We start from the raw sequence: 55343 nt of genomic DNA, 5'->3' as shown, positions 1-55343 counted from the left end.
TCGATTCCTTGCCCGATCCGGTTCGGACCGCCACCGAGTATGACGATTTTTTTGCGGTCGGTGGGATTTGATTCGCAGGATGGGGCCCCGAACCCGCCCTCATACGTGCCATACATGTAGGAGGTGGCGGAGGCGAACTCGCCCGCGCAGGTGTCGATTCGCTTGTAGACCGGCATGACACCGAGCTTCTCGCGATGGGCCAGAATATCCGCTTCGGTCTTGCCGGTCAGGACGGCGAGGCGGGCATCGGAAAAACCGAGCGCTTTCAGCGCGCGCAGGGAGCGTGTGTTCTCCGGCAGGCCGTGGGCGCGGATATGGGCTTCGGTGGTGACGATCTTCTGGATTTCACGCAGGAACCACGGATCGAATTTGCAGGCCGCGTTGACATCCTCGACCGACAGGCCGTGGCGCAGCGCCTGTGCGGCGACCAGAATACGGTCGGGGCGCGGGGTGGACAGGGCGGCGCGGAACGCATCCGGGCCTTCGCCGTCAAGCGTAATGTCATCCAGCCCGTTCAGGCCGGTTTCCATGCTGCGGAAGGCTTTCTGCAATGCTTCAGAGAAATTGCGACCAATGGCCATCGCCTCGCCCACCGATTTCATGCTGGTGGAGAGCAGAGCGGGCGTGCCGGGGAATTTCTCGAAGGTGAAGCGCGGCATCTTCACCACCACATAGTCGATGGTCGGCTCGAAACTGGCCGGGGTAGTGCGAAGCTGGCCGTCGATTTCCATTTTGGTGATGTCGTTCGCCAGCTCGTCCAGCGTATAGCCGACGGCCAGTTTCGCGGCGATCTTGGCGATGGGGAAGCCGGTCGCCTTGGATGCAAGGGCGGAGGAACGGGACACGCGGGGGTTCATTTCGATGACCACCATGCGTCCGTCAGCCGGGTTTACACCGAACTGGACGTTGGAGCCGCCGGTATCGACGCCGATCTTGCGCAGGCAGGCGATGGAGGCGTCGCGCATGCGCTGATATTCGCGGTCGGTCAGGGTCAGGGCCGGGGCCACCGTCACGCTGTCGCCGGTGTGCACGCCCATCGGGTCGATATTCTCGATGGAGCAGATGATGATGCAGTTATCCGCGCTGTCGCGGACCACTTCCATCTCATATTCCTTCCAGCCGAGCACGCTTTCCTCGATCAGTACCTCGGTGGTGGGGGAGGCATCAAGGCCGGAGGTGACGATCTGCTCGAACTCCTCCTTGTTATAGGCGATGCCGCCGCCAGTGCCGCCGAGTGTGAAGCTGGGGCGGATTACCGCCGGCAGGCCGACATGGGCCAGCCCCTCACGGGCTTCTTCCAGCGTGTGGGCGATGACGCTGCGTGGGCTTTCGATGCCGATTTCGTCCATGGCATCGCGGAATTTCAGCCGGTCCTCCGCGCGGTCGATCACATCGGCCTTTGCGCCGATCAACTCCACCCCGTGGCGCTCCAGCGCGCCGCTGGCATGCAGCTGCATCGCCGTGTTCAGCGCGGTCTGCCCGCCCATAGTGGGCAGGATCGCATCCGGCTTTTCCTTGGCGATAATGCGCTCGACCACATCCGGGGTGATCGGCTCGATATAGGTTGCATCGGCCAGATCGGGGTCGGTCATGATCGTGGCGGGATTCGAATTCACCAGAATGACCCGGTAGCCTTCTTCGCGCAGTGCCTTGCAGGCCTGGGCGCCGGAATAGTCGAACTCGCAGGCCTGACCGATCACGATCGGCCCGGCGCCGACGATCAGGATGGAGCGGATGTCTGTACGTTTCGGCATGGCCGGAATTCTCCTTTCCGCCCGCATCGGACCGGGCGGCGAACCCGGCGGGAACAGGCCGGGCTATCCTGAAAAAAGCGCGCGGGCCGGGATCTTACGATCCCAGCATATCCACGAAACGATGGAACAGATGATGGCTGTCGCTGGGGCCGGGACTGGCTTCCGGATGATATTGCACGCTGAAGCAACGCTTCGACGGCGCGGCAATACCCTCGTTCGAGCCGTCGAACAGGCTGACATGTGTGACTTCCACCCCGGCAGGCAGGGAGGATGCATCCACGGCAAAACCATGATTCTGGCTGGTGATCTCCACGCGACCGGTGGCCAGTTCCTTGACCGGCTGGTTGGCCCCGCGATGCCCAAGATCGAGCTTGTAGGTTTTTGCCCCCAGCGCCAGAGACAGCAGCTGGTGGCCGAGGCAGATGCCGAAAACCGGCTTGCCGGCCTCCAGCACGCCGCGAATGGCAGGCACGGCATAGGCGGCGGTCGCGGCCGGATCGCCGGGGCCGTTGGACAGGAACACGCCATCCGGATTGTGCCGCAGGATATCCTCGGCGGAGGCGGTGGCCGGTACGACCGTCACCCGGCATCCGGCATTGGCGAGGCTGCGCAGGATGTTGCGCTTCGCCCCGTAATCCACCGCCACGACATGATGCTTCGGCGTGGGTGCGGAGAAGGCTCCGGGCCAGGACCAGGTGCCTTCGGACCACTCATAGCTCTGGGTGCAGGAGACATCCTTCGCCAGATCCAGCCCTTCCAGTCCGGGCCATGCGGCGGCGGCTTCTACCAGAGCCGCAATGTCGAAATGTCCGTCCGCAGGGAAGGAGATGATACCATGCGGTGCGCCAAGATCGCGGATGCGCAATGTCAGCGCGCGCGTATCCACGCCTGAAATGCCGGTGATGCCACGATGCTGCAGCCACGCGTCCAGGCTGGTTTCCGCCCGCCAGTTGGAGGCGGCGGTGATGTCTTCCTTCACCACCAGTCCGCGTGCCGCGATGGTGGCGGCCTCCATATCATACTTGTTGGCGCCGACATTGCCGATATGCGGGAAGGTGAAGGTGATGATCTGCCCGGCGAAAGAGGGGTCGGTCAGGGTTTCCTGATATCCGGTCAGCCCGGTGCTGAAGCAGATTTCAGCAGGCTGTGTCCCCTGTGTCGACGCACCGAAGCCGCGTCCCCAGAACAGGGTGCCATCGCTGAGCGCCAAAACGGCGGTGGCCCCTTCCGGGGGGGCTTCTGTCAGCGCGGTGCGGGCTGGTGCCCCGGGAATATCCTCCAGCGTAATGCCCAGCGACTCGATCAATGCGGGCCAGTGGCGCGCGGGGATCGAGCGGGACTGACGCCATTTGCGAAGGGCTTCCGTGCCCACGCCCAGCCTGCGTGCAGCGCCGTCCGCGCCGCCCAGGCGTTCGATGATATCGTCTACACTGGTTGTCATGCGTGCTAATATAAGGCACCCAGAAGCGATTGGGAAATAATTTCCCACTTTCGGCATAATTTTTCTTGCCTCCCGATTTCGGGAAGTCAAATACCAGATGGAGACCCGCCATGGCCCTGCGCGATGATTTCATGGACCAGATGAAAACCGCGATGAAGAGCGGTGACACGGCGCGTGTTGCGGCAATCCGGCTGATCATCGCCAGGATGAAGGAACAGGATATCGAGGCGCGGGCCAAAGGGGAAACAGTGGATGATACCGCGCTTCAGGTGATGATGCGTGGCATGATCAAATCCCGGCGGGAGAGCGTCACTCTCTATCTTCAAGGCAATCGTCCGGAGCTGGCGGAAAAGGAAGAGGCGGAAATCGCAGTAATTGAAAGCTTCCTGCCGCAGGCCATGGATGAGGCCGCAACCGCTTCCGCGGTTGATGCGGCGATTGCGGAAAGCGGTGCTGTCGGCGTGAAGGATATGGGGAAGGTCATGGCGGTGCTGCGAGCGAAATATGCTGCCACTATTGATATGGCAGCCGCCGGGGCGCTGGTGAAAGCGCGCCTGAACGGCTAAAGCCGGAACCTCCTGCATGGGGGCGTGCCGGAATGGCTTTGTCGCCTGATTTTCTGGATGAGCTGCGGGCGCGGACGCCGATTGCTTCGGTGATCGGTCGCCGCGTCCGGCTGAGCAAAGCCGGACGCAACTGGAAAGGCTGCTGTCCCTTCCATGGCGAGAAAACGCCTTCTTTTTACGTGTATGACGACCATTTCCACTGCTTTGGCTGCGGTGTGCATGGGGATGTCGTCAGTTTCGTCATGCAGTCGCAGGGGGCCGGTTTTCTGGAGGCGGTGGAGCAGCTTGCCGCCGAGGCCGGGCTGGATATGCCGAAGCCGAGCCGGGAAGAAACCCGGCAGGCCGAGGCCCGTGCCGGGGTGCATGAGGTTCTGGCGCAGGCGGGTGACTATTATGCGACCCTGTTATCAAAGCCGGAGGGTCAGCGTGGCCTGACCTATCTGCTGGACCGGGGCTTGAGCGAGGCGACGATACGCCGTTTCGGTCTGGGCTGGGCGCCCGTGCGAGGCAGTCTGGCCATGGCTATGGCCGGAAAGGGCATTACACCGGAGCAACTTGCCGAGGCCGGGTTGCTCCGACTGGATGAGGACGGTCCGACTCGCCGTCCGTGGGACCAGTTTCATGAGCGGGTCATGTTCCCGATCCGCGACCGGCGCGGCCGGATCATCAGCTTCGGGGGCCGTATTCTCGGCGACGGACAGCCCAAATACGTGAATGGCCCTGAAACGGCCGTTTTTTCCAAGCGGCGGTCACTTTATGCGCTGGATCTGGCGCGGGAGGCGGTGCGCGGCGGTGCGGCCTTGTTGGCCGTCGAAGGTTATATGGATGTCATTGCCCTGCATCAGGCCGGGTTCAGCGGTGCGGTGGCTCCGCTCGGCACAGCGCTGACGGAGGAGCAGCTTGATGCGCTGTGGCAACTTTCCCCGGCTCCGATCCTGTGTTTCGACGGGGACGCCGCCGGTGCGCGGGCTGCGTTGAGGGTGGCGGAACTGGCGCTGCCTTTGCTGACGACCGAGCGCACCCTGCATGTGGCGCGGCTGCCTCCCGGAGAAGATCCCGACAGCCTGATCAGCACCCGTGGGGCCGATACTTTCTCCGCCGTGCTGGAGGATGCAAGAAGACGCAGCTTTGCCGATGCGCTGTTCGCCATGCTGCGGGAAGGGCAGGCGCTGGAGACGCCGGAGCAACGGGCGGTGTTTCAGCGCCGCCTGAACGATGCCGCTGCCCGCATTGCAGACAAGACATTGGCGGCTGAATATCGCTCTGCCCTGCGCGAAAAATTTTATGCGCTGCGCCGTCCTGCCGCAGCCCCCCGCCGAGGAGGAAATTATGGCGGAGGCAGCCGGGGAAGCGGCTGGCAGCTTACTCAGCCTGCGCCGAATCGTCTGGATCCGGCTCTGGCGGCGGAAATGGCCGGGATCGAACGCTTGCGTATCTTGACCGCCATTCTGCTCAGCCATCCGGCGTTGCTGCATGATGTGGAAGAAGCTTTCGCCACGCTCGATCTGCCGGACTGGCTGGACAGGGTGCGCCGGGCGATCCTTACGATACCGGATCATACGGACCCGCTTGACTCGGAGGGTCTGATAGACCACCTGCAACGCGCGGGGCTTGGTCGGGAGGTGGAGCGCGTTTTCGCGCCTCATCCTTTTCCGCTTCCAATCTGTGCGGTTTCCGGCGGCGCGGTGATGCCGGCGGAGGCCGAGGCGGCATGGTGGCATATTTTTGGCTTTCTGCATCGGGATCGTCTGGATCAGGAAGTCATGGCGGCGCAGCATGCGTGGGATGAACATGGGGACGAGCAGAGCCAGCGGCGCCTGACGGCACTGGTTCAGGCGCGTGATAAGATAAGGCGAGGCGAATCGGATGATGCCGAGGCATAAGCCCCGGGTTTCCGTATCGGGCTCGCCTGTGATGTGTTGAGGAGTGGTTTGATCGATGGCAACGAAGCAGGCTGCTACCGCGGAGAGCGCGTCGTCGGAACAGGATGTGGAAACCACCCTGCTCGACACCCAGTCCGCATCGGTGAAACGCCTGATCGCGCGTGGCAAGGAGCGGGGGTACATCACCTTTGACGAGCTGAACGCGGTTCTGCCGTCGGAGCAGAACAGCTCCGAACAGATCGAGGACGTGATGGCCAATCTCAGCGAGATGGGCATTCAGGTCGTCGAGAGTGAAGAGACCGAGGAAAGCGGCGAACCCGCTGCCCGCGCAGAACGGGCGGAAGAAACCGAGGATGAGGAACGCTCCGGCAATGTGGACGAGGAAAGCCTCGGCCGCACGGATGACCCCGTCCGCATGTATCTGCGCGAGATGGGCAGCGTGGAGCTGCTGTCGCGCGAGGGCGAAATCGCCATCGCCAAGCGTATCGAGGCTGGTCGCGACATGATGATCGGCGGGCTGTGCGAAAGCCCGCTGACATTCCGCGCCATCATCACCTGGCATGAACGTCTCAAGGCCGGTGAGATGCTGCTGCGTGACATCATCGATCTGGAAGCCACGCAGGGCGGTCCGCCGCCCGGTGTGGTGGAGGGTGGTGAAGAAGGTGCCGAGGAAGGCGAGGCAGATGCCGAAGCCTTCACTCCGCCGCCCCCGCCTGAAGAATCCGAGGATGGAGACGATGCCGACGGTATCGGTATGTCTCTCTCCGCGCTTGAGGAAAAGCTGAAGCCGGAGACCCTGCAACGGTTCGAGGAAATCGAGGCGATCTACAAAAAACTGTCCAAGATGCAGTCAAAGCGTCTCGACAGCTTTACCTCCGGCGAGGAAGTCACCGCGCGCTCGGAAAAAACCTATGAAAAGATGCGTGATGAACTGGTCGCGAAGGTCAGCGAGGTGCGGCTGCATAATGGACGCGTGGAGGAACTGGTTCTTCAGCTCAAGCAGCTCAACCAGCGTCTGACCGGACTGGAAGGGCAACTGCTGCGTCTGGCGGAAAGCTGTAAGGTGCCGCGTGATTCCTTCCTGGAACAGCACCGTAATCATGAGCTGGAGCCGAACTGGCTGGAGCGTGTCTCTACCCTGCCCGGCAAGGCATGGAAGAATTTTTCGGCCCGCTACCCGCAGGAAGTCGGCCAGATCCGGGGCCGGATCGGAGAGGTTGCGGCGGATGCCGGACTGCCGATCCCCGAATTCCTGCGTGTTTACAAGACCGTCAATCGCGGCGAACGCGATAGCGCCCGCGCCAAGAAGGAGATGATCGAGGCCAATCTGCGTCTGGTGATCTCTATTGCCAAGAAATACACCAATCGCGGTTTGCAGTTCCTTGACCTGATTCAGGAAGGCAATATCGGCCTGATGAAGGCGGTGGACAAATTCGAATATCGCCGCGGCTACAAGTTCAGCACCTATGCAACCTGGTGGATTCGTCAGGCGATCACGCGTTCCATCGCCGATCAGGCCCGCACCATCCGCATTCCGGTGCATATGATCGAGACGATCAACAAGCTGGTGCGTACCAGCCGCCAGATGCTGCATGAAATCGGGCGTGAACCGCAGCCGGAGGAACTGGCCGAAAAGCTCGGCATGCCGCTGGAAAAAGTGCGGAAAGTTCTGAAGATCGCCAAGGAACCGATCAGCCTTGAAACCCCGATCGGTGACGAGGAAGACAGCCATCTGGGCGATTTCATCGAGGACAAGGCGGCGATCATTCCACTGGATGCCGCCATTCAGGCCAATCTGCGTGAAGCAACCACCCGCGTTCTGTCCAGCCTGACCCCGCGTGAGGAACGTGTGCTGCGCATGCGCTTCGGGATTGGCATGAATACGGATCACACGTTGGAAGAAGTGGGCCAGCAGTTCAACGTGACGCGTGAACGCATCCGTCAGATCGAGGCCAAGGCGCTCCGCAAGCTGAAACACCCCAGCCGCAGCCGTAAGCTGCGCTCATTCCTGGACGATTGATCGGCAGGGGTGTGTCCTGGGGCGCGGGCATGGCCGGATGAGCGGTTCCGAACCGGTCATCCGCGCGCATGTGACGGTGACGTTTCTGCGGATGGATCGCCCGCCTGCCGTCCCGGCCCCTGCATTGCCTGAGGGGATGCGCGTCGTGCGGGTCATTGCGCCTGACCTTGCATTCTACCGGTTTCTCTACGCGACGGTGGGGGCGCCCTATCTGTGGTGGCTCCGTCGTGTCATGCCGGACCGGGATCTGGCGGCTCTGTTATCTGATCCGCAAATTGGGGTGTTCGTCCTGGAAGCAGACGGGCAGACAGCCGGATTTTATGAGCTGGATGCGCGCTATGCGCCTTCCGTCAATCTGAGTTATTTCGGCCTGATGCCGGGCTGGGTGGGGCGCGGGCTGGGCCATGCTTTTCTGCGGCATGCGGTGGATATGGCATGGGCAACCGGTTCAACGCGGTATGTCACGGTGAATACTTGTAACGCTGATCATCCACGGGCACTGCCGTTGTATCGCCAGGTCGGTTTTCATCCCTACCGCCAGATGGCCGAGCGCTGGAACATTCCCGTCCGATTGGGCATGGTGATCCCGGAGCATCTGCAACAGGGCTGACCGAGAGGGCGTTAGACTTTATCGTCAGGACTGAAAAATAACATTAGGGAGACGCCGACCATGACTCTGACCCGTCATGTCTTACCCGCTTTTGTCGCGGGCCTGTTCAGCATCGGCGTGGCACAGGCCGCTGATGCACCTTCGGCCATTCCTGCTCCCACCGCTGATATGAAAGCCGTGCGTCTGGCGGCGGCCAATCAGCTTGGTGTGTTGGAATATTGCCAGTCACGCGGGGATATCAGTGCGGAGACGCTGGATATTCAGCGCAAAATCATCGCCATGCTGCCTCCCCCGGCCGATGCAGGCGAAGCGGCCGCTGAGCAGACAGGCAAAGGTGGCACTGTCTCCATGGGTGGCCAGACAATCTCGATAGAGGATGCGGCAAAGCGGCAACAGACCACGCCCACAGCACTGTGTAAGCAGATGGAGACGATGCTGAAACAGAATATGGCCCAGATGAACAGTCAGATGAACGGGCTGAAAAAATAAAACCCCAGGCTGGCAGGCGGGGTACACTGCCGCCAGCCTTATGAATCGTGGCAGAGGGTGGTTTATGCGACCGGTGTCGCTTCCCCCTGACAACAGGCAAGTTTAAGATACTCTTTAACGGGCTTGCCCGTGCAATGCCACGGTTTCTACATTTCAATGCAAGAGGCTTACTTGGATCAGGATATTTCAATTCCTCTTGTACTTGATCTTGACGGAACACTGATTGCTACTGATTCACTGCATGAATCTCTGCTGCAACATCTGAAAAATACGCCTTCTGATCTTGTCAGGCTCCCGCTCTGGGTGATGGCCGGTCGTGCGCAGTTCAAGCAGCGCTTTGCCGAGGTACTGACCCAGGAGGATATCGATGCCCTTCCTGCGACCCCCGGTATCATTGCGCTGGCGGAGCGGGAGGCAGCAAAAGGGCGTAAAATCGTCCTGGCGACGGCTGCCAATCGGGCTATTGCGGAGAAAATAAGCGCCCGGTTTCCTTTTATTTCAGAGGTTCTGGCCTCTGATGATCGGGGTAATCTCAAAGGAGCGGCCAAGGCTGCCGCCCTGACAAGCCGCTACCCGGATGGCTTCATCTATGCGGGTGATTCCGAAGCGGATCTTCATGTGTGGCGATCTGCCCGGGCTGCTGTCATCGTTGAGCGCGGCAAGCGCCTGAGAAGCAAGGTTCAGCCTGATACGCCGGTGGTGGCCCATATCCGCCCATCCGGCCAACGCGCCAATGTTCTCCGCCGGGCGGCGCGGCTTCATCAATGGGCCAAAAACGCTCTGGTTTTTGTGCCGCTGGTGCTGGGGGGACAAATTTTTTCGGCCCATGCCTGGGGGGCGGCCATATTGGCCTTCATGGCGATGGGGCTGCTCGCTTCGGGCACCTATATCGCCAATGACATGTGGGATCTGGCTGAGGACCGTCGCCACTGGTCGAAGAAAAAGCGTCCGCTTGCCAGTGGGCAATTACCACTGGATGACGGCCTGTTCCTGTTGATGGTCTGCGGATTGGCGGCTCTGCTGTTTGCCGTTGCCGATGGTGTCGGTGCCATCGTGACTCTTGCCATCTATCTGGTCATGAGCCTCGCCTATTCCTATAAGTTCAAGCGCGAGCCGATTGTTGATGTGCTGTTGCTGGCAGGCATGTTTACAATGAGGCTTGTGCTCGGGCAGGTGGTGACCGGTGTTGCGTTGGCACCATGGCTGCTGGTGTTTTCCATGTTTATTTTCCTCTCCCTGTCGCTGGTGAAGCGACATACCGAGGTGATGCGCATGGTGCAGCATGGTCATCAGAAAGTGCTCGGACGTGGCTACCTGGCCGTGGATGCGCCGCTGATTCTGGCGCTCGGGGTGGCTTCCAGCATGGGGGCGGTCGCCATCATGGTACTGTATCTGATCGACGAAGCGTTTCAGGCGAGTTTTTACCGTCACCCCGCCCTGTTATGGGGCTTTCCCATGATCATTTTTCTGTTCCTGGGCCGCATCTGGCTGTTATGCCAGCGTCAGGAACTGCAGGATGATCCTGTCGCTTTTGCTCTGAAGGATCGTGTGTCGCTATTCTATGGGGCGACAGCAATAGCCTTGTTTCTGGCTGCCATTGTGCCGGTTTGATGATGGCTGCTTCTCCATTCATTCTGCGGACGGATATCTGCTCCTGGGGACGCGTGGTCCGTGAGCCGCATTACGTCGCCCGCCCGACTTTTCCTGCCGCGTTGTCCAGCCTGACAGGGCCGGAGAGTGATAGCTCCAGTCTGTTGGCGGTTGGTTTGCGCCGTTCCTACGGTGATACGCCGTTGAATGCGGGCGGTCGCCTGATCGAGATGACCGGGCTGAACCGCTTTATCCATTTCGATGCACAAAACGGGATCGTGCGGGCGGATGCCGGCATGAGCCTGTCCGATCTGCTGCGCTTCACCGTACCGAAGGGCTGGTTTACCGCGACCAGCCCCGGTACGCGGTTCGTGACGCTTGGTGGCGCGGTTGCCAATGATGTGCATGGCAAAAATCACCATTCTGCCGGCTCTTTCGGTTGCTCCGTGCGGGCGCTCGGCCTGCTGCGAGGTAATGGAGAGCGCCGGGTGCTTGAGGCAAGAAGTGATAACGGCCTGTTTGCTGCGACGCTCGGGGGGCTTGGGCTGACAGGGGTGATCGAATGGGTGGAGTTGCAGCTCTCCCCGATTGCCAGCGCATGGCTGGATGTAGAAACCATCCCTTATGGGAATATCGATGCTTTCTGGGATCTGGCGGCCGAGAGCGCAGGGGGGTTCGAACACACTGTTGCCTGGATTGACTGCCTGTCACGCGGCCCGCATGCAGGCCGTGGCATCTTCACCCGTGCCAACTGGAGGCGGGATGGACGCCTTGACCCGCATGATGATCGCAGCTGGAAATCCGTTCCGCTGGATGCACCAGGCTTCGCCCTGAATCGCTTCAGCGTGCGTGCCTTCAACGAACTGTACTACCGCGCCCATCAGCGTAAAGCCGGAAAACAGGTCCAGCATTACAGCCAGCATTTTTATCCGCTTGATGCCATCCGCAGTTGGAACCGCCTGTATGGCGCGCGCGGCATGCTGCAATATCAATGCGTCCTTCCGTTCGAGACCGCCCGTGCGGCCATGCCCGTGTTGCTGGATGCCATCGCCAGCAGCGGGGAAGCCTCTTTTCTGGCCGTGCTCAAGACGTTCGGTGAGAAAGTATCACCGGGGCTGTTATCATTTCCCCGTCCCGGTGCCACTCTGGCGTTGGATTTTCCTTTCCGGGGAGCCGGGACTTTGGCCACTCTGCTGCGGCTGGATGAGATCGTCCGGGAAGCGGGCGGGGCGTTGTACCCTGCGAAAGACGGGCGGATGAGTGCCGGCATGTTCAGACAGTCTTTTCCCCGGCTCGATCAATTTCTTCCTCATAAGGATCCGGTCATGACGTCCAGTTTCTGGCAGCGTGTGTCGCAATGAGAGCACCTAAACGGGTCCTGATTCTGGGCGCAACTTCTGCCATGGCACAGGAGGCGGCGCGTCTCTGGGCAGCGCAGGGCGCACGGATCGGGCTGCTTGCTCGTGATGAGGGGCGGCTCGCCGTGATTGCCGATGATCTGGCCACACGGGGAGCCTCCGAAATCGTGACGGTTGCCTGTGACTGCGCGAAGGCGGATTCTGTTGCTGTGCTTGATGATATTGCAGCCCGGTTTGGGGGGCTGGATATCGTGCTGCTCGCTTATGGAGTGCTCGGCGATCAGACAATGCTGGAGCAGAACCCGAATGCTTTGGCCGATCTGCTGCAGGTGAATTTCGTCAGTGCTGCTTTATGGTGTCAGGCAGCGTCCAATCTGCTTGAGAAACAGACATTCGGCAGTCTGGTTGTAATCGGCTCGGTGGCGGGGGATCGGGGGCGGCAGTCGAACTATGTGTATGGTGCAGCGAAAGCAGGACTTGGTGTGTTGGTACAGGGTATTGCCCATCGGCTTGCCCGCAGTGGTGCCCGCGCTGTTCTCATCAAGCCGGGTTTTGTCGACACGCCCATGACGGCAGGCTTTTCCAAAGGACCGCTTTGGGCCAGTGCAGAGCAGCTTGGAAAGATCATTGTGGGCGCTGCAGAAAACGGTAAGGCCATTGTTTATGCACCGGGATTCTGGCGTTTGATCATGTTGGTGATCCGTTCAGTGCCTGCCCGTATTTTCCACAAGACCCGCCTGTAAAGGGACGACACTTGAATACGACACGGACGATTATCGTCACCGGCGCTGCTGGTCTGGTGGGACAAAATCTGATTCAGCGTCTGGTGGACCGCCAGGCTGGCCGGATCATTGCTATCGACAAGCATCCGTCCAACACCGCGTTGCTGCGTAAGCTCCATCCCGGGATCGAGGTCATTGAGGCTGATCTTTCAGAAGATGGCCCTTGGCAGGATGCTTTTTCCGGGGCTGATGCGCTGGTGCTGAATCACGCGCAGATCGGTGCGCTGACGGAGGAGCCTTTTATCGCCAATAATATTACGGCGACAGAGAAGGTTATTGCTGCCGCCAGAAAAGCGGGTATCGGCAATGTCGTGCATATTTCCTCGTCGGTCGTGAATTCGGCGGCACGGGATTTTTACACGGAATCGAAAAAAGCGCAGGAAAAGCTGGTCGTCGAAAGTGGCCTGCCCGTCACCATTTTGCGCCCGACATTGATGTTCGGCTGGTTCGACCGGAAGCATCTGGGCTGGCTGGCCCGGTTCATGAAAAAGGTGCCGGTTTTCCCGATTCCGGGGAATGGACGCTATCTGCGCCAGCCGCTGTTTGTCGGTGATTTTTGTGACATTATCAGTGCCTGTCTTGAGAAACCGCATCACGGCTCTGCCTTCAACATCACCGGGCGGGAGCGTATCGACTATATCGACCTGATGCGGGCCGTTAAAACCGCCACGGGTGCAAAAGCGCGGATTGTGACCATTCCTTATGGTCTGTTCTGGCTGTTGCTCAAGATCTATGCGCTGGTGAACAGCAATCCGCCTTTTACCGCCAGTCAGTTGAAAGCTCTGGTGACGCCGGATATTTTTGAAGTCATCGACTGGCCCGGTATTTTTGGTGTTCAGCCCACGAAGCTGAGCAAGGCGCTGGAAGTGACTTTCCGTGACCCGACCTATGCGCAGATTGCTCTGGAGTTCTGAGAGATGGCACGTGTTGCGGTTGTCGGTGCAGGTGCCATGGGATTGGCGGCGGCCTATCATGCGGTGAAAGCCGGTCATGATGTCACCGTTTATGAAGCGGATGCGGTGCCGGGCGGTATGGCGGCGCATTTCGATTTCGGCGGCCTGTCTCTGGAACGCTATTATCATTTTGTCTGCAAATCCGATCAGCCGACTTTCGATCTGATGCAGGAGCTGGGTATCGGCCATAAAATGCGGTGGATGCCAACCAGCATGGGTTATTTTTTTGAGGGAAAACTGAGCGAATGGGGTAACCCGGTTGCGCTGCTCAAATTTCCCGGCCTCACGCTGATTGAAAAATTCCGTTATGGCCTGATGATGTTTCTGGCCACCAAACGGAAATCCGCAGGCTCGTTGGAAAACATGTCTGCAAAGAAATGGATCGAGGCATGGTGCGGGCAGAGCGTTTATCAAAAATTGTGGCGCTCCCTGTTTGATCTGAAATTCTATCAATACGCCGATCCTGTTTCAGCGGCATGGATCTGGACACGCATCAAGCGTGTCGGCACCTCAAGACGTTCCATCATGCAGGAGGAGCTTGGCTATATTGAGGGCGGCTCCGAAACGCTGATTGCAAGGCTTGTGCAAGCCATAGAGGCAGGCGGAGGTAAAATCCGTTTGCATGCCCCGGTGGAGAAGGTTCTGACCAATCAGGGTCGTGTAAGCGGTGTGGTCGTTGCAGGCGAGGAAATAGCATGTGATGCCGCCATTCTCACTGTGCCCACGCCGTTAATCCCGGAGATGGTGCCCGATCTGCCGGACCGGCAACGCTACGCGGATATTCTGAATATCGGTGTGGCCTGCCTGATTTTTAAACTGCGCAAACAGGTTACCCCTCATTTCTGGGTCAATGTGGTTGATCCGGCGATGGGTATTCCCGGCTTTGTGGAGTTCTCCAATCTGCGCTCGACCGGTGATACGATTGTGTATGTGCCATACTACATGCCGGTCGATCAGCCCAATTGGGCGCGTTCGGACGATGATCTGCTGGATGAGGCATTTTCCTATCTAAAGCGGGTTAACCCCGCGCTGACAGACAGTGATCGCATCGATGCGCGTGTTGGCCGCCTGCGCCATGCCCAGCCTGTTTGCCCGCCAGGATTTGCCAGCCAGATTCCGCCTGTCCAGACCCAGGTGAAGGGGCTTCAGATCGCGGATACCTGTTTTTATTACCCGGAAGATCGCGGCATTTCAGAAAGCGTCCGCTATGGCAGGCTGATGGCGCAATCTATCGAGGCCTCCATCAAGGGACAAAAAGGCGCGCTATGAGCCGACAATTCCTGCGCTTTCTGTTGACGGGTGGCATCGCGGCCCTGGTTAATCTCGGCTGCCGCTATCTTCTGAATCTCGTCATGCCGTTCTGGGTGGCAGTGCCGATTGCCTATCTGTTCGGTATGATCACGGCCTATGTGCTGGCAAGAGTGTACGTGTTCGATGAATCGGGACGCTCCCGCGCTTCAGAGTTCAGGCGGTTTGCCGTCGTGAATGGATTTGCGTTGTTTATTGTCTGGGGTGTGAGCCTTGCTCTGGCAAAGGGTTTATTTCCCTGGGTGGGGCTGACATGGCATGCGGATGATATTGCCCATTTCATCGGCGTGCTGTCACCCGTTGCGATTTCGTACGTTGGCCACAGGCACTACACATTTTCGAAGAGGGCTGTTGCTGCTTCTGACTGAGAGTAACAGAGCAGGATTGGTGCAGTGATGCTGCGTCAGATGGGGAGTGTGCACTCAGGTGATTTCTTGTCGATGCATTCTTTAAATCCCTGAGCGCAACGTCTCCAGTAAAGCTTCCGCTTCCTCCCGTTCCATACCTAAAGCCTGTTGAGACGTCCTTCCATCGAACCCGGCTCTGGCCATGGCGGCCAGCGCACGTTGCCGGGCCTGTGGTGTCGGTGTTGTTCGTTCTACCGCAAATGGTCCCAGTTTTTTGCGTTTCGTCAGCTTTACCGCAGCGGCGAGTTCAAGCTCGGGATTATCCGGCAGGCTCTGTGCCACCAGCTCAGGCGGTACCCCCTTGGCCACCAGATGGGCGGCGACGGCGCGGCGGGAGCGGCCGGCGCGGGTCAGGCTGCTGGTGCGGGCGGCGGCAAAGGCGGCGTCATCCAGCACGCCGCTGCGTTCCAGGCGCTCAATGACCTTCCGGGCCGCCTGTTGCGCCTGATGGATGGCATCGGGCAGCGCGGCCTGATCCATATCGGTCCCCTCCATCATGCGCGACCATCGCTTGATACGGCGTTCCAGCATGCGGGCGACCCCGGTCCGGGTAGCCGCGAACCGGCTGAGATAGCGTAGAGCCGCTTCGTACAACGCAGCTTCATCAGGAAGCGGAGGAGAATGTAAGGACATTGGCTTTATTGGCTTGCGAAGGGTTCGGCATCCGATATGCGGTCAGAATAATTGACTTACCTACTCAAGGCGCGGAAAATCGGAATTTAAAAATCGAAATATCAAGGACGCTGTTCGTGACCTCCGCCCTGATGCCGAATTACAACCGTGCCGACCTCGCTTTCGAGCGGGGAGAAGGCGCATGGCTGACGGCAGTGAATGGCCGACGATATCTCGATTTCGGAGCGGGAATTGCGACTTCTTCCCTCGGCCATGCGCATCCCGGCCTGACCGGTGCCATCGCGGCGCAGGCGGCGAAGGTCATGCATGTCTCCAACCTCTATCGCGTGCCGGAAGCCGAACGCCTGGCCGAGCGCTTGACGGCGCACTCCTTCGCGGAGGCCGCATTTTTCTGCAATTCCGGGGCCGAGGCCAATGAAGGGCTGGTCAAGCTGATCCGCCGTACCCAGAGCGAGACCGGGCATCCGGAACGCTGGCGGATGATCTGTTTTCAGGGGGCATTCCATGGCCGGACTCTGGCCATGCTCTCCGCCACCGGCAATCCGAAATATCAGGCGGGTTTCGGCCCGGCGGTCGATGGGTTTGATCAGGTTCCCCCCGGCGATATCGCCGCAGTGAGGGCAGCTATCACTCCGGAAACGGCGGGGATCCTGATTGAGCCTGTTCAGGGTGAGGGCGGTATCCGTGTGATTGCGCTCGATTTCCTGCGTCAGCTGCGGGCGTTGTGCGATGAGCATGGGCTGTTGCTTGGCTATGACGAAATCCAGTGCGGCATGGGACGCACCGGTCGGCTCTGGGCGCATGAATGGGCGGGTGATGCCGCGCCGGATGTCATGTCCTCCGCCAAGGGGATTGCGGGCGGTTTTCCGATGGGGGCCGTGCTGGCGCGCCACGCACTGGCGCGTCATCTGACGCCCGGTACACATGGCACCACCTATGGTGGCAACCCGCTGGCCTGTGCCGCGGCCAATGCCGTGCTGGATGTGGTGCTGGCGCCCGGATTTCTGGATGCCGTCCAGCAACGCGGGCAGCAGCTGCGCACCGGGCTGGAAGCCATTGCGCGGGATTACCCGCATATCTTCAAGGAGGTGCGCGGCAAAGGCCTGTTGCTTGGCCTGCTCTGCGGTCCCGCCAATACGGCCGTACAGGAAGCGTTACGTGAAAACGGTTTGCTGAGCGTGGCAGCCGGAGAAAACGTGCTCCGTCTGGCGCCTCCGCTGGTTGTGACGGAAGCGGATTGCGATGCGGCTCTTTCGATCATCCGTGAGACGGCCGTGACATTTGCGCGTGAAATGGGGGGGAGTGCATCATGAGCATGTCCGCCAGAGTGGCTGCCGGAGCCGGTCCGGATGCTTCCTGTGTACGGCATTTTCTGGATCTGAAAGACATTGAGCCGGATGCGCTGCGCCGCATGCTGGATGCCGCGGCCGGGTTCAAGCGCGCCGATACGTCCTCTCGCCCGTTGGCAGGGCGTACACTGGCCTTGATTTTCGAAAAACCCAGCACCCGGACCCGCATCAGCTTTGAACTGGCCATGCGTCAGCTTGGCGGGGATGTCATTATGCTCTCGGGCAAGGAAATGCAGCTCGGGCGTGGTGAGACGCTGGCCGATACGGCGCGGGTGCTGTCCCGCTATGTCGATGCGGTGATGCTGCGTACCGGATCAAGCACGAAATTGCATGAGCTGGCGCGCCATGCCACTGTTCCGGTCATTAATGGCCTGACGGAGCTGTCTCATCCCTGTCAGATCATGGCGGATATCCTGACATTCGAAGAGCATCGCGGCCCGATTGCAGGTCAGACCGTTGCCTGGATCGGGGACGGCAATAATGTGGCGCACAGCTGGATCGAGGCTGCGGCGCGGTTCGGGTTCAGCCTGCGTCTGGCCTGCCCCGACACACTTCAGCCGCACGCCGATATCGTCGCCTGGGCGCGCGATAATGGCGGTGACGTGACGCTGGTGGCTGATCCGAAAGAGGCGGTCGCCGGTGTGCAATGTGTGGTGACGGATTGCTGGGTCAGCATGTCCGATGATCCGTCCGGTCGTCACGAGAAACTGCGTCCCTACCAGGTCGATGAGGCGCTGATGGCGCTGGCGGCACCGGATGCGCTGTTCATGCATTGCCTGCCCGCTCATCGTGGGGAGGAAGTCACGGATGGTGTGATCGACGGTCCTCATTCCGTGGTGTTCGACGAGGCCGAAAACCGTCTGCACGCCCAGAAAGGCGTGCTGGTCTGGGCCATGGGAATGCTACGATAGCGTGAAGCCACGCCGTCAGGCACTGGCAGGGAGAGGGTGGGCTTCCTACCTTTCCCTGCAACGATAGTATCCGGTGAGACACGATGTCCCCAGCCACTGCTGCCTTATGCCGCCGGATTTCCGCCGGTTCGATCCATGTCGAGGATGTGTGGTTCAACCTGTGCCGTGAAGCGCGGGAGATCGCCCTGACCGATCCGGCCATGGCGGCCGGGCTGGAACGTGCCTTACTGGTGCATGGATGTTTCCCGGCGGCCCTCGGCGCATTGATCGCCCATAAGCTGGGCAATGCGTGGATACCGGCGGACCAGTTGCTGGGGCCGATTGGCGATGCGTATGAGACCGATCCGTCTCTGGTAGAAAGCGCGATCATCGACCTGACAGCGATCCGGGACCGCGATCCCGCCTGCCCGGACCTTCTGACCCCGTTCATGTTTTTCAAGGGGTTCCAGGCCCTGCAGGCGTATCGCATCAGCCATCATCTCTGGACCCATGGCCGTGAGCATATGGCGCGGGTGTTTCAAAGCCGTATGTCGGAATGCTTCGCGGTGGATATCCATCCCGCGGCCCGGCTGGGTCATGGTATCCTGATCGACCATGCGACCGGTCTGGTGATCGGTGAGACTGCCGTGGTGGAGGATGATGTTTCCATCCTGCAGGAGGTCACGCTGGGCGGCACGGGGAAAGAAACCGGTGACCGTCACCCTAAAGTGCGGCGTGGCGTGCTGATCGGGGCTGGCGCCAAGATACTGGGGAATGTGACGATCGGTGAAGGTGCCAAGATCGGCGCCGGCAGTATCGTGCTCGATTCGGTGCTTCCCTATACCACTGTCGTGGGTGTGCCCGCGCATCCGGTTGGGCCCCGTAACCAGGGCATGCCGGCACTGACTATGGATCAAACTCTGCCGCCGCCCGAATACGCCATCTGACAGTTGGCTCCGGGCCTGATGGAATCTTTCAGGCCCGGAGTTCAGCCGGACGTTCGTCTTAGCGGGCTGCATGCGATCTGGGTGGCGTGACGGCTGCCCACCTGCAGGCCGGACGGCCATCCTCCCCTACATGCCATTGAGCGCGCAGGATGGGACGGGACATCGCTGGCCCATGGGCAGGCCCGTGGGCTTGGCCGGTTTGGAAAAGCGTTTCCGGCAGCAGCGTCAGGTGACGGTGCAGATCGTCGATATGAAGAAGGGTGCTCATCACAGACACCTCCTTTTTGCTCAAGCGGTTGCTGAAGCTCGGGAGTGTCTGGCCGCCGAAAGATCGGCGGCGCATGGTCTCAGCCCTGCGGACGCCTTGCTATCGGTGTTCCATGCACACCCGGGCATGATGTCCAGCCCGTCGGAATCGTCAGTGCAGGCGTGAAATGCCTACTGTCGCCTTCCGGGGGCTGGCTGCTGGATCGCGGGTTCATGGTGATCCCTGACTGGTTGCACATGACCGGTGAAAGCCGGTCGCGAAGTCGTGGCTGATTGCGCGACAGGAAAGCCTCGCATCCATCACGGGCTTTGGCGTATACCCATGGGGGTATGAGATCAAGCCCCGACACTATCCCGATCCCTTCCAGAGCCGATGAAAAAATCAGACTCCTGAAACGGCTCAAGCGTATTCGCGGGCAGGTCGATGCGTTGCATCGCGCGGTTCTGGAACAGGGTGCCGCCAGCACCAGACTGATCCAGCAGGCGACAGCCTGTCGCGGAGCGATGGATGGATTTATCGCGGAAATCATTGAGGATCATATCCGGGAGCAGATCATCGACGCCCGGAACGCACGGGACTCCTCTCAGGCGGCTGAGGAACTGATCAGGCTGGTGCATTCCTATCTGACCTGAAAATGGCTGATGTGCCTGCATGTCCCGTCCATGATCATGCATATCAGCCTCCCTGTACTGACCCTATGCGTCGGGCTGGTGCAGAAATGCCATCACAAGACAGTAGCGGTGAAGGCAGGCAGCGCCTATTTAGCGTCTCATGTCCGACACACCCGCATTTCTGGATGGTGGACGTCCAGATGTCCCCGATATCGTCGTGCCGCGTGGTATGACGCCTTTTTTCATCCCGGACCGGCCTGTCCGTGGCCGTCTGGTACGGCTCGGCCCGTTGGCGGATGCCTTGTTGAACCGCCATGATCATCCGCCCGTTGTGGCGGAGCTGGTCGGTCAGGTGCTGGCTCTCGCTGCCGCCATGGCCGGAGCGTTGAAATTCCGTGGCTCCTTCAGCGTGCAGATCAAGGGCGACGGACCGTTGCGTCTGCTGCTGGCGGACTGCACCGATACCGGCGCGCTGCGTGGTTATGCCCGCACCGACGATGAAGCGCTTGAAGCCCTTCTGGCAGAAACACCCCACCCGACCGCCGCCCAATTGCTGGGGCAGGGATATTTCGCCTTTCTGGTCGATCAGGGACCGGACAGGGAGCCTCATCAGGGGATCGTCGGCATTGAGGGGGAGACGCTCGCCGCCATGGCGCTGCATTATTTCCAGACCAGTGAGCAGATGCAGTGTCATGTGCAACTGGCCTGCCGTCAGACTGAGAATGGCTGGCGGGCGGGTGCCCTTGTGCTGGAGCAGGTGGCACGGGAAGGCGGCACTGGCGCGCTGCCGGAGATAACGGAGGATCATCAGGAAAGCTGGCGTTCCGCTCTGGCGCTGGCCGGGACGCTGCGTGATTCGGAACTGCTGGATGATGAACTGCCACCGGAGCGTCTGCTGTATCAGCTGTTCCATTCCGAAGGTGTCGCAGCGGATCGCCCACGGGCGCTCGCCTTTGGTTGCCGATGCAGCCGGGCACGGCTGGCAGGTGTTCTGGAGACTTTCAGCACCGACGATCTGGATCATATGACGGTTGAGCAGGATATCGTCATGACCTGTGAATTCTGTAACCTCGATTTCCGGTTCGCGCGGGAAGAGGTCCGGGGTAAAGCCTGAATAAAGATCCGGCTGTGCAGAGTGGCTGAAGCAAGTGGAAGAGATCGAATGAACGTGCAGTGTGAAGCTCCCGCAAGGACATCCTTTCTTTCATCCACCCGGCGAGCGAGGCGGTATCCGATGGCGGCGCGTATTCTGCGCCTCACCGCCATGGCCGTCATGGCCGCACTGGCAGCCTGTTCCAGCGATGATGAGCCGCGCAATTTCGCACCGCTCAATTATTCCTATCTCACCAAGCTGCGTCTGAATGTCGGGGATGTGCAGGTGACGCCGGATTTCCTGCCGAAGGCGGGTGATCTCGGTCCGCAATCGCCGGTTCCTCCCGCGCAGGCGCTGGCGGAGGATTTGAAAGAGCGCATTGTGCCGGGCGGCAGCAGTGGTCGGGCTGAGGTGAAGATTCTGGATGCCTCGATTGTTTCGTCACACGGCACGCTGAACGGGGCGATGGCGGTGCATGTCGATGTCTATACCGGCAGCGGCACACGCAGCGGCTTTGCCGAGGCCCGCGTCACCAGGGCGCTGACGGATCCCGATCGTGGTCCTCATGCGTTGCAGGCAGCGCTCTACGATGTCACCAAAGGTATGATGAACGATATGAATGTCGAACTGGAATATCAGGTTCGGCATTCACTGAAAGACTGGTTGCAGGATACGTCGATGACCTCAGTGCCGGGGGCTGTGCAGCAACAGACATTGCAGGCTCCTCCGGGCGTCAAGACGGCACCCTTGCCTGAGCCTGTGGCGCCGGCGACACCAGGTTCAACCGCAGCTGGCTCTTCTCCGACAACCTTGTCTCCGCCTTCCGGAGTCCTGACCCTGCCCAAACGCTGAAAGAGAAAGGGCCGTCATCCCGCATCAGGGATGAGGCAGGCCGAACAGGTGTGCGACGGCGATAAAATCCGGGGCATGGGGGTGGCGCAGAGTGGGTGGCCCCCCGTTATCTCCGGCACGGACGAGCTGGCAGGTGCGCAAACCCGCATCCAGTGCCGCGTCCAGCTCTTCCTCGATATCGGAGAGGAACAGCATGCTTTGCGGTTGCATGCCGGTATTGGCGATAATATGGCGATAGCTGTCTGCCTCGCGCTTGCCGCCGATTCTGGTGTCGAAAAAGCCGCCGAACAACAGCGACAGATCACCCTGATCGGAATAAGAGAACAGCAATTGCTGGGCTTCGACCGAACCGGATGAGTAGACGAACAGGTTGAGGCCGGCCTCATGCCATGCGCGCAGGCTCTGCGCGGCATCCGGGTGCACCTGCGCCTGCAGGGCGCCATTGCGATATCCTTCCCGCCAGATCAGGCCTTGCAATGCTTTCAGCGGGGTGATTTTCGCATCCTCATCCATCCAGCCCAGCAATGTTTCCAGCGCCGGTCGGCCCGGATACTGCGCCTCTACTTCGGCAAGGATTGCGGCAACTGCTTCATCATCCGAATAAGCCGCCAGAAACCCGGCCATATTGGCTTTGGCATAGGGAAACAGAACCCGATGCACGAAGGCGATTGGGGTCGTGGTGCCTTCGATATCGGTCAGAATGGCCTTGGGAGGATTCATGGCGGGCCTTATGCGGGGAAAAAGGCGGATCTATCATGCAGCCGGGAAATGGTCAGCAATCGGATCACCCGTGTAATGGGCCACCCAACCTGTGGTATCGGTGAACACGCGCAGGGCGGTGACAAAGGGTGTTTCGCCCGCATCGAACCAGTGTTTGATGCCGGTGGGAACGGAAATCAGATCCCCCTGTGTGCAGTGTGCATCATAAACCCTGTCATCGACATGGAGAATGAAATTGCCACTGCCATGAACGAAGAAACGGACTTCATCCTCGGTATGGGTATGCTCGGACAGGAATTTCTGCCGCAACGCGGGCAGGTTCGGTGTATCGGGCCGCAGGCGGATCACATCCGCAGTGCCGGCACCCGTTTCGCCCATCAACGCATTCAGGTAAGGGCGATATGCGGCCAGAATGGTGGCTTCGTCATCATCCGGAGACGGGGTAACAGCGCTGCTCCAGCGTTCGAAGCGAACACCGATGCTACTCAATTCCTGTGCGATCCGTTCCGGATCTTCGGTCCGGAGCAGCGGCGCATCCGGTGTGGAGTCTGCGTAAATGGTCAGACGGCTCATCTCGTATGCCCCCGGTCAATCCAGATGTGTCTCAGCGCAGGCGACGACGTTCCAGCTCACAGGCCAGCAGGAATTCGAGACCTTCCAGCCGCGCCAGAGCGGCAGCCATATCGCCCCCCCATACATAAACGCCATGGCCACGAATTAAATATCCAAGCGGTGCCCCACGAAGAAGGATCGGTTCGGCAATGCTGGCCAGTCTTTCCATATCCTGATCATTGTCCAGAATGGGTAAATCCAGCGTGATCTGGTGGGTTTTTACGCCGAATGCTTTCAGCACCTCATACCCTTCCAGCCGAATGAAGTCGGGCGGGGCGTCGTTTTTCCCCGGTGCCATCGACAGCACGGTGGCGGCAACGGAATGGCCATGCACGACCGCGCCGGCCTGGTTGTCCAGACGATAGATCTGGCAATGCAGCAGTGTCTCCGCGCTGGGTTTAAGCCCGGGGGTCAAAGGCTTGCCGGCTTGATCGACCACCATGATGTCGGAGGTCTTCAGGAAGCCCTTGTGGTTGCCGCTGCTGGTAATGGCGATGGTATCATCGGGCAGCCGGACGCTGATATTCCCGGCGGTTGCCGGCACCCACCCACGTGCATCCATCCGTTGTCCGGCTGCAACAATGGTGACGGCAGCCCATTCCGGCGGCTGCCTGACTGACGTGACTGTCCCGGTCATATCTATCCTCAACCCTGCCGATATAAAGCGATGTCGTCAGACATGAGATTGTGGACGAGGGGTCGTGTCATGCTGTGCGGGCTGCTGGTTCCCCAAAGATGCATTCGGGGAAGGGGGCGGCACTGCGGGATTTTTCGGATCATGCTCCATGGAAGCATCGTCCTCTTCCGCCATGCTCCGCTTGAAGGATTTGATCCCTTTGCCGAGATCGCCCATGAGACCGCTGATTTTGCCCCCACCCCCGAACAGGATGGCGACAACCGCCAGCAGAATCAGCCAATGCCAGATGCTCAGACTACCCATGATCTCTCCGAGGCGCGAACCGGTTACCAAACAGGAGATGGCGCGGACATGGCGATAACGCAAGCCATTAACCGGAGCCATATCTTTTGGGGCACTTCCCAGTGGGGAAGGATCACATCATACGATAAACCTGTGTCATGCGCTATTGGACGTATGGAATGATGTGCGTATTGCTGGTTCAATAGGCACTGGAGTGCGCCGTCAGTTCCGCCATCGACAGGATCTGCGCTGGATCGGCTCCCCTGCCGTCACGGGAAAGAAAGCCGCGTACAGGATAGGGGGTGGTACCCATTATCCCGGCCGGTGGCCACCAGACGCGCACAAGGGACCAGTCATTGCGAGGGGAGACGTCCACCACGGTCTGGCTGGTATTGACGACGCCATGAACCCAGTTGGCATGCGCCACGGTAATGGTGCGGCTGCCGAGAACATCCTCGACCACCGATGCGTGGCCATGCGGCAGGCGGCGGGAGCGTGCGAAAATCATGACGGCACCGCGCGATGGCTGATGGCTGGAGAGGTAACGGCCATCATTCTGATCCCACCAATCCGCGGCATCCCCGGATAATGCGATGCCGGAGACGGCGCGGGCAAAAGGGGCGCACTGCCATTGACTGGCCGAAATCCCGCCCCCTTGCGGCGAGCCGCCGCACGCAGTGAGCAGCAGGAGTATCGGAAACAGATAAAAAGCCGACAGCCGACCATTTATGTCGTGCTGTCGGCTTTCCGGACACTGATCCCCTGTATCCCGGCAAGGTACTCTGCGTTGTGAGTACAATGGCCTGGTCCCCACCTGCGCCATGACATGAGGAAAGGCCGCCAAGTCACGTCATGTAAAGAGAAAAATTTCCAGAAAGCCTGATTGACGCAGGAGAGAAAGCGTGTGTCGCCAATCTGCCACAATTCGGTGTCGGGTTTCGTTTTATGGCCAGCATCACCATTCTGTGTGTAGACAGAGTCGTTTAATGGAGTTTTCCACAACTTATGGCGTCTGTGCCCGTTGAGAAAAACGGCAGATATACTGTATTTAGTGGCAGCGAAGATCAGGAGCGCACGATATGGAGTGGAGCGACGAGGCAATCACCCTGCTCCGCGCATTTTGGGATGAAGGGCTTTCAACCGCCGAGATTGGGCGGCGTATGGGCATTTCCAAAAATGCCGTGGTGGGTAAGGCGCATCGCCTCAACCTGGCGGCCCGCCCCTCGCCGATCCGGCGGGATGGGGTGGCATCCCGCCCGTCACCCGGCAGCCGTCGTTCCAGTGCCGTGACGTTACCCTCCATGGCTGATCCCTCTATCGGTGATGAACCTGCGGCCATCGCTGCCTTGTCCGTGCCGGAAAAAACCGTTGCCGTCGTGGCGGATGAAGCCGTCATCGCCGTTGAGGCTGCCTCCGTGCCGGTGGAACTTGCTTCTGCCCCACGGTCTGTCCCGGTGTCTGCTGCTTTGGTGGAGCAGGCGCGTGAACCGGCCGAGGGATCTGCGCCGGTTGTTGCCGCCGGGAATATTGCCAAGGAAGACAAGGCGCTTCCGTCAGTGCAACCTGCCGCCGTTGCGACCCCTTCTTCCCCGCCTGCTGCCCGTCCCACCCCGCGTGCGATCTCCAAAGTCGCGTCCCCGGCTTTCCCTTCAGGCGGGCGGCTTGTGTCCTGTTGCTGGCCGATCGGAGAGCCGGGTACAAAGGAGTTCCGTTTCTGCGATGCTCCCGCTATGGCCGGGAAGCCGTATTGTGCGGAACATGCCGCTTTAGCCTATGTGAAAGTGCGTGATCGGCGGGATGATGCTGCCTGATAGGCAGAAAAAATCACCTCATATCATTGTTGCAGATACCGAGAGACCGACGTATCGTTTCCACTGGCCGGTGAAGGCGTTCGATAGAAACGCATCTGGCCGAAGAGGAAAATATGGCGTCGGTTCGGAGAATTTCGGCCTGGCGTCGACGTCAATTTCGGCGCCATGCCCATGTGCGGGCGCCGGCTAAAGAAAGGCAGCGCGCCATGCTACACGGCACGGTCAAATGGTTTAATCCGACCAAGGGATACGGCTTTATTGCCCCTTCCACGGGTGAAAAAGATGTTTTCGTTCATATCAGTGCGGTTCAGAGAGCCGGGCTGAGGAGCCTGAATGAAGGCCAGCAACTGGATTTCGAAATCGAGCAGCAACAGAATGGCCGAGCGGCTGCGGTCAATCTGACACGCGCCGACTGATTGCGGTGGATAGATCGCGTCTGTCTTGTTCTGTCAGCGATCGGGGCATTGGCCAACGGGTATTGGCCAGGGGGCATTGACAGACGGATCTTTCATCATACGCCTTCGGAGTAACAGGGGGTCAGGAGGGAGGCATCCGGCAGATGGGCTGAGGGCAGTGTTTCTGTTCGGGCTTGCGCAGTTGGAGCGCGTCGCCTACCCACATCAGCACTTTTGTGGCTTACATCCGGAGCGGTGCCGCTTGTCGACCTCTCATATGAAGATTCCGCAGACATCTGCCCAGAATGCATCCTCCAGCTCCGGGGCTGCGGAGAACACCCGTGGCCCCCAGGCTGTGCCCCATACCAGCCTGAATGCGGATGCGGTGAGAGATGCCTATCGGCGCTGGGCGAAGGTATACGACTCGGTGTTTGGCGGCGTGTCCGCCTATGGCCGCCGCCGCGCTGTGGAGGCCGTGAACCGGCTGACTGGTCAGCAGGTGCTGGAGGTGGGGGTTGGAACCGGCCTTGCTTTGCCCCGCTATCACCGGGACAAGCGGATTACCGGCATTGATCTTTCCACCGACATGCTGGCGCTGGGCCGGGAACGTGTGCGTGAGCAGCAGCTTGCCAATGTCGAGACGCTGCTGGAAATGGATGCGGAGGCAATGTCCTTCGCGGATAATTCCTTTGATATCGCGGTGGCGATGTTTGTCGCTTCAGTTGTGCCGCATCCGGTACAGTTGATGGCAGAGATGCGCCGTGTGGTCCGTCCGGGTGGGTGGCTGCTGTTCGTCAACCATTTCGCTGCGGAAAAAGGTCCACGTTGGTGGATCGAGCGCGCCATGGCGCCTGCCTCCCATGCGCTGGGCTGGCATCCTGATTTTGCGTTCGAGGCCCTTCTGTCGCCACAGGATCGCGCCCGTGCGGAAATTACGCCGGTGCAACCATTCGGTATCTTTACGCTTGTACAGCTCCAAAACGACTGATTTCCGGTAATAAATTGTCGTTCAGCAACGGAACTGCGGCATTTTTCTGACAAACGCTTGATCTTGGGCGGGGAGTCCTGTAGCCGATTGGCGCAAAGATGCGGCCCTCTCCGGCCGTATCCTCCAGAACCGGGATGAAACGGCCGATGGTGTCCTTCTTGCGGCGCGTTGCCGCCAATTCATTTTTAAGACAGTCTCTCGCTGCCAGCGTGCTGGTGGCGCTTGCCCAGATCATGGCCAGCTCGGCGTATGCCCAATCCGGTGAGACCGGTCTGGGTGTGCCGAAGCCGTGGGAAATCGGCATGCAGACCGCCTATGGTCCGCTGAAAGAGCGAATCGATTCCCTGCATGATCTGATCATGGTGATCATCACCGCCATCGTCGTATTCGTGGCGGCTCTGCTTGGCTGGTGCGCGTATCGTTTTTCCGCGAAACGCAATCCGGTTCCCAGCCGTACCAGCCACCATACGTGGCTGGAAATCGCCTGGACGCTGATCCCCGCCCTTATTCTGGCGGTGATTGCCATTCCTTCCTTCCGCCTGGTCTATTATGAAGACCGGACCCATAACCCTGACGTCACTCTGAAGGTGACAGCACATCAGTGGTACTGGGAATACGGTTATCCTGATAATGGCATCGACAGTATCGAAAGCCGGGTTATTCAGGATGGCGACCTTAAGCCGGATCAGATTCGCCTGTTGTCCGTGGATAATCAGGTGGTTGTACCCTATGGCAAGAATGTCCGCGTCCTGGTTACCAGCGCCGACGTGATCCATAGCTTCTTTATTCCCAGCCTTGGTGTGCAGCGTTATGCTATTCCGGGCCGTACCATTGAAACATGGTTCCGCGTGGACAAGCCGGGCGTCTATTATGGCGAATGCAACCAGATCTGCGGGGCTTTCCACAGCCAGATGCCCATCGCGGTAAAGGCGGTGTCTCCGGAAGAGTTCCAGAAATGGGCGGAAAGCCAGAAGACGAAAAAAACGTCGCTCAATAATACGCCGGCCGGGCAGACCATCCCGCGGCAGTTCGCAGAAGGGGGGCGCTGATCCGTCAAGGATCGGTGTCTGAGGGAGCTAACGAAATGGCGACTGCAACATCTCATGCCCATGCCGGTGATCATCACGATCACAAGCCGGGCTTTATTTCCCGCTGGCTGTTCAGCACGAATCACAAGGATATCGGGACGCTGTACCTGATTTTTTCTGTGCTGGCATCGTTTCTGGGGGCTGGGCTGTCTATGCTGATGCGTGCGCAGCTGATGCATCCGCACAGCACCCTGATCGGTGATGGGCAGCAGTGGAATGCCATCGTTACGGCGCATGGTCTGATCATGATCTTCTTCGTGGTCATGCCCGCGCTGATCGGTGGCTTCGGCAACTGGTTCGTACCGCTGATGATCGGTGCGCCGGATATGGCTTTTCCGCGTCTGAACAATATCAGTTTCTGGCTGCTGGTGCCTTCTTTCGCCCTGCTGAGCTATGCGCTCTATCTAGGCGAGGCCGGTCCGGGCTGGACGCTGTATCCGCCGCTGTCCAACAGCACGTTCCAGAGCGGTATCGGTATGGATTGCGCCCTGTTCGCGCTCCATCTGTCCGGTGTTTCGTCGCTGCTGGCGGCGATCAACTTCATCACCACCATCTTCAACATGCGTGCCCCCGGCATGACGCTGCACAAGATGCCGTTGTTCGTCTGGGCGCAGCTTGTGACCGCGTTCCTGCTGCTGCTGTCCCTGCCGGTGCTGGCGGGTGCGATCACCATGCTGATTACCGACCGTGATTTCGGCACGGCTTTCTTCGCTCCCGAAGGCGGTGGTGATCCGGTGCTGTTCCAGCATCTGTTCTGGTTCTTCGGTCACCCTGAAGTGTATATCATGATCCTGCCCGCGTTCGGGATCATCAGCCACATCGTCTCCACTTTCTCCCGCAAGCCGGTCTTCGGTTATCTGGGTATGGCTTATGCCATGGTCGCGATCGGCGTGGTTGGCTTTGTCGTGTGGGCGCACCACATGTTTATCTCTGGTATCAGCGTCGATACCCGCGCCTACTTCATGGCGGCGACGATGATCATTGCCGTGCCGACGGGCATCAAGATTTTCTCCTGGATCGCCACCATGTGGGGCGGCTCCATCGAGATGAAGACCCCCATGCTCTGGGCCGTTGGCTTTATCTTCCTCTTCACCGTCGGCGGCGTCACGGGCGTGATGCTTTCCAATGCCGGTGTCGATCAGATGCTGCACAACACTTATTATGTGATCGCGCACTTCCACTATGTGCTGTCGCTGGGGGCCGTGTTCTCCATGTTTGCCGGCTTCTATTACTGGATCGGCAAGATGACGGGCCGCCCCTATCCGGAATTCTGGGGCAAGGTGCATTTCTGGGTGACGTTCATCGGTGTGAACCTGACCTTCTTCCCGATGCACTTCCTGGGCCTGGCCGGTATGCCGCGCCGTTATCCGGATTATCCGGATGCCTTTGCAGGTTGGAACTATGTGGCCTCGATCGGTGCCTATATTTCCGGTTTTTCCGTGCTGATCTTCCTGTTCGTGGTGTACAAGACCTTCACCTCGAAGGAACATCTGCCTGCGAATTACTGGGGTGAGGGTGCGACGACCCTGGAATGGACCGTCAGCTCTCCGCCGCCCTTCCACACCTTTGAGGAGCTGCCGCGCGTCAATTGACGCGCGGTTCCCTCGGGACGGATGAAAGACGTATGAGCGACAGTGCGTTCGTCAATGGCGGCAGGGAGGTATCCTCTCTGCCGCTTTCCGCTCAAATGCCTGGCATGGCCTCGGCAGCGGACTGGGTGACCCTGCTCAAACCGCGCGTGATGAGCCTGGTCGTATTTACCGGGCTGATCGGTATGCTGGTGGCCCCGGGCTCCCTGCATCCGGTTCTGGGTGCCATTGCGATCCTGTGCATCGCGGTTGCGACCGGAGCCTCCGGTGCGATCAACATGTGGTACGACCGCGATATCGACGCGGTGATGCGCCGGACCAAAAATCGCCCGATTCCGGCAGGCCGGATCGAGCCGGGCGAGGCTTTGGGATACGGTATCGTGCTGGCGGTCGGATCGGTGCTGGTGATGTGGCTGGCAACGAATGTTGTTGCCGCTGCGGTGCTGGCCTTCGCGATCTTTTTCTATTCGGTTATCTATACGATGTGGCTGAAGCGAAGCACGCCGCAGAATATCGTTATTGGTGGTGCTGCAGGTGCCTTCCCACCCGTGATCGGCTGGGCGGCAGTGACTGGCACGATTGATCTGATGCCGGTGATGATGTTCGCCATTGTCTTTTTCTGGACGCCCCCGCATTTCTGGTCGCTCTCGCTCTGGGCGCAGATGGATTATGAGCGGGCCGGGGTGCCGATGCTGCCGGTGGTGGCGGGGGCACGTAAAACCCGTCAGCATATCATGGCCTATACTGTGCTGCTGTCAGTGATCGCGGTGCTGCCCTGGGCGCTGGGTGATACCGGACGCGTTTACGGACTATCGGCTGTCGTATTGAGCCTCGGCTTTCTGGTACAAAGCTGGCGGGTGCTGCGGGACAAGCAGGACGAAGTCGGGCTGAGCCTGACCAAGGATGCACCTGCCCGTGCCGCGTTCAAATACTCTCTGATCTATCTGGCCGTGCTGTTTCTGGCGCTGGCCGTTGATCGTTTTGTGTGATCGGTATGGTCAATTTTCCCCCGCGCCTGACGCAGGAGCAGTCTGATGAACTTCGCCGGAAACGTCGGGGCCGTAATCTGGCGATGCTGATCGTGCTGTTCGGAATGGCCTTCCTGTTTTACGCGATGGCGATGGTGAAGATTGCTCATCAGACGCCGCATGAATCAGGCAAGGTTCCAGCCGGTATGGCTTCTCCGGCAGGCTGACAGAAAACGGAACACACCGGCTAATAAAAAAAGCGCCCTTGCCGGGGCGCTTTTTTCTTTGCTTCCACCCTGTTATCGCGCCTGTTGAATGGCAGAGAGAATCCACGGCCCGCCCGGACTGCGCACGAAGGTCCAGAACTCGGTCGCTGTCTGCAGCTGGGAAGCATCCCCCTCAACCACCCGACCGCTTGAGTCGTAGGTCGCGTCGATCATGGAGAAAAGCATCGCGACGGTCGCATATTCCAGCGTACCTTCCCGCCACGCTTCCGACAGGTCGCCCTTCTGCAAGGTGACGTTGGTAACGGTATTATGCAGGCCGCGACTGGCAAGAGCGGTCAGTTGCTCGTTAAAATAACCAACCATTTCCGGCGTACTGATGCTGCCGAGCTGCTGAAGATTGCGATCGGTCCAGGCTGCCTGGACCTCTTTCAGCAGGGATTCGAAGCGCTGGTAATCTCCCTGAGAAAGCTGGATCGGTTGGACACTGCTCTGTCTTCCTCCCATCGGGCCTCCCCCCATCTGTCCTCCCCCTATCGGGCCGCGATCAGTCTGATTGGTGGTGAACGGGTTGGTCATGCCGGCACCGGCCGGTGCCATGGCTGGAGCATTCCCACCCGCGAAGCGGCGCCACAGAAAACGCACCACCATCACGATCAGGAAAATCTGCAGCAGCAGGCCGAAGAAACCGAAAATCCCGCTGACTCCGCCAAACAGCCCATGGCCCATCAGTAATCCACCGATCCCCGCACCGATCAGCCCGCCTAACAGCCCGGACGTAAAGGCGGAACGCCGGGACATAGCAGGCTGCATGGGCGGCATGCCGGGAGGACTGTTATAGGAGGGGCGGCTGGGTGCGGTGTAGCTGCGCTCCATCGGCGCTGCATAAGGTGCCACCGGGGTAGAGCGGGGCGCAGAATAGGTCCGGCTCCCCCTGCTGCCCATTGACGATCCTCCCCCGGCCCTCGCCTGGGCAAGAACAGGGGAGAGGATCAGCGTGGCGGCCAGAAAAACCGGCAAAGCTTTGCGCATCGTAGGTCCGTTCCGAATTATCATGTCCCTAATATAGGGGTATTTCCTCGAAACTGTAGCGGCGACATGATGATGAAAGCCCGATTATATGGGCTTTTTCTCAGGCTCCGGCGACCATCATGCCGTCGATACGGACCGTTGGCGCATCGACAGAGCCACGAAAGCGCAGATCATCCGCGGGCGTCAGCTCCGCAAACATAGAGAGTAGATGTCCGGCAATGGTAATTTCCGCCACCGGTTCGGCCAGTGCGCCGTTACGGATCATGAAACCGGCACAGCCACGGCTGTAATCGCCGGTGGTCAGGTTGACGCCAGGTCCCATGGTTTCGGTGATGTACAGCCCTTCCCTGATATCGGCCATCAGCGCCATCGGGCTGAGCATTCCGGCTTCCAGATAGAAATTGCTGACCGCAGGGGAGGGGCCGCCGCCAGTGCCACGCGCGGCATGGCCGGTGGTATGCAACCCAAGCTGGCGGGCGCTGCGCAGATCGAGAATCCAGCTTGTCAGCACACCATCCTCAATCACGGACAGAGGCTGCACGGGCTGGCCTTCTCCATCGAAAGGCCGGGACCGCAACCCGCGCCGGCGGGATGGATCGTCACGCATGACAATGCCGGGGCGGAACAGGCGCTGCCCCAGGCGATCCTGCAAAAAACTGCCGCCACGGGCCACCGAGGCGCCATTGATGGCACCGGCGAGATGACCGATCAGCCCGTTCGAAACCCGAGGGTCGAAAATCACCGGCATCCGCGCCGTTTTCACACGGCCCGGATTGAGGCGGGCGACGGCTTTTTCTCCGGCGGTCCGGCCGATCAGTTCCGGCTGCTCCAGATCGCTCAAATGTACGGCGGTGCTGTAATCATAATCCCGCTCCATTCCGGTCCCGGTGCCAGCCAGAGCGGTGGCGGAGAAGGAAAAGCTGGTGCGGGCATAAGCGCCGCGAAAACCGGCGGAGGTACCCAGGGCAATGTCCGTCTTGCCATACCCAGCCTCGCAGCCTTCGGAATTCGTAACACCGCTGACGGCCAGCGCGGCTTCCTCGGCCCGACCCGCCAGTGCACCGAGTGCATCGGCATCCGGCTCCGACGGATCGTTCAGATCGAGCAGGGTGGCATCCGCCGGAGCAAACACCTCGCCCAGCCCCAAATAGGGGTCTTCCGGCACGACCCGGGCCATGGCAACAGCCTGTTCCGCCAGCCGTGCAAATCCGGATGGATCGAGTGCGCTGGAGGACACGACCGCCGAACGCTGCCCCACTAGCACGCGCAGCCCCAGATCCCGGCCCTCCGAGCGTTCCACATGCTCGGTCTGGCCGAGACGCCGTTGAACGGAAAGGGAGGTTCCCGCCGCGATCAGCGCATCAGCGGCATCGGCGCCCGCCCGTTTTGCGTGGGTCAGAAGCTGGTCGATCAAATCCAGATAGGTGCTCATGCTGCCAGCGATCCACTGATACGGGCCAGATCAGGAACATGGCCTGCTGGTCCAAGGGTGGCCAGGGTTGGGCTGGCGCGGAACAGGGCGGCTGCTACGCGCCGGACATCGTCCAGCGTCACGGCGTCGATTTTCGCCACGGTTTCGGAGGTTGGCACCAGACGGCCGAAAATCTGGTACTGGCGGGCAATCTGCTCACAGCGGCTGCCGGTGCTTTCAAGTGACATCAGCACCGAGGCCTTCACCTGCGCACGGGCGCGCTGAAGCTCCTGCTCGGTCACGTCGTTCTGCACGCGCAGCAGCTCGGCGAGCGTGACCGGGATCAGCTCTTTCGCTTCCTGCTCCCCCGTGCCCGCATAGATGCCGAACAGGCCGCCATCGAGGAAAGGCAGGCTGAACGTATAGACGGAGTACACCAGCCCCCGCTTTTCACGGATTTCCTGAAACAGGCGCGATGACATGCCGCCACCCAGCAGGGTGGAGAGCAGCATGGTCGGGAAATAATCAGGATCGGCATAGCTCACGCTGGGGAAGCCAAGCACGATATGCACCTGATCCAGATCGCGGTTTTCCCGGAATTCTCCCCCTTTGTAATCGGCGGGGGAGGCGTCCAGCGCCGTTGAGGCAGGCAGATCGGCGAAATGCTGCTGCACCAGATCGACGATACGATCATGCTCCAGCGCGCCGGCCGCTGCGACCACCATGTTGGAGGCCGCATAGTGACGCCGCATATAACCGGCCACCGCATCCCGTTCCAGGCCACGGATAATCGTTTCGGTTCCCAGTGTCGGGCGGCCCATCGGCTGACCGGGGAAAGCCGTTTCCTGAAAATGGTCGAAGATGATGTCGTCCGGCGTATCGTTGGCCTGACCGATTTCCTGAAGAATCACGCCCCGCTCCCGCTCGAACTCCGCCGCGTCGAAGGTGGAGTGGGTCAGGATATCGCCGATGATATCGGCGGCGAGATCGGTGTTCTCCTTCAGCACCTTGACGTAATAGGCGGTCTGTTCCCGGGCGGTGTAGGCGTTGATATGGCCACCGACCGCCTCGATTTCCTCGGCGATCTGCGCGGCGCTGCGGCGCTCCGTGCCCTTGAACGCCATATGTTCGAGGAAGTGGGAAACGCCGTTTTCCGCGGCGGTTTCATGGCGTGTGCCGACGCCGACATAGGCCCCGAACGAGACCGTTTCCACCCGCTCCATGCGCTCGGTCACAACGGTCAGACCGGATGGCAGGCGGGTGAGGCGCACCGCGCCCCCATCGAGCGTTTCGGACATCAGGCAGGCACTCCGGTTACGGGGGAGGATGCCGGGCTTGTATTGCGGTGGGCGATATTGCGCACCAGAGCCTCGATATCCGCCAGATTATTATCGGCGACGGTGAACCGCTCCTCGCGATCGTACAGATCGCTCAGATGAGGCGGCAGGGCGGGGCGCTCACCGGTGGCGCGTTCCATCGCATCGGGGAATTTGGCCGGATGGGCCGTCGCCATGGCGATGACGGGACCGGCTGCCGACAGACTGCCAGCGTTGCGCAGGCTCCGTGCCGCTGCAATGCCGATGACGCTGTGCGGATCGGCCAGATAGCCGGTTTCCTGTCGCAAGGCGCGAATGGCGGCCTCCGTGTCCGTGTCGTCCATGCGGAAGCCCTGAAACAGAGTTCTTGCCTTCTGCCATGTGGCATCGGCCACCGGCATGCGGCCTGTTTCCCGGAAAGCGCGAATCGTGGCGGCGGTGGCGGCGGGATCACGATCCAGCAATTCGAACAGCACCCGTTCGAAATTGGAACTGACCTGAATATCCATGCTCGGCGACAGGCTCGGCTCGACCGGGCGTGCCGACATGTCATTCGCGCTCAGGAAGCGGTAGAGAATGTCATTGCGGTTGGAGGCAACAACCAGCTTGCCTACGGGCAGCCCCATGCGATGGGCGGCATAAGCGGCCAGCACATTGCCGAAATTCCCGGTCGGCACGCTGAACGCCACCGCCCGGTCCGGTGCGCCGAGTTGAAGGGCGGCGTAGACGTAATAGGGAATCTGCGCCGCGATCCGCGCCCAGTTGATGGAGTTGACGGCGGACAGGCTCATTTCCTGCCGGAATGGGGTATCGGCGAACATTGCCTTGACCAGATCCTGGCAGTCATCGAACGTGCCGCGCACGGCGACATTGCCGATATTCGGGGCGATAGCGGTGGTCATCTGCCGCCGCTGCACGGTGCTGGTGCGGCCTTCGGGGTGGAGGATGACGATATCCACCCGGTCCCGTCCCCGCACGGCCTCAATAGCGGCGGAGCCGGTATCGCCGGAGGTCGCGCCGACAATGGTGATGCGGCGGTCGCTCTGGCTCAGCACGTAATCGAACAGCCGCCCCAGCAACTGCATGGCCATATCCTTGAATGCAAGGGTCGGGCCGTGAAACAGTTCCTGCGTATAGACATCGTGATCGAGCTGTACCAGCGGCACGATGGCCGGATGGGTAAAGCCCGCATAGGCATCGCGGCACAGCGTCAGCAGAGTTTCGGCTGGGATGCAGTCGCCGACGAAAGGCTGAATGATGCGTGCGGCCAGATCCGGATAGGGCAGGCCACGCATGGCGCGCCACTCATCGTGGGAAAACTGCGGCCAGGATTCCGGCATATACAACCCGCCATCCTCGGCAAGCCCGGCGAGCAGAACGCCTGAGAAGTCACGGATCGGGGCCTCGCCCCGTGTGGAGATATAACGCATGGACTCAATCTATGGCGGTGCGAGGGCTGGTAAAAGGGAGGTTTCGGGCTTTGCCGCCCTGCCTGAAGCGCGGGGCAGGCTCTGGCAGACGGTTAATCGAGGTAGCGTTGACGCAGATGGGTAAGAAAGGCCGCCGGATCAAGCGGCTTTCCGGTTGCGGCGCGCAGCAGATCGTTGAAACCCAGCAGATTGCCGCGTTCATGCACCTCGGTCCGCAGCCACGCGACCAGCGGTGACAGATCGCCGCGCCCCAACGCCTCATCCAGTCCCGGCGTCGCATCGCGGGCTGCTTCCATCAATTGTGCCGCGGCCATGGCCCCGAGCGTATAGCTGGGGAAATAGCCGAACGCGCCATCATACCAGTGAATGTCCTGCAAACAGCCATGTCTGTCATCCGGTGGCACGATGCCGAGGAGTGTTTTCAGCCCTTCATTCCAGGCGGCGGGGAGATCGGCAACAGTCAGACTGCCATCGATCAGCGCCTGTTCCAGCCGGAATCGCAGGATGACATGGGCCGGATAGGTCATTTCGTCGGCATCGACCCGGATGAAGCCCCGCTCCACGCGCCGCCAGAGCGCTGCCAGATTGCCGGGGCTGTAAGCGTCCGCATCGCCGCCGAATCGCTCTTTCAACACCGGGCCGAGCCAGGAGAGGTAAGGGTCGGAACGGCAGGCCTGCATCTCGACGATCAGGGACTGGCTTTCATGGGCGGCCATGCCGGCTGCCTCCCCGACCGGTTGCCTGTTCCACGCATCCGGCAGCCCCGCTTCGTACAGCGCATGCCCCGTTTCGTGCAGTACCCCCATCATGGCTGATGCGACATTGGCGGTATCATAACGGGTGGTGATGCGCAGATCGGTATGCGTACCGCCGGAGAAAGGATGGGTGGAGCGATCCAGCCTGGCTCTGGTGAAATCCAGTCCCGCCCGTTCCGCCAGAAAACGACAGAGGCTTTCCTGATCCGCTTCCGGAAAGGGTCCGCCGAGCGGGACAGGGGCCGGGTGGTTGTGCTGAAGTTCTTCCGCACGGGGCAGTGCCTCGGCGATGAAGGTTTCGTAGGCAGCAAAAACCGGGGCCACGTCAGCGGCACCGATTCCCTGCTGAAACCCGTCCATCAGCGCATCATATGGGGACAGGCCCAGCACGGGCGCCAGCGCGTTCGCTGATTGACGGGTGAGGTTGATCACCTCCCCCAACGCTGGACGCACGCGGGCGAAATCGTTCTGCGCCCGTGCCTCCCGCCAGATTTTCTCGCAGGAGGAGCAGGCTCGACTGATGGCCATGACCAGATCGCCCGGCAAGGCCGTGGCGCGGATATGGGCATGCTGCATCAGTTGCAGGTTGCGCCGGTCCCACAGATCGGCAGGTGGTGTCCGGGCGGCGGATGCCAGCGCATCCCCTGTGGCGGGATCGACCAGTAATTCGTGCGCCATCCCGGCGAGCAGGGCCAATTGATCACCCCGTGCCGCAGCACCCCCCGGAGGCATCATGACGGAGGCATCCCAGCCCAGCATGCTGGAAGCTTCCTGAAGCGTGGCGATGCGGTTGAAACGGTCCTTCAACCACGGATAAGGGGCAGAGGCTGCGGCAGAATCGATCATGAGCGGAGCGCCTTTTTCAGCCAGTTCGCATAGAGCAGGGCCAGCGTGATCGCCAGACCGAACCAGGTCAGAGCATACCCCAGATGATTGTTCTGCGGGCGAGGCAGCCCCTCCGCCGGGATCGGGTGTCCGTTCTCCTGCGAAACGGGTGACAGCGCGACCAGCGTATAGGGTTCGATATCACCGGCATGGCTCAGGGCGGCGATGGTGGTGGAATCATGCAGATAGACATGGTGATGGGCCGGATCGGCCGGGGGTGTGAACCAACCCTTTTTCTGATCGGGCAGGATGTAACCCGTGATGGTGACAGGCCCGGCAGGTACGGGCGTATTCCGTCCGGATGGATCGGCCACCCAGCCGAGTTGCACCATCACCGCTTTATGGCCGGCACGTGACAGCGGCATCAGAAGTTGTGCCCCCATAGGTTCCCCTTGTTGGGTCACATGGGTTTCGGCGCCGAACAATATGCTTTCCGAGGGGACGAGTGTGCCCGTTACGACGACTTTCTGAAACGGCAAGGGTGCGTCCGGCAACGGCGTTGGTGGTGCGGCCTCGGCCGCGTCGAGCTGGGCCAGAATACCGGTTTTCCAGTGCAGACGCTGCACTTGCCAGTAGCCGAGAAAGATCAGCACCGCCATCAGCAGGACGGTGATTCCGGTGGGAATCAGAAAACGGCGATAGGTGGACATAGGTCTGATATTCACGAAAAAAGGCGCCCCCGCCAGAGGGGCGCCTTCATATCGGCGTTTCGATATCTGGAAGGGATCAGCCCCGATAACCCAGCCAGTAGATCGCGACGAACAGGAACAGCCACACCACGTCCACGAAATGCCAGTACCAGGCGGCGGCCTCGAACCCGAAATGACGCTCCGCGGTGAAGCCGCCACGCAGGGCGCGGATCAGGCACACGGTCAGGAAGATGGTGCCGACAATGACATGGAAGCCGTGGAACCCGGTCGCCATGTAGAACACGGACTGATAGACGCCATCGGTGAACTTGAACGGCGCTTCCGAATATTCCCGTGCCTGACAGATCGTGAAGGACATACCCAGCACGATGGTCAGAATCAGCCCGATAATCAGTGTCCGGCGATTGCCATGGGCAATCCCGTGATGCGCCCAGGTCAGGGTCAGGGCGGAGGTCAGCAGGATCAGGGTATTGACCAGCGGCAGATGCAGGGGATTGAAGGTATGCACCCCGGCTGGCGGCCAGACAGCGGCGGCTGCGCTGGTCAGGTTGCCCATATTGCTCGGGAAAATCGAGAAGTTGAAATACGCCCAGAAAAATGCGGCGAAGAACATCACTTCCGATGCGATGAACATCAGCATCGCATAACGCAGGCCGAGGCGCGTCAGCGGGCTGTGCAGACCGGGGGTGTTGCTCTCTTTCAGAACCTGACGCCACCAGCCGAACATGCACAGCAGCACGGCGGCGATACCGGCGGGCAGAACCAGCTTGCTGTGGTGGTTGGCATATTCGGCGATCCCGAACAGCAGCAAGCCGCCTGAGAAAGCGGAAATAATGGGCCAGGGGCTTGGATCAACAAGGTGATAAGGCTGCCTGATGCCAGAACTCACCGGGATCGCGGCGCTGTGCGTGTCGGTGCTCATGTCGTTTCCATCAACATATCACAGGGAAGAACGCCAACCACCGCGTGCGGTCAGCCTGATTTCAATCCCGCATTATTGCCGCGCATCATCATTAAAAAATCCGTCATATCAAGGGCTGATATGATACTTTTATCGCATTGATGCTGGAATTTTCTGCCAGGTGCCGTTCCGGGGTCATCAAAAACCCGGTTTTCCGGCTTTACGGCACCACCACCCGCAGGGGGCAGGGGGCATCGCCGATATGAAGCGGCGTATGGCCAGCCGGGTCGCCGTCAGCTTGTGCGGGCAGGATCGTGCTGCCCGGAAATATGATCTCTCTGCCGCGCAGGAATTTCAGACCGGTGCAGGCGGGCAACTGTCCAAACAGCAGTTGCAGCCCGTATTTGAGAATGTCGCGCGTTGAATCCTGCTGAAACATGGCGATGGAGAAACCGGGACTGTCGGAGGCCGCATCAGGGGCCAGCAGGAAGGGGCCACCGTAATAGCGGCCTTTTGCGACGATCACGGTGGCAGCCTCATGCGGTTGGCCATCTATGATCACCGGAAAGCGGGTGCTGCGGTAGCGGCTGATCTCCCGAATGCTTTGCGCGGCATAGGCGATGCGGCCGGTAAAGCGTTTCAAGGGAAGGGGCAGGTGATGCACAACCTGCGCATCGAATCCAACTCCCAGCATCTGGACGAACAGGCGCTGCCTCTGCCCGGCCTGCACCAGACCAGGCCAGAGCGGGCGCGTGCGGCGGAAGGCGAGGGTGGAGGCAATGGCCTTGGCCCTGACCGGTAATGTCAGCTCATGCGCCAGTACATTGGCGGAGCCGAGCGGCAGAATGCCGAGTCGGGTAGGGCTTCCGATCATGCCCTGTGCTATTTCGGCGATGGTTCCGTCGCCTCCGGCAGCGACGATCATGTCGGTACCGCTGGCGGCAGCCTGCCGTGCCAGCTCTGTGGCGTGGCCGGGATGGCGCGTTTCCGCAAGCTCGACCTTGATCCCGTGCTCAATCAGCAGATCCAGCACGGCCCAAAGCCGGCCGGGTCGACGTTGCCCTGCCGCTGGATTGAAAATGACGATCAAGATCAGCTTGCCTGCGCTGTCGTATACAAAAGGGTGAATGTCACATTATGATGCTCAAGTGTGACATCGGTATTTCGACACTATGGCAGATATATTATATTTAAAGTAATTCCATTATCACTTCCAAGTCACATAATATTCATGATTTTTGACTGGTAAATCGGCCTATCCGGCATGCGGAAAGCAAGGAGGCCATCGGATGGACCTGCCGGTCAGCGTCGAACATTACCGAACCGTTTTCATATCCGACCTCCATCTTGGCACGCGTGGGTGCAGAGGGGAGTTTCTGGCGGATTTTCTGCGGCGGGTGAGGTGTGACCGGCTTTATCTGGTCGGCGACATCATTGATGGCTGGCGGCTGCGTAAAGCCTGGTACTGGGATCAGCAGCATGATGAGGTCGTGAGGCTGATCCTGCGTCACGCCCGTTCCGGCACCGAAGTCATCTATATCCCCGGCAATCATGACGAGATGTTCCGCGCCTGGCTTCAGCCCGACGGGTTGGAAGTGGCCGGGATCAGATTGATGCGGGAAGCCGTGCATGAAACGGCGGATGGGCGCCAGTTTCTGGTTATGCATGGCGATGAGTTCGACAGCGTTGTGCGCTATGCGAAGTTTCTCGCCGTACTGGGGGACTGGGCCTACACGCTGGCGCTGGAGATCAATCGCTGGTTCAACGCGGTGCGACGCCGGATGGGTTATCCGTACTGGTCCCTGTCCGCCTGGCTGAAACGTCAGGTCAAGGAGGCAGTGAAGGCGATCGACCGGTTCGAGAACGCTCTGGCCGGTGAAGCGCGCCGCCGTGGTCTGGACGGGGTGGTCTGCGGTCACATTCACCATGCTGAAATGCGTGAGGTGAACGGTGTTTTGTACATCAATGACGGTGACTGGGTGGAAAGCTGCACGGCGCTGGTCGAGCATGCAGACGGTCAACTGGAACTGATCGACTGGGCGGCCAGAAACCAGTTATCATTCTTCGCGGGGCGCCGGTCGGAGGTACTGCAAACTGCCTGATGACAGTGCTTTCAGGGCCGGCAGTTTCGGGCGGATCGCCCGCGATTCCGATCGCGTATGGCCTCCAACGGGGATAGGTTTGCGCATCCTGATTATCTCTGATGCCTGGCAGCCGCAGGTGAACGGTGTCGTGCGCACCTTGACCATGCTGGAGCGCGAACTGCGACAGCAAGGCCATGTGGCCGAGGTGATCGGCCCGGACCGGTTCCGCACGATTGCCTGCCCGACCTATCCGGAGATCAGGCTGTCCCTGTTTCCGGCGACCAGACTCAGGCGGATGATCGTGGCGTTCAGGCCGGATGCGCTGCATATCGCGACCGAGGGGCCGCTGGGGCTGGCCGCTGCACGGTGGGCGCGGCGAAATGGCTTCCCTTTCACCACTGCTTTCCACACCCGCTTTCCCGATTATATCAAGGCTCGCACCGGCCTGCCGGCTGCGCCCTTCTACCGATGGCTGAGGCGTTTTCATGCTGCCGGAGAAGGGATGATGGTTGCGACGGAAAGCCTGCGCCGGGAGCTTTCCGAACGCGGGTTCAATCGGCTGCTGCCATGGTCACGCGGGGTTGATCTCGATATTTTCCATCCCGGCGCTGATACGGAAGATGTCTTCGCTGATTTGCCGCGCCCGGTTTTTCTGTATGTCGGGCGTGTGGCGGTCGAGAAAAATATTGAAGCTTTCCTCAGCACCGATCTGCCGGGCAGCAAGGTCGTGGTCGGGGAAGGCCCGCACGCCGCCCTGCTGAAGCGTCAATGGCCCTCTGCGCACTATCTTGGCGCGCGTTATGGCGCGGCGCTGGCGGCGTGCTTCGCCGGGGCGGATGTCATGGTTTTCCCCTCTCTCACCGATACGTTCGGGCTGGTCACGCTGGAGGCGCTGGCCTCCGGTACGCCTGTCGCGGCTTTTTCCGTCACCGGGCCGGGCGATCTGCTGCGCGATGCCGGAGAGGTCGGTGTGCTGGCGGAGGATCTGACCCAGCAGGCACTCAGCCGAGCGGCCATGCAGGCTCTGAATGCCGATCGGGCGCAATGCCGCCGGTTCGCGGAGCAGTTCAGCTGGGCGCAATGTGCCCGCGTTTTCGTCAGCAATCTTCGCCCGGTCTGGGGGTTGCAGCAGAAAACAGGTCGCTACCATGCTGGGGAGGAAAGGTAGGTTGCGCCTTTCGCTTTGACGGTGTGCGTGCTACCGGCGCGATCCATGCTCAAACGCCTTTCCCGTCATCCCGGAATACAGAGTGCCGGTGCCTGGCTGCTCCGGGCGTGGCTGCATTTCGCCCTGACGACGACGCGCTGGCAGTGGGAGGGAGAGGAGCATGTGGCCACTTTTCTGGGTGGAGACTCCCTGATCTGCGCTTTCTGGCATGAGCAGCTGGCCCTGATGCCGAAGGTCTGGCTGCGGTTCCGCAAGGCCAATCCGGAGCCGTGCCATGTGATCATCAGCCGGCATCGGGATGGGCGTCTGGTCGCGACCTTGATGCGCCTGCTGGGGGCGAAAACGCTCAACGGGTCGTCCAGCCGGGGCGGTGCCACGGTGTTGCGGGACACGCTGCGTATTCTGGAGCAGGGCGGCCGGATCATCATCACACCGGATGGCCCGCGTGGCCCGCGACGGCAGGCGGCGCCCGGTGCCACGGCGATTGCGGCGATGAGTGGCCGCCCCTTGCTGCCGGTTGCTGCACAGATCAGCCGTCGTCTGGTGCTGAAAAGTTGGGACCGGATGGTGGTGCCGATGCCATTCGGGCGTGGTGCCGTGGTGGTTGCTGCGCCGATCCTGGTGGAACGGGATGATATGCGCCATGCCACCACCCTGTTGGAGGAAGCGTTGAATCGCGCTTCGGACCAAGCGAACCGGCTGTGTGGTCTGGCTCCGGACGTGATGACGGGGACGCCGGCACGCGTGGCGAAACCGTGATGCGTTCTTTGGCCGGATGGCTGTACGCAGGTGCGGCCAGTGTGGCGATCCCGCTGCTGAACCGGCATCTGGCCAGACGGGCGCGGCAGGGCAAGGAACAGGTTGCCCGCCTGCCGGAACGTCGCGGGTTGGGGGCTGATCGTCCGATGGGGCGTCTGCTCTGGCTGCATGCGGCAAGCATTGGGGAAAGTGTTTCAGTGCTGCCATTGCTGGCTGCCCTGCATCGTCTTGATCCCGCTCTGCATGTGCTGTTGACGACCGGAACAGTGACCTCTGCCGTGCTGATGGAAACGAGGCTTGCTGAAATGGGACTGGCGGCAGCGGTCACGCACCGTTTCGTGCCGCTGGATGTGCCGCTCTGGGCAGCACGTTTTCTGAATGGATGGAAGCCGGATGCCGCCGTGTTCGTGGAAAGCGAACTCTGGCCCAATCTGCTGGCGGCGTGCCGGAGCCGGGGGGTGCCTCATGCCCTGTTGAATGGCCGTTTATCGGCGCGGAGTGCCCGAAGCTGGCGCATCTTCCCTGCTCTGGTGCGGGAGATGCTGGCCGGAATGCAATTTATCATGGCCCGCTCGGGGGAAGATGCTGCCCGGTTCCGGTCGCTGGGGGGCATGAAGGTGCAGGCGGCCGGCGATCTGAAATTTGCGGCTCCTCCCTTGCCTGCCGATCCGGCTGCATTGCGACTTTTACAGGCGCAGATTGGTGGCCGTGCGATTTTTCTCGCCGCCAGCACGCATCCGGGAGAGGACCAAACCGTTCTGGCTGTACATGCCCGTCTTGCCGGAGAGTCTGCTGCCCCTCTGCTGACCGTGATCGTGCCGCGCCACCCGGAGCGGGGCGCCATGATTGCCCCAGGTTCTCCACGCAGATCGTTGCAGCAGGCGCTTCCGCCTGCAGGAGAGTCCGGGATTTATGTCGCGGATACGATCGGGGAGCTGGGGTTGTTTTACCGGGTGGCTGACTGCGCCTTTATTGGCGGCAGTCTTATCCCGCATGGCGGGCAAAATCCGTTGGAAGCCGCGCGCCTTGCCTGTCCCTGCGCGGCTGGGCCGCATATGGAGAATTTCGCCGATGCAGTGGAGGCTTTGGAGGCAGTGGGGGGATTGATACGGGTTGATCATGAAGCCGGATTGACCGATTTCGTCCGGCATATGGTGAATGATCCCGATGAAGCTGCCGCGCGTGGGCAGCGGGCTTGCGCGGCGGTGCAGGGATGGGATGATCTGCCGCAGCGTTTGGCTGTGATGGTGTCGGAGATGACGAAATGATACGCACCCCCGGATTCTGGCTCCGCAACGGCCCAACCGCCAGGTTGCTGGCCCCGGCTTCAGCCCTGACGGCGGCTTTCACGGCGCATCGTGTGGCCCGGCCGGGCTGGCGGGCACCAGTGCCGGTGGTGTGCTGCGGTAATGCCACGGTTGGCGGCGCAGGCAAGACCACAATTGCGCTGGATTTGATCGCAAGGCTGAAAAAGCGCGGTTTCACACCGCATGCCCTGACCCGCGGGTATCGGGGACGTGTAAAGGGTGTGGTGCAGGTCCAGCCCGACGATACCGTGTTTCAGGTCGGCGATGAGGCATTGTTGTTGGCGGCTTCTGCCCCTTGCTGGGTTGCCCCTGATCGCGCTGCTGCGGCACGGGAGGCGATTGCCGCCGGAGCCTCGGTGCTGGTGATGGATGACGGGTTGCAGAATCCCGGTCTCGCCCGCGATCTGTCCCTGCTGATTATCGATGGCGCGGTCGGGTTCGGTAACGGGCGCGTCCTGCCGGCCGGTCCGCTGCGGGAGCCGGTTGCGGCGGCTGCGGCACGCTGTCGGGCGGCGGTGATCGTGGGGGATGACGTGACCGGCACAGCGCGTCAATTGCCTGCCGGTTTGCAGGTTCTGCGGGCGCACCTGACCGCAACAGGGACTGAAGCCCTGATTGGCCGCCCGGTGCTGGCTTTTGCCGGAATAGGCCGTCCAGCCAAATTCGCCGAAACTTTGACACGGGCCGGAGTGGAGGTCGTCGAACTGCGTGGCTTCCCGGATCATCACGTCTTTACCGAGCGCGACCTGACTCTTCTCGCGCAGGATGCGGCCGCAATGGGGGCCGTGCTGGTTACGACACCGAAAGATGCTGTCCGGTTGCGTTCTGACTGGCAGAAGCGGGTTACCGTATCGGGCGTCCGCATCGTCTGGGAGGACGAACAGGCGCTGGATCGTCTGCTGGATACATTGCCGACCCGGCATGACCGTGCCTCTGAGGCTGCTCTGCGACAGTCGCACGATTCTGCCACCATACTGGCATGAGCCATTGCCGATGAAGGTCTGGCACGCGATTCAGGGTCAGGCGCTGCGTCTGGTGCTGGCATTGCTGAAGGCATTGGGTGCGGAGCGGGCTTCTGACCTCGGGGGGGCTGTGGCGCGGAGGATCGGGCCATATCTGCCGGTCAGCCATGTCGCGGACAGAAATCTGCGTCTGGCGATGCCGGAACTGGATGCAGCAGCCAGACGGCGGATCATTGCCGGGGTATGGGATAATCTGGGCCGCACCGTAGCCGAATATCCGCATCTGCCATTGCTGAAGCGTACGCAGTCCGGACCGGGCTGGGAAATCGAGGGCGAGGAGATTCTGCTTGCGCAGGCGGCGCGAGGGGGAGCCTGCATTTTCGTCTCCGGCCATATCGGCAACTGGGAAGTGCTTCCGCCCGCCGTGGCGACGTTCGGGATGTTCATGTCCAGCATCTATCGCGCGCCCGCCAATCCGGTGGTGGACGAAATCCTGCTTTCCTTGCGTCGTCGCGCCATCGGGGCGGAGATTCCACTGTTTCCAAAGGGGGCCGTGGGCGCGCGGTACAGCGTTGCGCATCTGCGGGCCGGCGGTTGTCTGGGGATGCTGATCGATCAGAAGATGAATGACGGCATCGAGTCCTCGCTGTTCGGCTATCCGGCGATGACCGCTCCGGCAGCGGCGGCTCTGGCGCTGAAATTCAACTGTCCGGTGATCCCCGGTTATATGCGGCGGATCGGCCCGGCGCGGTTCCGCCTGATTGTGGAGCCGCCTTTATCCCTGCCGGAGACCGGCCAGCGGGCCGAGGATATCGCGGCGTTGACCCTTGCGATGAATCAGGTTCTGGAACGCTGGATACGGGCCGTGCCGGAGCAATGGTTATGGCTGCACCGGCGTTGGCCGAAGCCGGTGATGGCCGCCCTTGCGGACCGCATCACAGGGGAAGCGTGATCCGTGCGCGCAGGCCGCCCAGCGGGCTGTCCTCCAGCGTGATGTCCCCGCCATGGCTGCGGATAATGTCGCGGCTGATCGCCAGACCAAGCCCGGTCCCGCCGGCGGAGCCGGACTGGAACGGCTTGAAAGCGGCTTCCCGCCATTCCTGGGCGAGTCCCGGACCGTCATCATCCACCGTGACATGGGCGGCCCGGGACCATGCGTTGATGCTGACCACGACCCGTTGACCGTGACGACAGGCGTTATCGACCAGATTGGCCACGGCGCGGCGGCAGGCATCCGGGCGCAGCGGCAGCATCAGCTCCGGCGGGGCTGAAAGCGTGATATCGGCTCCGGCGCGGCGGGTGCCGTTCACGACCCCCTGCACCAGCCGGACGAGGTCAGAGGGCTGGGTCTGCTCGGTTCCTTCACCGCGTGCAAACGCCAGATAGGCCTTGATCATCCGCTCCATGTCTTCCAGATCGGCGATCATGGCCCGGCTTTCCTCCGGTAGCTCTTCCAGAGGTACAGAGGGCAACATGGCCACGGCCAGACGCAGGCGGGTCAGCGGCGTGCGCAGATCGTGGGAGACACCGGCCAGCATCTCCGTGCGTTGCGTGATGAAGCGGCGGATGCGCTCCTGCATACGGTTGAAGGCGGTGGCGGCACGGCGGACCTCAATAGCGCCTTCCGGTTTGATCGGTCCACGATCCCGCCCCATGCCGAAGGCTTCCGCTGCCCCGGCCAGCCGTCGGATAGCCCGAACCTGATTGCGCATGAACAGCGCGGCAACGGCGAACAACAGCAGGGCGGAGCCCACGGTCCAGAACAAAAACAGGTAGATAGTGGCGGTATAAAGCCGTTTGCGGGGGGCTTTCACATCCAGCACGCCCTGCGGCAATTGCACATGGATCAGGACGGATTGGGTGTCGGAAATCCAGTCCATGGTGAAGGGCAGCTTGACCATTTCTTCCAGCGCGGCCCGAAGGTCATCATCCATCGGGCCGAGAATGTTGTGGGGTTCCCGTGGGCTGAGGGTGGCACCAGGCCGAATGGTAGCCATGATCGCGAACTGCCCCCAGGTATGGCGCAGGATCCAGTCCTGATCGGCCGTATCGGGAAAGCGGCGCAGCAGATCAATTGTGTAGGCGATTTCTCCGGCGACCGAGAATGACAGGCGGCGGGAAATGACATCCAGATGGCTGCCGTAGAAAATCTTGAGCGAGACGGCCTGCACCAGCACCAGCGGCAGCAGGATGATCAGCAGGGAGCGCCCCAGAAGGGAGCGAGGCAGAAATTTTTTAATGGCCCGGCGCAGCCCGGCGCGTTGCATCCGGCCGGCCAACTGGAAACGGGGTGATATGTCCTGCGCTTCCGGCAGGTCCGGCTCAGAGATGTGATCGTGCGGGCCGCTCATGGGCCCGGTTTCAGCACATAGCCACGCCCCCGTACCGTGTGCAGGTAGCGGGGTTCCCTTGGATCAGTCTCGATCTTGCGGCGCAGGCGGGTAACCTGCACGTCGATGGCGCGTTCACTGGCCTCGTCCATGCTCAGAACCGCTGCCAGCTCTTCCCGGGAAAGAACTTCATTGGCCCGTCCGGCGAGGGCCGCCAGCAGGGCGGTTTCGCCGCCCGTCAGACGGGTTGCTCCATCCGGTCCCCGCAATTCGCTGCGATCCGGGTCGAAGATGATCTGCCCCAGTTTGACCGGTCCGGTCGGTGCGGGTGGGGTCGCCGGAATGGAAGTGCGCCGCAATACCGCACGGATGCGGGCCACCAGCTCATCGGGTTCGAACGGCTTGGCGAGATAGTCATCCGCCCCGGCTTCCAGCCCGGCAATCCGGTCTTCCGGTGCGCCGCGTGCCGTCAGCAGGATGACGGGCACGTCCTGTCCATCCTGACGCAGACTTTCGGTGAGGCTCAGACCGTCCTCCCCCGCCATCATGACGTCCAGCACTATCAGATCGGGTTGAAGAAACCCCATGGTCTGCCGGGCTATAGTGGCATTTTCAGCCGTGATGACACGAAATCCACGCTCGGCCAGAAAGCGGGACAGCAGGCGGCGCAGGCGGTCATCATCATCGACTACCAAGATCATGGTGGCTTCTCCGCCGCCCTGATCTGATGGCGACATCAGATTTTCCTCCGATTGCGAAACGCCGGGTCCGCCTGATCAATACAGGTGCGGGCATCCTTCCCCGCGAGGCTGTAAAGCACGCGGCGAAAACCCTCCACCGCATGGCCACCAGACTCGCGATAGGCGGCCGTCAGAATGGCTTTCTGTCTTTCGAACAGGCGGCGTTCCAGCGACTCCCCGCTTTCGGTCAGGCGCAGCAGGCGTTGACGTCGATCTTCATTGCCGGGCGACTGCATGACATAACCACGATCCACCAGATTGCCCAGCACGCGGGCCAGGCTCTGCTTTGTAATACGCAGGATCGACAGCAGATCGCTGACTGTCAGGTCGGGATTACGGGCAATGAAATGCAGGGCGCGATGATGGGCGCGACCGAAGCCCAGCTCCTCCAGCGCAGCATCTGCAGACGCTGTGAAATCGCGATAGGCGAAGAACAGCAGATCCTGTGCCAGCCGCAATTCCTCCTCACGCAGGAACAGCTGATGGGTACCGGCCCCGTGAGAGGTTTCCGCAGGCCAGGACACTCGTTCTGATTGCATGATGACGTCGCCATCCCTGTTTTATCGAGCACTCCGGTCGCCGGGCGGTTCACAAGACCGGGATCGTGACTGTGCTGTTGTTCAAGTCATAAAGGTAGGAGGATTTCCGTGCTCTGTCCTCCTTCTTTGCTCCAATCAGGCATCCCAGTTAGCCTTTCAGATGGCGGATTCATGGCGAAAGAATGGCTGATAACCTGTCGGAAGTCAGGATCAATGTTCCCGTACGGCGCGGGCATCCCATCTTAGTCCCGGCAGGATCATATCGGGATGGAGTTCATCATCCAGCACTGCCGGACCGGCGATACCGGTCAACACCAATACGGCATGGCATCCGGCGGCACGGGCACCCTTGATATCGTGTCTGACACTGTCACCGATGGCGACCACCCGTTCCCGTGGCGGATCGCCGAGCAGACGCAGTGTATAATCATAGATTGACGGAAAAGGTTTGCCGATCCATCGGACCAGCCCCCCCAGCTCAATATACAGCTCCGCGATGCGCCCGGCTCCGAAAGCCTGTCCGCGCGGCGTCAGCATGACCAGATCGGGATTGACGCATAAAGCGGGCACGCGCCGCGCGGCGGCGGGGGCAAGCAGGGTGCGATAATCGGCCAGCGGTACTTTCTCCCCCTCGCTGCCGCCGATGATGACCAGATCGCATTCCTGCGGGTCGTTGGTCATGGTCAGCCCGTTGCCTTCCAGCATGGAGCAGTCATGATCGCGGGAGATCAGCAGGCAGCGTGACGCACCGGTGGCTTCGGGCAGAATCCCCGCGGCCAGCATATGGTACGCGACCTCGCCGGAGGAGATGTTCAGATCATAGGCATCGTCCGGTACCCCGATTTTGGCCAGCCGTTCCGCGTTCGGTCCGGCGCGGCGACCGGAGTTGGACAGCAGGGCCACCTGTTTGCCCATGGCGCGCAGTTGGTACAGAGCATCGAGTGCTCCCGGATAGGGATGTGTGCCGTCATGGACCGTGCCGAACTGGTCGATCAGAAAAACATCATGGGTTGCGGCAAGGTTTTGCAGGCTCATCCGCCGCACCTTTGATACCGGATCAGGTGCCGGACTGTGTCCGCACCGATGCCGCCAGTTCATGAATTTTCCGCGCCATCGCTTCCAGCCCGCTACCCCGGTTGATGGAGAGCGATCCGGTCAGGCCGAGAGTTTTAAGCCAGACCGGATCGGTGGCAAGAATTTCCGCAGGTGTTCGGCCGGAATAGACCCGCAGCAGCAGTGCAATCAGCCCGCCGACGATCAGGGCATCGGATTTGCCGGCCAGATACAGCGCAACGTTCTCGACGCGCGCTTCCATCCAGACCTGACTTTGGCATCCCGGCACCTTGTGTGCGTCATTCATCCAGTCGGCGGGAAATGGCGGCAGGGTTTTGCCCATATCGATGATGAACTGGTACCGATCCCAATCCTCATCGAACACGGACAACTCGTCCGCGATGGCCTCGATGGCGGCCTCTGCGCTGTCTTCCTGCGGATGGTAGAACGGATCGTCTGTCATGGCTGCGATGTGCGGCCTGCCCGCCGCGCCGTCAAGCAGGCAGGTCGCAACGAAATCAAAGGCCGGTCACAGAATAAAGCGGCTGAGATCGGCCTTGCCCGCCAGCGGAGCCACGCGGTCCCTGACCAGAGCCGCATCGACGGTGACCAGTTCCCCCGCACGATCGGCGGCGGTAAAGCTGATATCTTCCAGCAGTTTCTCCAACACCGTATGCAGGCGCCGGGCACCGATATTCTCGACCCGGTCATTGATCTCCGCCGCCAGATCGGCCAGCGCGTCGATCGCATCGTCGGTGATGTCCAGATCGACCTGCTCGGTCCCCAGCAGAGCCTGATACTGTTTCAGCAGGGAGTGCTCGGGTTCCACCAGAATCCGGCGCATATCGGCACGTGACAGGGGTTGCAGTTCCACCCGGATCGGCAGGCGGCCCTGAAGTTCCGGCAGCAGGTCTGACGGCTTGGCCAGATGAAACGCGCCGGAGGCGATGAACAGGATATGGTCGGTTTTCACCGGACCATATTTGGTGTTCACGGTGGTGCCTTCGATGATCGGCAACAGATCGCGCTGCACGCCCTCGCGGGAGATATCGCCGCCGCGCATGCCGCCTTCAGTGCTGCGGGCGCAAACCTTGTCGATCTCATCGATGAAGACGATGCCGTTGTTTTCGGCATGCTCCACCGCATCGCGCCCGAGCTTGTCATTATCCAGCAGCCGATCGGCTTCCTCGCGCTGAAGCAGCTCCCGTGCCGCGGCAACGGTGAGTTTCTTCTGCTGCTGGCGATTGCCGAACATGCCCTTCATCATCTCGGTCAGATTGATCGCCTGACCGGGCGGGACGCCGGGGATATCGACCGATGGCGGTGCGGAAGGAGCGGCGGCAATGGAAATCTCGATTTCTTTTTCTTCCAGCTCCCCATTGCGCAGCATGCGCCGGAAATGGGAACGCGTATCGGCGGCAGCCCCTTCACCGACCAGCGCGGTGAGCAGCCGTTCTTCGGCGGCCAGTTCCGCCTGCGCCTGCACATTCCGGCGGCTGGTATCGCGCAGCATGGTCAGTGAGGCCTCGACCAGATCGCGCACGATGCTTTCGACGTCGCGGCCCACGTAACCGACTTCGGTAAATTTGGTGGCCTCGACCTTCAGGAACGGGGCTTGCGCCAGTTTGGCCAGACGGCGGGCGATTTCGGTCTTGCCGCAGCCGGTGGGGCCGATCATCAGAATATTCTTGGGGACGACTTCTTCCCGCATCGCTTCCGGCAGTTGCTGCCTGCGCCAGCGATTACGCAGGGCAATGGCCACGGCCCGTTTGGCATCGGTCTGACCGACGATGAAGCGATCCAGTTCGGAGACGATTTCGCGGGGTGAATAGGTAGGGATGTCCATGATGCGTTATTCCGCCTCGCCACGGAGGGTTTCGACGATGACGTTTCCATTGGTGTAGACACAGATATCGGCGGCGATGCGCATGGCGCGGCGGGCGATTTCCTCGGCTTCCAGCCCCTCCACCGTCATCAGGGCGCGGGCCGCCGACAGCGCGTAATTCCCGCCGGAGCCGATGGCGATGATACCGTCCTCCGGCTCCAGCACGTCGCCATTGCCGGTCAGGGTGAAGCTGCGGTTCTGATCGGCCACAGCCATCATCGCTTCCAGCCGGCGCAGATAGCGGTCGGTGCGCCAGTCTTTTGCCAGCTCCACACAGGCGCGTTCCAGCTGGTTGGGAAAGCGTTCCAGTTTGGCTTCCAGTCGCTCCAGCAGGGTGAAGGCATCGGCGGTCGCTCCGGCGAAGCCGGCCAGAACCTGACCGCCCGCGCCGATACGTCGGACCTTGCGGGCATTGCCCTTCACGACGGTTTGACCGAGGCTGACCTGTCCGTCCCCGGCCATCGTAACAGTGTCTCCGCGACGGACGCAGAGAATGGTGGTGCCGTGCCAGCCCACAGGATCATGGGATGATGCGGCAGGATAGAGGGAGATGCTCATGATCGCCTCACATGGCGCTTCGAGCGCATGGCGGCAAGGCCGGATCAACGGATTGATGTCTCAAAGCTGGTGTTTCGGAACAGGAGGCGCTAGCACTCCGCCATGACGCGCCAAGCCACCATCGACCGTACGACCTCGGAAACCTCCATCCGGTTGAGCATCGACCTGGATGGAACCGGACAGACCGATATCGCCACCGGTATCGGGTTTCTGGATCATATGCTGACCGCGCTGGCACGCCACGCGCTGCTGGATCTGACGATCCGCGCCACCAGCGACCTGCATATTGATGATCACCACACCACCGAGGATGTCGGGATCGTGCTGGGTCAGGCGCTGCGCCAGGCGCTGGGCGATAAAAAAGGCATTCGCCGCTTCGGCCATGCCATCGTACCGATGGATGAGGCACTGGCCGAAGCCGCGATCGACCTGTCCGGTCGGGCGCATGTGGCCTGGTCGGTACCGTTTCTGCAATCCAAGGTCGGCACCATGGATACCGAGCTGTTCGAGGAATTTTTCCGCGCTTTTGGGGGCAATGCGCTGATGACGCTGCATGTGACGCTCAAGGCCGGCACCAACACGCATCACGTGGCGGAGGCGTGTTTCAAGGCGGTGGCCCGGGCACTGCGCATGGCGGTGGAGCGCGATCCCCGTGTCGGGGATGCCATTCCTTCCACCAAGGGCGCCCTGTAGAGCCTGTGCTGCCATGACGATCTGGACCGTTCATTTTCCTGATGCGGCGACAAAGGGCAACGCCTTGCCGCGGGTGATTCCGGAGCAGTTCAGCATTCCGGCAAGCTTGCTCGGGCCGCTCTGGCTGGGGATGCGGCAGGCGGTGCTGCCGGCAATGATCCTGCTGGCCGGCTGGATGTTGCTGATCGCTTTTCTGCCTTCGCTTTGGTGGGGACCGGTCTTTGTTGGGCTGATGGTGGCGCAGGGACTGTTTGCTCAGGATCTGCGGCGCTGGTCGTTGACGCTGTCAGGATACAGGCTGGCAGGTGTCCTGGTAGCCGCCGATGTTGATACGGCGCTCAGTATGGCGCTGGCCCGGATGCATCGGATGGAAGAAAAACAGCAGGCCGCTCATCCGGCCCTGCGGGAGCAGACGATATGAAAGTGGTGGTGATCGATTCCGGTACCGGCAATCTGGCCTCTGCCCGTCGCGGGCTGGAGATCGCGGCCGGTCGCGCCGGGTTGGATGCAAAGGTCATTGCCTCCGCCGATCCGCTGGATGTCCGTAATGCCGATCGGATCGTACTGCCGGGACAGGGTGCTTTCGCCGATTGCGCGCGCGGCATTGCCGCAATCGAGGGTATGCGCGGCGCGATCGAGGAGGGCGTTGCAGCGGGCAAGCCTTTTCTGGGCATCTGTGTCGGCATGCAGTTGATGGCCGAACGCGGTCTGGAGCACGAAGGCGCGCCCGGCTTTGGCTGGATCAAGGGCGAGATCGCGCCGATAAGCTGCCCCGGTCTGCGTCTGCCGCAGATGGGCTGGAACGGATTGGATTTTACGTCTACCGGCTGTGTGCATCCGCTGCTGAATGGATTGCAGGCGGATGATCATGCCTATTTCGTGCATGGATATGCATTGCGTGATGGAGATCAGGCACAGATCCTCGCCACCACGGAGTATGGCGGTCCGGTGGTGGCGATGGTTGCCTCCGGCAACCGGGCCGGAACCCAGTTTCATGTGGAAAAAAGTCAGGAAGTCGGTTTGCGTATCCTGCAGAATTTCATGGTCTGGACTCCTGAAGGAACAAGCGGTTCATGACAGGCTCTCAACCGCCGGATGATCGTCATGGAGAGCAGCCTGCACAGGATGTCGAGCGCGTCGAGGCGCTGAGCGATGACGATATAGCCAGCCTGTGTGAAGCCGCGCATGCCGCCATTCTGGACGGTGGCGGCTCCGGCTGGATCACACCGCCGGGGCATCAGGCTCTGGAGCGATATTTTCGTGGCGTTCTGTTGGTGCCGGAGCGGGAATTGTTCATTGCCCGTCAGAATGGTGCGGTGGTTGGGGCCGCACAGTTCATCCGTCCAGCGAAGAACGAGGAAGCCAGAGCGTTCGGCGCGATGCTGGCGCATAGTTTCGTGGCTCCCTTCGCCCGTGGTTTCGGGCTGGCCCGCCTGTTGACGGAACGGGTCGAGGATTGCGCGCGGGCGCTTGGATTTCAGGTGCTGAATCTCGATCTGCGGGAAGATCAGGAAGCGGCGAAAAAGCTTTACGAATCCATGGGCTATATTTGCTGGGGCACCCACCCGGTTTATGCCCGTGCGCGGGGGCAGACCCTGCGCGGATATTACTATTACAAGCTGTTGCAGGCTGACAGCCGCATCATGACGGCGTGACACGGACCGAAAGAACATGCGTTTCACACTTTACCCTGCCATTGACCTGAAAGATGGCCAGTGCGTCCGCCTTCGCCGTGGTGAGATGGAGGACGCAACCATCTATGGCAAC

General features: G+C 60.9%; 59 protein-coding genes (2 of these 59 only partly in view). 36 read left to right on the top strand and 23 right to left on the bottom strand.

What is annotated here, in order from left to right:
- Both carB and carA read right to left on the bottom strand, forming a co-directional pair.
- Positions 1-1754: the 5' portion of a carbamoyl-phosphate synthase large subunit gene (carB, locus tag GBCGDNIH1_RS23940; RefSeq protein ID WP_011632988.1), read on the bottom strand. 1525 nt of this gene lie to the left of the window's left edge; only the first 1754 of its 3279 coding nucleotides appear in the window; the start codon lies at positions 1752-1754; its stop codon lies beyond the left edge, outside the window.
- 94 nt (positions 1755-1848) lie between these two features.
- The gene (gene carA / locus GBCGDNIH1_RS23935) at positions 1849-3195 is read right to left on the bottom strand and encodes a glutamine-hydrolyzing carbamoyl-phosphate synthase small subunit (protein ID WP_043453188.1); all 1347 of its coding nucleotides are present in this window, start codon (positions 3193-3195) and stop codon (positions 1849-1851) included.
- 110 nt (positions 3196-3305) lie between these two features.
- Between carA and GBCGDNIH1_RS23930 the strand changes: the two genes are divergently transcribed.
- The 11 genes from GBCGDNIH1_RS23930 (at position 3306) to GBCGDNIH1_RS23880 (ending at position 15122) form a co-directional block, all read left to right on the top strand.
- Positions 3306-3761 (top strand): GatB/YqeY domain-containing protein, encoded by a 456-nt coding sequence (locus GBCGDNIH1_RS23930; RefSeq protein WP_025287574.1) that lies wholly within the window; start codon positions 3306-3308, stop codon positions 3759-3761.
- A 32-nt stretch (positions 3762-3793) separates the two neighbouring features.
- On the top strand, positions 3794-5644 hold the full coding sequence (gene dnaG, locus GBCGDNIH1_RS23925; protein ID WP_011632985.1) for a DNA primase: 1851 nt from the start codon (positions 3794-3796) through the stop codon (positions 5642-5644).
- 55 nt (positions 5645-5699) lie between these two features.
- On the top strand, positions 5700-7664 hold the full coding sequence (gene rpoD, locus GBCGDNIH1_RS23920; RefSeq protein WP_011632984.1) for an RNA polymerase sigma factor RpoD: 1965 nt from the start codon (positions 5700-5702) through the stop codon (positions 7662-7664).
- A gap of 37 nt (positions 7665-7701) precedes the next feature.
- Positions 7702-8274 (top strand): GNAT family N-acetyltransferase, encoded by a 573-nt coding sequence (locus GBCGDNIH1_RS23915; RefSeq protein WP_011632983.1) that lies wholly within the window; start codon positions 7702-7704, stop codon positions 8272-8274.
- 60 nt (positions 8275-8334) lie between these two features.
- A complete protein-coding gene (locus tag GBCGDNIH1_RS23910) occupies positions 8335-8763 on the top strand; it encodes a pore-forming ESAT-6 family protein (protein WP_011632982.1) in 429 nt (142 codons plus the stop codon).
- Positions 8764-8934: 171 nt separating this feature from the next.
- Positions 8935-10374 carry a UbiA family prenyltransferase gene (locus tag GBCGDNIH1_RS23905; protein WP_198353665.1) on the top strand — a complete coding sequence of 480 codons (1440 nt, stop codon included), beginning with the start codon at positions 8935-8937 and terminating at the stop codon, positions 10372-10374.
- Positions 10374-11714: an FAD-binding oxidoreductase gene (locus GBCGDNIH1_RS23900; protein WP_072564009.1), complete on the top strand. Its 1341-nt coding sequence runs from the start codon at positions 10374-10376 to the stop codon at positions 11712-11714. Before GBCGDNIH1_RS23905 ends, GBCGDNIH1_RS23900 begins: the two co-directional genes overlap by 1 nt.
- Positions 11711-12454 carry an SDR family NAD(P)-dependent oxidoreductase gene (locus GBCGDNIH1_RS23895; RefSeq protein WP_011632979.1) on the top strand — a complete coding sequence of 248 codons (744 nt, stop codon included), beginning with the start codon at positions 11711-11713 and terminating at the stop codon, positions 12452-12454. Before GBCGDNIH1_RS23900 ends, GBCGDNIH1_RS23895 begins: the two co-directional genes overlap by 4 nt.
- A gap of 11 nt (positions 12455-12465) precedes the next feature.
- Positions 12466-13407: an NAD-dependent epimerase/dehydratase family protein gene (locus GBCGDNIH1_RS23890; RefSeq protein WP_011632978.1), complete on the top strand. Its 942-nt coding sequence runs from the start codon at positions 12466-12468 to the stop codon at positions 13405-13407.
- Between the two features lie 3 nt (positions 13408-13410).
- Positions 13411-14715 (top strand): NAD(P)/FAD-dependent oxidoreductase, encoded by a 1305-nt coding sequence (locus tag GBCGDNIH1_RS23885; protein ID WP_011632977.1) that lies wholly within the window; start codon positions 13411-13413, stop codon positions 14713-14715.
- The gene (locus GBCGDNIH1_RS23880; RefSeq protein ID WP_011632976.1) at positions 14712-15122 is read left to right on the top strand and encodes a GtrA family protein; all 411 of its coding nucleotides are present in this window, start codon (positions 14712-14714) and stop codon (positions 15120-15122) included. The genes GBCGDNIH1_RS23885 and GBCGDNIH1_RS23880 overlap by 4 nt, the downstream gene beginning before the upstream one ends.
- An 81-nt stretch (positions 15123-15203) precedes the next feature.
- Here the strand turns inward: GBCGDNIH1_RS23880 and GBCGDNIH1_RS23875 are convergent, their stop codons facing one another.
- Positions 15204-15794 carry a regulatory protein RecX gene (locus GBCGDNIH1_RS23875; RefSeq protein WP_011632975.1) on the bottom strand — a complete coding sequence of 197 codons (591 nt, stop codon included), beginning with the start codon at positions 15792-15794 and terminating at the stop codon, positions 15204-15206.
- A 116-nt stretch (positions 15795-15910) separates the two neighbouring features.
- On the opposite strand from GBCGDNIH1_RS23875, the gene GBCGDNIH1_RS23870 reads away from it, so the two are divergent.
- The 7 genes from GBCGDNIH1_RS23870 (at position 15911) to GBCGDNIH1_RS23840 (ending at position 21804) form a co-directional block, all read left to right on the top strand.
- Entirely contained in the window at positions 15911-17107 is a 1197-nt protein-coding gene (locus tag GBCGDNIH1_RS23870; RefSeq protein ID WP_172823004.1) for an aspartate aminotransferase family protein, read from the top strand.
- 2 nt (positions 17108-17109) lie between these two features.
- Entirely contained in the window at positions 17110-18054 is a 945-nt protein-coding gene (gene argF / locus GBCGDNIH1_RS23865) for an ornithine carbamoyltransferase (protein WP_043453185.1), read from the top strand.
- A gap of 83 nt (positions 18055-18137) precedes the next feature.
- Positions 18138-18980, top strand: a complete 843-nt coding sequence (gene cysE, locus GBCGDNIH1_RS23860) for a serine O-acetyltransferase (RefSeq protein ID WP_011632972.1) — start codon at positions 18138-18140, stop codon at positions 18978-18980.
- Between the two features lie 190 nt (positions 18981-19170).
- Positions 19171-19413 carry a hypothetical protein gene (locus GBCGDNIH1_RS24905; protein WP_155760939.1) on the top strand — a complete coding sequence of 81 codons (243 nt, stop codon included), beginning with the start codon at positions 19171-19173 and terminating at the stop codon, positions 19411-19413.
- A gap of 164 nt (positions 19414-19577) precedes the next feature.
- Positions 19578-19880, top strand: coding sequence for a metal/formaldehyde-sensitive transcriptional repressor (locus GBCGDNIH1_RS23850; protein ID WP_025318389.1), 303 nt, complete (start codon positions 19578-19580; stop codon positions 19878-19880).
- A gap of 139 nt (positions 19881-20019) precedes the next feature.
- On the top strand, positions 20020-20973 hold the full coding sequence (locus GBCGDNIH1_RS23845) for an Hsp33 family molecular chaperone HslO (RefSeq protein WP_011632969.1): 954 nt from the start codon (positions 20020-20022) through the stop codon (positions 20971-20973).
- 120 nt (positions 20974-21093) lie between these two features.
- Positions 21094-21804, top strand: a complete 711-nt coding sequence (locus GBCGDNIH1_RS23840; RefSeq protein WP_050748482.1) for a hypothetical protein — start codon at positions 21094-21096, stop codon at positions 21802-21804.
- Positions 21805-21828: 24 nt separating this feature from the next.
- Here the strand turns inward: GBCGDNIH1_RS23840 and mtnC are convergent, their stop codons facing one another.
- The 5 genes from mtnC to GBCGDNIH1_RS23815 all read right to left on the bottom strand — a co-directional run bounded on the left by mtnC (position 21829) and on the right by GBCGDNIH1_RS23815 (position 24899).
- A complete protein-coding gene (gene mtnC, locus GBCGDNIH1_RS23835) occupies positions 21829-22524 on the bottom strand; it encodes an acireductone synthase (RefSeq protein ID WP_011632967.1) in 696 nt (231 codons plus the stop codon).
- 33 nt (positions 22525-22557) lie between these two features.
- Positions 22558-23097: a 1,2-dihydroxy-3-keto-5-methylthiopentene dioxygenase gene (locus tag GBCGDNIH1_RS23830; RefSeq protein ID WP_011632966.1), complete on the bottom strand. Its 540-nt coding sequence runs from the start codon at positions 23095-23097 to the stop codon at positions 22558-22560.
- A 31-nt stretch (positions 23098-23128) separates the two neighbouring features.
- Positions 23129-23773, bottom strand: a complete 645-nt coding sequence (locus tag GBCGDNIH1_RS23825; RefSeq protein ID WP_043453181.1) for a methylthioribulose 1-phosphate dehydratase — start codon at positions 23771-23773, stop codon at positions 23129-23131.
- Positions 23774-23809: 36 nt separating this feature from the next.
- A complete protein-coding gene (locus GBCGDNIH1_RS23820; RefSeq protein WP_043454602.1) occupies positions 23810-24076 on the bottom strand; it encodes a twin-arginine translocase TatA/TatE family subunit in 267 nt (88 codons plus the stop codon).
- Positions 24077-24254: 178 nt separating this feature from the next.
- Positions 24255-24899, bottom strand: coding sequence for a CHAP domain-containing protein (locus GBCGDNIH1_RS23815; protein ID WP_011632963.1), 645 nt, complete (start codon positions 24897-24899; stop codon positions 24255-24257).
- 235 nt (positions 24900-25134) lie between these two features.
- Between GBCGDNIH1_RS23815 and GBCGDNIH1_RS23810 the strand changes: the two genes are divergently transcribed.
- From GBCGDNIH1_RS23810 to GBCGDNIH1_RS23780, 7 genes are all read left to right on the top strand, one after another.
- Entirely contained in the window at positions 25135-25866 is a 732-nt protein-coding gene (locus tag GBCGDNIH1_RS23810; protein ID WP_011632962.1) for a GcrA family cell cycle regulator, read from the top strand.
- Between the two features lie 206 nt (positions 25867-26072).
- On the top strand, positions 26073-26282 hold the full coding sequence (locus GBCGDNIH1_RS23805) for a cold-shock protein (RefSeq protein WP_025318397.1): 210 nt from the start codon (positions 26073-26075) through the stop codon (positions 26280-26282).
- A gap of 241 nt (positions 26283-26523) precedes the next feature.
- Complete coding sequence (locus GBCGDNIH1_RS23800) at positions 26524-27249, top strand: class I SAM-dependent methyltransferase (RefSeq protein WP_232449657.1); 726 nt, start codon at positions 26524-26526, stop codon at positions 27247-27249.
- Positions 27250-27395: 146 nt separating this feature from the next.
- Complete coding sequence (coxB, locus tag GBCGDNIH1_RS23795; RefSeq protein ID WP_011632959.1) at positions 27396-28298, top strand: cytochrome c oxidase subunit II; 903 nt, start codon at positions 27396-27398, stop codon at positions 28296-28298.
- 35 nt (positions 28299-28333) lie between these two features.
- The gene (gene ctaD, locus GBCGDNIH1_RS23790; RefSeq protein ID WP_025318399.1) at positions 28334-29929 is read left to right on the top strand and encodes a cytochrome c oxidase subunit I; all 1596 of its coding nucleotides are present in this window, start codon (positions 28334-28336) and stop codon (positions 29927-29929) included.
- 32 nt (positions 29930-29961) lie between these two features.
- The gene (locus tag GBCGDNIH1_RS23785) at positions 29962-30915 is read left to right on the top strand and encodes a heme o synthase (RefSeq protein ID WP_025318400.1); all 954 of its coding nucleotides are present in this window, start codon (positions 29962-29964) and stop codon (positions 30913-30915) included.
- Positions 30916-30920: 5 nt separating this feature from the next.
- A complete protein-coding gene (locus GBCGDNIH1_RS23780) occupies positions 30921-31121 on the top strand; it encodes a hypothetical protein (protein ID WP_162288463.1) in 201 nt (66 codons plus the stop codon).
- A gap of 72 nt (positions 31122-31193) precedes the next feature.
- On the opposite strand, the gene GBCGDNIH1_RS23775 is transcribed toward GBCGDNIH1_RS23780, so the two are convergent.
- The 8 genes from GBCGDNIH1_RS23775 to GBCGDNIH1_RS23740 form a co-directional block, all read right to left on the bottom strand.
- Positions 31194-32150, bottom strand: coding sequence for a Tim44 domain-containing protein (locus tag GBCGDNIH1_RS23775; RefSeq protein ID WP_043453178.1), 957 nt, complete (start codon positions 32148-32150; stop codon positions 31194-31196).
- A gap of 100 nt (positions 32151-32250) precedes the next feature.
- Positions 32251-33582 (bottom strand): TldD/PmbA family protein, encoded by a 1332-nt coding sequence (locus GBCGDNIH1_RS23770; RefSeq protein ID WP_011632955.1) that lies wholly within the window; start codon positions 33580-33582, stop codon positions 32251-32253.
- The gene (locus GBCGDNIH1_RS23765) at positions 33579-34859 is read right to left on the bottom strand and encodes a M16 family metallopeptidase (RefSeq protein WP_011632954.1); all 1281 of its coding nucleotides are present in this window, start codon (positions 34857-34859) and stop codon (positions 33579-33581) included. Before GBCGDNIH1_RS23765 ends, GBCGDNIH1_RS23770 begins: the two co-directional genes overlap by 4 nt.
- The gene (gene thrC, locus GBCGDNIH1_RS23760) at positions 34859-36307 is read right to left on the bottom strand and encodes a threonine synthase (protein WP_011632953.1); all 1449 of its coding nucleotides are present in this window, start codon (positions 36305-36307) and stop codon (positions 34859-34861) included. Before thrC ends, GBCGDNIH1_RS23765 begins: the two co-directional genes overlap by 1 nt.
- Before the next feature lie 92 nt (positions 36308-36399).
- Positions 36400-37908 carry a carboxypeptidase M32 gene (locus GBCGDNIH1_RS23755; protein ID WP_011632952.1) on the bottom strand — a complete coding sequence of 503 codons (1509 nt, stop codon included), beginning with the start codon at positions 37906-37908 and terminating at the stop codon, positions 36400-36402.
- Positions 37905-38612: an SURF1 family protein gene (locus tag GBCGDNIH1_RS23750; RefSeq protein WP_011632951.1), complete on the bottom strand. Its 708-nt coding sequence runs from the start codon at positions 38610-38612 to the stop codon at positions 37905-37907. The genes GBCGDNIH1_RS23755 and GBCGDNIH1_RS23750 overlap by 4 nt, the downstream gene beginning before the upstream one ends.
- Positions 38613-38673: 61 nt before the next feature.
- Positions 38674-39519: a cytochrome c oxidase subunit 3 gene (locus GBCGDNIH1_RS23745; protein ID WP_011632950.1), complete on the bottom strand. Its 846-nt coding sequence runs from the start codon at positions 39517-39519 to the stop codon at positions 38674-38676.
- A 199-nt stretch (positions 39520-39718) separates the two neighbouring features.
- Complete coding sequence (locus tag GBCGDNIH1_RS23740; RefSeq protein ID WP_011632949.1) at positions 39719-40588, bottom strand: diacylglycerol/lipid kinase family protein; 870 nt, start codon at positions 40586-40588, stop codon at positions 39719-39721.
- A 199-nt stretch (positions 40589-40787) separates the two neighbouring features.
- Between GBCGDNIH1_RS23740 and GBCGDNIH1_RS23735 the strand changes: the two genes are divergently transcribed.
- The 6 genes from GBCGDNIH1_RS23735 (at position 40788) to GBCGDNIH1_RS23710 (ending at position 46730) form a co-directional block, all read left to right on the top strand.
- Positions 40788-41600 (top strand): UDP-2,3-diacylglucosamine diphosphatase, encoded by an 813-nt coding sequence (locus GBCGDNIH1_RS23735; RefSeq protein ID WP_011632948.1) that lies wholly within the window; start codon positions 40788-40790, stop codon positions 41598-41600.
- 79 nt (positions 41601-41679) lie between these two features.
- Complete coding sequence (locus GBCGDNIH1_RS23730; protein WP_011632947.1) at positions 41680-42750, top strand: glycosyltransferase family 4 protein; 1071 nt, start codon at positions 41680-41682, stop codon at positions 42748-42750.
- 45 nt (positions 42751-42795) lie between these two features.
- Positions 42796-43509, top strand: a complete 714-nt coding sequence (locus tag GBCGDNIH1_RS23725) for a lysophospholipid acyltransferase family protein (RefSeq protein ID WP_025287538.1) — start codon at positions 42796-42798, stop codon at positions 43507-43509.
- Positions 43509-44777, top strand: coding sequence for a 3-deoxy-D-manno-octulosonic acid transferase (locus tag GBCGDNIH1_RS23720; protein ID WP_011632945.1), 1269 nt, complete (start codon positions 43509-43511; stop codon positions 44775-44777). The genes GBCGDNIH1_RS23725 and GBCGDNIH1_RS23720 overlap by 1 nt, the downstream gene beginning before the upstream one ends.
- A complete protein-coding gene (gene lpxK / locus GBCGDNIH1_RS23715; RefSeq protein ID WP_408874670.1) occupies positions 44777-45799 on the top strand; it encodes a tetraacyldisaccharide 4'-kinase in 1023 nt (340 codons plus the stop codon). The genes GBCGDNIH1_RS23720 and lpxK overlap by 1 nt, the downstream gene beginning before the upstream one ends.
- A gap of 10 nt (positions 45800-45809) precedes the next feature.
- Entirely contained in the window at positions 45810-46730 is a 921-nt protein-coding gene (locus GBCGDNIH1_RS23710; RefSeq protein ID WP_011632943.1) for a lysophospholipid acyltransferase family protein, read from the top strand.
- Here the strand turns inward: GBCGDNIH1_RS23710 and GBCGDNIH1_RS23705 are convergent.
- From GBCGDNIH1_RS23705 to hslV, 7 genes are all read right to left on the bottom strand, one after another.
- Complete coding sequence (locus GBCGDNIH1_RS23705; RefSeq protein ID WP_011632942.1) at positions 46714-48129, bottom strand: ATP-binding protein; 1416 nt, start codon at positions 48127-48129, stop codon at positions 46714-46716. The genes GBCGDNIH1_RS23710 and GBCGDNIH1_RS23705 overlap by 17 nt on opposite strands.
- Positions 48126-48845: a response regulator gene (locus GBCGDNIH1_RS23700; RefSeq protein ID WP_011632941.1), complete on the bottom strand. Its 720-nt coding sequence runs from the start codon at positions 48843-48845 to the stop codon at positions 48126-48128. Before GBCGDNIH1_RS23700 ends, GBCGDNIH1_RS23705 begins: the two co-directional genes overlap by 4 nt.
- Positions 48845-49387, bottom strand: coding sequence for a MarR family winged helix-turn-helix transcriptional regulator (locus tag GBCGDNIH1_RS23695; RefSeq protein ID WP_011632940.1), 543 nt, complete (start codon positions 49385-49387; stop codon positions 48845-48847). Before GBCGDNIH1_RS23695 ends, GBCGDNIH1_RS23700 begins: the two co-directional genes overlap by 1 nt.
- Positions 49388-49597: 210 nt before the next feature.
- Positions 49598-50422, bottom strand: coding sequence for a TIGR01459 family HAD-type hydrolase (locus tag GBCGDNIH1_RS23690; protein WP_011632939.1), 825 nt, complete (start codon positions 50420-50422; stop codon positions 49598-49600).
- Between the two features lie 22 nt (positions 50423-50444).
- Positions 50445-50903, bottom strand: coding sequence for a SufE family protein (locus GBCGDNIH1_RS23685; RefSeq protein ID WP_011632938.1), 459 nt, complete (start codon positions 50901-50903; stop codon positions 50445-50447).
- Between the two features lie 66 nt (positions 50904-50969).
- Complete coding sequence (gene hslU / locus GBCGDNIH1_RS23680) at positions 50970-52286, bottom strand: ATP-dependent protease ATPase subunit HslU (RefSeq protein ID WP_011632937.1); 1317 nt, start codon at positions 52284-52286, stop codon at positions 50970-50972.
- 6 nt (positions 52287-52292) lie between these two features.
- Positions 52293-52883, bottom strand: a complete 591-nt coding sequence (gene hslV / locus GBCGDNIH1_RS23675; RefSeq protein ID WP_025318411.1) for an ATP-dependent protease subunit HslV — start codon at positions 52881-52883, stop codon at positions 52293-52295.
- Between the two features lie 102 nt (positions 52884-52985).
- Here hslV and hisB point away from each other — a divergent pair, with 102 nt between their 5' ends.
- The 5 genes in view from hisB to hisA are tightly spaced (at most 16 nt apart) and all read left to right on the top strand, a layout consistent with a single transcriptional unit that may run on beyond the window.
- A complete protein-coding gene (gene hisB / locus GBCGDNIH1_RS23670; RefSeq protein WP_011632935.1) occupies positions 52986-53576 on the top strand; it encodes an imidazoleglycerol-phosphate dehydratase HisB in 591 nt (196 codons plus the stop codon).
- A 13-nt stretch (positions 53577-53589) separates the two neighbouring features.
- On the top strand, positions 53590-53997 hold the full coding sequence (locus GBCGDNIH1_RS23665) for a hypothetical protein (RefSeq protein ID WP_011632934.1): 408 nt from the start codon (positions 53590-53592) through the stop codon (positions 53995-53997).
- A complete protein-coding gene (gene hisH / locus GBCGDNIH1_RS23660; protein ID WP_011632933.1) occupies positions 53994-54653 on the top strand; it encodes an imidazole glycerol phosphate synthase subunit HisH in 660 nt (219 codons plus the stop codon). Before GBCGDNIH1_RS23665 ends, hisH begins: the two co-directional genes overlap by 4 nt.
- Entirely contained in the window at positions 54650-55231 is a 582-nt protein-coding gene (locus tag GBCGDNIH1_RS23655; RefSeq protein ID WP_011632932.1) for a GNAT family N-acetyltransferase, read from the top strand. Before hisH ends, GBCGDNIH1_RS23655 begins: the two co-directional genes overlap by 4 nt.
- A gap of 16 nt (positions 55232-55247) precedes the next feature.
- Positions 55248-55343 carry the 5' portion of a 1-(5-phosphoribosyl)-5-[(5-phosphoribosylamino)methylideneamino]imidazole-4-carboxamide isomerase gene (hisA, locus tag GBCGDNIH1_RS23650; RefSeq protein ID WP_011632931.1) on the top strand. Its footprint extends 633 nt past the window's final position, so only the first 96 of its 729 coding nucleotides appear in the window; its start codon is at positions 55248-55250; its stop codon lies beyond the right edge, outside the window.

The sequence above is a fragment of the Granulibacter bethesdensis CGDNIH1 genome (assembly GCF_000014285.2).
In the GTDB taxonomy this organism is placed as follows: domain Bacteria; phylum Pseudomonadota; class Alphaproteobacteria; order Acetobacterales; family Acetobacteraceae; genus Granulibacter; species Granulibacter bethesdensis.
Note: the sequence above shows the minus strand (reverse complement) of the source record. Positions and strands in the feature narration are given on the sequence as shown.

Excerpts from the sequence above, each read along its gene's own strand:
- GBCGDNIH1_RS23885 (WP_011632977.1), top strand. The coding sequence starts at position 13,411 with ATGGCACGTGTTGCGGTTGTCGGTGCAGGTGCCATGGGATTGGCGGCG.
- GBCGDNIH1_RS23810 (WP_011632962.1), top strand. The coding sequence starts at position 25,135 with ATGGAGTGGAGCGACGAGGCAATCACCCTGCTCCGCGCATTTTGGGAT.
- GBCGDNIH1_RS23755 (WP_011632952.1), bottom strand. The coding sequence starts at position 37,908 with ATGATCGATTCTGCCGCAGCCTCTGCCCCTTATCCGTGGTTGAAGGAC.
- GBCGDNIH1_RS23805 (WP_025318397.1), top strand. The coding sequence starts at position 26,073 with ATGCTACACGGCACGGTCAAATGGTTTAATCCGACCAAGGGATACGGC.
- GBCGDNIH1_RS23725 (WP_025287538.1), top strand. The coding sequence starts at position 42,796 with ATGCTCAAACGCCTTTCCCGTCATCCCGGAATACAGAGTGCCGGTGCC.
- cysE (WP_011632972.1), top strand. The coding sequence starts at position 18,138 with ATGTCCCCAGCCACTGCTGCCTTATGCCGCCGGATTTCCGCCGGTTCG.
- GBCGDNIH1_RS23780 (WP_162288463.1), top strand. The coding sequence starts at position 30,921 with ATGGTCAATTTTCCCCCGCGCCTGACGCAGGAGCAGTCTGATGAACTT.
- ctaD (WP_025318399.1), top strand. The coding sequence starts at position 28,334 with ATGGCGACTGCAACATCTCATGCCCATGCCGGTGATCATCACGATCAC.
- GBCGDNIH1_RS23880 (WP_011632976.1), top strand. The coding sequence starts at position 14,712 with ATGAGCCGACAATTCCTGCGCTTTCTGTTGACGGGTGGCATCGCGGCC.
- hslV (WP_025318411.1), bottom strand. The coding sequence starts at position 52,883 with ATGAGCATCTCCCTCTATCCTGCCGCATCATCCCATGATCCTGTGGGC.
- hisB (WP_011632935.1), top strand. The coding sequence starts at position 52,986 with ATGACGCGCCAAGCCACCATCGACCGTACGACCTCGGAAACCTCCATC.
- GBCGDNIH1_RS23930 (WP_025287574.1), top strand. The coding sequence starts at position 3,306 with ATGGCCCTGCGCGATGATTTCATGGACCAGATGAAAACCGCGATGAAG.
- GBCGDNIH1_RS23850 (WP_025318389.1), top strand. The coding sequence starts at position 19,578 with ATGAGATCAAGCCCCGACACTATCCCGATCCCTTCCAGAGCCGATGAA.
- GBCGDNIH1_RS23875 (WP_011632975.1), bottom strand. The coding sequence starts at position 15,794 with ATGTCCTTACATTCTCCTCCGCTTCCTGATGAAGCTGCGTTGTACGAA.
- GBCGDNIH1_RS23770 (WP_011632955.1), bottom strand. The coding sequence starts at position 33,582 with ATGAGCACCTATCTGGATTTGATCGACCAGCTTCTGACCCACGCAAAA.
- GBCGDNIH1_RS23690 (WP_011632939.1), bottom strand. The coding sequence starts at position 50,422 with ATGAGCCTGCAAAACCTTGCCGCAACCCATGATGTTTTTCTGATCGAC.
- GBCGDNIH1_RS23900 (WP_072564009.1), top strand. The coding sequence starts at position 10,374 with ATGATGGCTGCTTCTCCATTCATTCTGCGGACGGATATCTGCTCCTGG.
- GBCGDNIH1_RS23785 (WP_025318400.1), top strand. The coding sequence starts at position 29,962 with ATGAGCGACAGTGCGTTCGTCAATGGCGGCAGGGAGGTATCCTCTCTG.
- coxB (WP_011632959.1), top strand. The coding sequence starts at position 27,396 with ATGGTGTCCTTCTTGCGGCGCGTTGCCGCCAATTCATTTTTAAGACAG.
- GBCGDNIH1_RS23910 (WP_011632982.1), top strand. The coding sequence starts at position 8,335 with ATGACTCTGACCCGTCATGTCTTACCCGCTTTTGTCGCGGGCCTGTTC.
- GBCGDNIH1_RS23665 (WP_011632934.1), top strand. The coding sequence starts at position 53,590 with ATGACGATCTGGACCGTTCATTTTCCTGATGCGGCGACAAAGGGCAAC.
- GBCGDNIH1_RS23915 (WP_011632983.1), top strand. The coding sequence starts at position 7,702 with ATGAGCGGTTCCGAACCGGTCATCCGCGCGCATGTGACGGTGACGTTT.
- rpoD (WP_011632984.1), top strand. The coding sequence starts at position 5,700 with ATGGCAACGAAGCAGGCTGCTACCGCGGAGAGCGCGTCGTCGGAACAG.
- GBCGDNIH1_RS23720 (WP_011632945.1), top strand. The coding sequence starts at position 43,509 with ATGCGTTCTTTGGCCGGATGGCTGTACGCAGGTGCGGCCAGTGTGGCG.
- GBCGDNIH1_RS23830 (WP_011632966.1), bottom strand. The coding sequence starts at position 23,097 with ATGAGCCGTCTGACCATTTACGCAGACTCCACACCGGATGCGCCGCTG.
- GBCGDNIH1_RS23765 (WP_011632954.1), bottom strand. The coding sequence starts at position 34,859 with ATGTCCGAAACGCTCGATGGGGGCGCGGTGCGCCTCACCCGCCTGCCA.
- mtnC (WP_011632967.1), bottom strand. The coding sequence starts at position 22,524 with ATGAATCCTCCCAAGGCCATTCTGACCGATATCGAAGGCACCACGACC.
- GBCGDNIH1_RS23735 (WP_011632948.1), top strand. The coding sequence starts at position 40,788 with ATGGACCTGCCGGTCAGCGTCGAACATTACCGAACCGTTTTCATATCC.
- GBCGDNIH1_RS23745 (WP_011632950.1), bottom strand. The coding sequence starts at position 39,519 with ATGAGCACCGACACGCACAGCGCCGCGATCCCGGTGAGTTCTGGCATC.
- GBCGDNIH1_RS23775 (WP_043453178.1), bottom strand. The coding sequence starts at position 32,150 with ATGCGCAAAGCTTTGCCGGTTTTTCTGGCCGCCACGCTGATCCTCTCC.
- dnaG (WP_011632985.1), top strand. The coding sequence starts at position 3,794 with ATGGCTTTGTCGCCTGATTTTCTGGATGAGCTGCGGGCGCGGACGCCG.
- carA (WP_043453188.1), bottom strand. The coding sequence starts at position 3,195 with ATGACAACCAGTGTAGACGATATCATCGAACGCCTGGGCGGCGCGGAC.
- GBCGDNIH1_RS23820 (WP_043454602.1), bottom strand. The coding sequence starts at position 24,076 with ATGGGTAGTCTGAGCATCTGGCATTGGCTGATTCTGCTGGCGGTTGTC.
- GBCGDNIH1_RS23710 (WP_011632943.1), top strand. The coding sequence starts at position 45,810 with ATGAAGGTCTGGCACGCGATTCAGGGTCAGGCGCTGCGTCTGGTGCTG.
- GBCGDNIH1_RS23695 (WP_011632940.1), bottom strand. The coding sequence starts at position 49,387 with ATGCAATCAGAACGAGTGTCCTGGCCTGCGGAAACCTCTCACGGGGCC.
- GBCGDNIH1_RS23685 (WP_011632938.1), bottom strand. The coding sequence starts at position 50,903 with ATGACAGACGATCCGTTCTACCATCCGCAGGAAGACAGCGCAGAGGCC.
- GBCGDNIH1_RS23840 (WP_050748482.1), top strand. The coding sequence starts at position 21,094 with ATGGCGGCGCGTATTCTGCGCCTCACCGCCATGGCCGTCATGGCCGCA.
- thrC (WP_011632953.1), bottom strand. The coding sequence starts at position 36,307 with ATGCGTTATATCTCCACACGGGGCGAGGCCCCGATCCGTGACTTCTCA.
- GBCGDNIH1_RS23845 (WP_011632969.1), top strand. The coding sequence starts at position 20,020 with ATGTCCGACACACCCGCATTTCTGGATGGTGGACGTCCAGATGTCCCC.
- argF (WP_043453185.1), top strand. The coding sequence starts at position 17,110 with ATGTCCGCCAGAGTGGCTGCCGGAGCCGGTCCGGATGCTTCCTGTGTA.
- GBCGDNIH1_RS23700 (WP_011632941.1), bottom strand. The coding sequence starts at position 48,845 with ATGTCGCCATCAGATCAGGGCGGCGGAGAAGCCACCATGATCTTGGTA.
- GBCGDNIH1_RS23655 (WP_011632932.1), top strand. The coding sequence starts at position 54,650 with ATGACAGGCTCTCAACCGCCGGATGATCGTCATGGAGAGCAGCCTGCA.
- hslU (WP_011632937.1), bottom strand. The coding sequence starts at position 52,286 with ATGGACATCCCTACCTATTCACCCCGCGAAATCGTCTCCGAACTGGAT.
- GBCGDNIH1_RS23705 (WP_011632942.1), bottom strand. The coding sequence starts at position 48,129 with ATGAGCGGCCCGCACGATCACATCTCTGAGCCGGACCTGCCGGAAGCG.
- GBCGDNIH1_RS23825 (WP_043453181.1), bottom strand. The coding sequence starts at position 23,773 with ATGACCGGGACAGTCACGTCAGTCAGGCAGCCGCCGGAATGGGCTGCC.
- GBCGDNIH1_RS23895 (WP_011632979.1), top strand. The coding sequence starts at position 11,711 with ATGAGAGCACCTAAACGGGTCCTGATTCTGGGCGCAACTTCTGCCATG.
- hisH (WP_011632933.1), top strand. The coding sequence starts at position 53,994 with ATGAAAGTGGTGGTGATCGATTCCGGTACCGGCAATCTGGCCTCTGCC.